This is a genomic window from Allobosea sp. P4_E12, assembly GCF_056401655.1.
Window position 1 is genome coordinate 112,765 of record NZ_JBFUIY010000007.1, and the last position, 57,671, is coordinate 170,435.

At 65.0% G+C, this 57,671-nt stretch carries 49 protein-coding genes and 1 pseudogene (2 of these 50 only partly in view); 36 read left to right on the forward strand and 14 right to left on the reverse strand.

Annotated features, from left to right (window positions below; translation table 11 throughout):
* Positions 1 to 431: the 5' portion of a cupin domain-containing protein gene (locus tag AC1DW9_RS11005; protein WP_441505941.1), read on the reverse strand. Its footprint begins 148 nt before the window's first position; 431 of the gene's 579 nt are visible here — the first part of the coding sequence; it begins with the start codon at positions 429 to 431; its stop codon lies off the left edge, out of view.
* Between the two features lie 358 nt (positions 432 to 789).
* Here AC1DW9_RS11005 and AC1DW9_RS11010 point away from each other — a divergent pair, with 358 nt between their 5' ends.
* From AC1DW9_RS11010 to AC1DW9_RS11040, 7 genes are all read left to right on the forward strand, one after another.
* Entirely contained in the window at positions 790 to 2,412 is a 1,623-nt protein-coding gene (locus AC1DW9_RS11010) for an amidohydrolase (RefSeq protein ID WP_476776240.1), read from the forward strand.
* Positions 2,413 to 2,423: 11 nt separating this feature from the next.
* Positions 2,424 to 3,365, forward strand: coding sequence for an ABC transporter permease (locus AC1DW9_RS11015; protein WP_069880300.1), 942 nt, complete (start codon positions 2,424 to 2,426; stop codon positions 3,363 to 3,365).
* Positions 3,365 to 4,273, forward strand: a complete 909-nt coding sequence (locus tag AC1DW9_RS11020; protein ID WP_441489746.1) for an ABC transporter permease — start codon at positions 3,365 to 3,367, stop codon at positions 4,271 to 4,273. Before AC1DW9_RS11015 ends, AC1DW9_RS11020 begins: the two co-directional genes overlap by 1 nt.
* Positions 4,274 to 4,300: 27 nt before the next feature.
* Positions 4,301 to 5,890, forward strand: coding sequence for an ABC transporter substrate-binding protein (locus AC1DW9_RS11025; RefSeq protein ID WP_441489747.1), 1,590 nt, complete (start codon positions 4,301 to 4,303; stop codon positions 5,888 to 5,890).
* A 118-nt stretch (positions 5,891 to 6,008) separates the two neighbouring features.
* Positions 6,009 to 7,469, forward strand: a complete 1,461-nt coding sequence (locus AC1DW9_RS11030) for an amidohydrolase family protein (RefSeq protein WP_476776239.1) — start codon at positions 6,009 to 6,011, stop codon at positions 7,467 to 7,469.
* Positions 7,466 to 8,458, forward strand: a complete 993-nt coding sequence (locus AC1DW9_RS11035; RefSeq protein WP_441489749.1) for an ABC transporter ATP-binding protein — start codon at positions 7,466 to 7,468, stop codon at positions 8,456 to 8,458. The genes AC1DW9_RS11030 and AC1DW9_RS11035 overlap by 4 nt, the downstream gene beginning before the upstream one ends.
* A complete protein-coding gene (locus AC1DW9_RS11040; protein WP_441505938.1) occupies positions 8,455 to 9,525 on the forward strand; it encodes an ABC transporter ATP-binding protein in 1,071 nt (356 codons plus the stop codon). Before AC1DW9_RS11035 ends, AC1DW9_RS11040 begins: the two co-directional genes overlap by 4 nt.
* Before the next feature lie 54 nt (positions 9,526 to 9,579).
* On the opposite strand, the gene AC1DW9_RS11045 is transcribed toward AC1DW9_RS11040, so the two are convergent.
* Positions 9,580 to 10,596: a 2Fe-2S iron-sulfur cluster-binding protein gene (locus tag AC1DW9_RS11045; protein ID WP_441505939.1), complete on the reverse strand. Its 1,017-nt coding sequence runs from the start codon at positions 10,594 to 10,596 to the stop codon at positions 9,580 to 9,582.
* Positions 10,593 to 10,772 (reverse strand): hypothetical protein, encoded by a 180-nt coding sequence (locus AC1DW9_RS11050; RefSeq protein ID WP_476776238.1) that lies wholly within the window; start codon positions 10,770 to 10,772, stop codon positions 10,593 to 10,595. Before AC1DW9_RS11050 ends, AC1DW9_RS11045 begins: the two co-directional genes overlap by 4 nt.
* Positions 10,773 to 10,935: 163 nt before the next feature.
* On the opposite strand from AC1DW9_RS11050, the gene AC1DW9_RS11055 reads away from it, so the two are divergent.
* From AC1DW9_RS11055 to AC1DW9_RS11090, 8 genes are all read left to right on the forward strand, one after another.
* The gene (locus AC1DW9_RS11055; protein WP_476776237.1) at positions 10,936 to 11,196 is read left to right on the forward strand and encodes a heavy-metal-associated domain-containing protein; all 261 of its coding nucleotides are present in this window, start codon (positions 10,936 to 10,938) and stop codon (positions 11,194 to 11,196) included.
* Between the two features lie 330 nt (positions 11,197 to 11,526).
* The gene (locus AC1DW9_RS11060) at positions 11,527 to 12,252 is read left to right on the forward strand and encodes a cupin domain-containing protein (protein WP_441505934.1); all 726 of its coding nucleotides are present in this window, start codon (positions 11,527 to 11,529) and stop codon (positions 12,250 to 12,252) included.
* Positions 12,253 to 12,295: 43 nt separating this feature from the next.
* Positions 12,296 to 13,156, forward strand: a complete 861-nt coding sequence (locus tag AC1DW9_RS11065; RefSeq protein ID WP_441505933.1) for a GNAT family N-acetyltransferase — start codon at positions 12,296 to 12,298, stop codon at positions 13,154 to 13,156.
* A 21-nt stretch (positions 13,157 to 13,177) separates the two neighbouring features.
* Positions 13,178 to 14,104, forward strand: a complete 927-nt coding sequence (locus tag AC1DW9_RS11070; protein WP_441505932.1) for a 2-hydroxyacid dehydrogenase — start codon at positions 13,178 to 13,180, stop codon at positions 14,102 to 14,104.
* 20 nt (positions 14,105 to 14,124) lie between these two features.
* A complete protein-coding gene (locus AC1DW9_RS11075) occupies positions 14,125 to 15,588 on the forward strand; it encodes an NAD-dependent succinate-semialdehyde dehydrogenase (protein WP_441506010.1) in 1,464 nt (487 codons plus the stop codon).
* A gap of 162 nt (positions 15,589 to 15,750) precedes the next feature.
* A complete protein-coding gene (locus AC1DW9_RS11080) occupies positions 15,751 to 16,167 on the forward strand; it encodes a helix-turn-helix domain-containing protein (protein ID WP_441489757.1) in 417 nt (138 codons plus the stop codon).
* 49 nt (positions 16,168 to 16,216) lie between these two features.
* Positions 16,217 to 17,611, forward strand: a complete 1,395-nt coding sequence (locus AC1DW9_RS11085; RefSeq protein WP_441505931.1) for an aminotransferase class III-fold pyridoxal phosphate-dependent enzyme — start codon at positions 16,217 to 16,219, stop codon at positions 17,609 to 17,611.
* Positions 17,612 to 17,726: 115 nt separating this feature from the next.
* Positions 17,727 to 18,203: an Lrp/AsnC family transcriptional regulator gene (locus tag AC1DW9_RS11090; protein WP_200878107.1), complete on the forward strand. Its 477-nt coding sequence runs from the start codon at positions 17,727 to 17,729 to the stop codon at positions 18,201 to 18,203.
* Positions 18,204 to 18,307: 104 nt separating this feature from the next.
* Here the strand turns inward: AC1DW9_RS11090 and AC1DW9_RS11095 are convergent, their stop codons facing one another.
* Complete coding sequence (locus AC1DW9_RS11095; protein WP_441489759.1) at positions 18,308 to 19,183, reverse strand: GNAT family N-acetyltransferase; 876 nt, start codon at positions 19,181 to 19,183, stop codon at positions 18,308 to 18,310.
* Positions 19,184 to 19,388: 205 nt separating this feature from the next.
* Here AC1DW9_RS11095 and AC1DW9_RS11100 point away from each other — a divergent pair, with 205 nt between their 5' ends.
* Entirely contained in the window at positions 19,389 to 20,666 is a 1,278-nt protein-coding gene (locus AC1DW9_RS11100; RefSeq protein ID WP_441505930.1) for an NAD(P)/FAD-dependent oxidoreductase, read from the forward strand.
* A gap of 207 nt (positions 20,667 to 20,873) precedes the next feature.
* On the opposite strand, the gene AC1DW9_RS11105 is transcribed toward AC1DW9_RS11100, so the two are convergent.
* The 4 genes from AC1DW9_RS11105 to AC1DW9_RS11120 all read right to left on the reverse strand — a co-directional run bounded on the left by AC1DW9_RS11105 (position 20,874) and on the right by AC1DW9_RS11120 (position 26,057).
* Positions 20,874 to 22,346, reverse strand: coding sequence for an aldehyde dehydrogenase family protein (locus AC1DW9_RS11105; RefSeq protein ID WP_441505929.1), 1,473 nt, complete (start codon positions 22,344 to 22,346; stop codon positions 20,874 to 20,876).
* 5 nt (positions 22,347 to 22,351) lie between these two features.
* Positions 22,352 to 23,020 (reverse strand): haloacid dehalogenase type II, encoded by a 669-nt coding sequence (locus AC1DW9_RS11110; RefSeq protein ID WP_476855087.1) that lies wholly within the window; start codon positions 23,018 to 23,020, stop codon positions 22,352 to 22,354.
* 200 nt (positions 23,021 to 23,220) lie between these two features.
* Positions 23,221 to 24,543: an NAD(P)/FAD-dependent oxidoreductase gene (locus tag AC1DW9_RS11115; protein ID WP_441505928.1), complete on the reverse strand. Its 1,323-nt coding sequence runs from the start codon at positions 24,541 to 24,543 to the stop codon at positions 23,221 to 23,223.
* 185 nt (positions 24,544 to 24,728) lie between these two features.
* Positions 24,729 to 26,057 carry an NAD(P)/FAD-dependent oxidoreductase gene (locus AC1DW9_RS11120; RefSeq protein WP_441489763.1) on the reverse strand — a complete coding sequence of 443 codons (1,329 nt, stop codon included), beginning with the start codon at positions 26,055 to 26,057 and terminating at the stop codon, positions 24,729 to 24,731.
* Positions 26,058 to 26,437: 380 nt separating this feature from the next.
* On the opposite strand from AC1DW9_RS11120, the pseudogene AC1DW9_RS11125 reads away from it, so the two are divergent.
* The 5 genes and pseudogenes from AC1DW9_RS11125 (at position 26,438) to AC1DW9_RS11145 (ending at position 30,750) form a co-directional block, all read left to right on the forward strand.
* A pseudogene (locus AC1DW9_RS11125) lies at positions 26,438 to 28,086 on the forward strand (peptide ABC transporter substrate-binding protein).
* A gap of 33 nt (positions 28,087 to 28,119) precedes the next feature.
* Positions 28,120 to 29,073, forward strand: coding sequence for an ABC transporter permease (locus tag AC1DW9_RS11130; protein ID WP_441489765.1), 954 nt, complete (start codon positions 28,120 to 28,122; stop codon positions 29,071 to 29,073).
* A complete protein-coding gene (locus AC1DW9_RS11135) occupies positions 29,073 to 29,969 on the forward strand; it encodes an ABC transporter permease (RefSeq protein ID WP_441505926.1) in 897 nt (298 codons plus the stop codon). The genes AC1DW9_RS11130 and AC1DW9_RS11135 overlap by 1 nt, the downstream gene beginning before the upstream one ends.
* A gap of 261 nt (positions 29,970 to 30,230) precedes the next feature.
* On the forward strand, positions 30,231 to 30,539 hold the full coding sequence (locus AC1DW9_RS11140) for a hypothetical protein (protein ID WP_441505925.1): 309 nt from the start codon (positions 30,231 to 30,233) through the stop codon (positions 30,537 to 30,539).
* A gap of 16 nt (positions 30,540 to 30,555) precedes the next feature.
* The gene (locus AC1DW9_RS11145) at positions 30,556 to 30,750 is read left to right on the forward strand and encodes a hypothetical protein (protein ID WP_441505924.1); all 195 of its coding nucleotides are present in this window, start codon (positions 30,556 to 30,558) and stop codon (positions 30,748 to 30,750) included.
* A 186-nt stretch (positions 30,751 to 30,936) separates the two neighbouring features.
* Here AC1DW9_RS11145 and AC1DW9_RS11150 read toward each other — a convergent pair whose 3' ends face one another.
* From AC1DW9_RS11150 to AC1DW9_RS11170, 5 genes are all read right to left on the reverse strand, one after another.
* Positions 30,937 to 31,611 (reverse strand): AroM family protein, encoded by a 675-nt coding sequence (locus AC1DW9_RS11150; protein ID WP_476776320.1) that lies wholly within the window; start codon positions 31,609 to 31,611, stop codon positions 30,937 to 30,939.
* Between the two features lie 151 nt (positions 31,612 to 31,762).
* The gene (locus AC1DW9_RS11155) at positions 31,763 to 33,433 is read right to left on the reverse strand and encodes an OPT/YSL family transporter (RefSeq protein ID WP_441505922.1); all 1,671 of its coding nucleotides are present in this window, start codon (positions 33,431 to 33,433) and stop codon (positions 31,763 to 31,765) included.
* A gap of 57 nt (positions 33,434 to 33,490) precedes the next feature.
* Positions 33,491 to 37,339, reverse strand: coding sequence for a hydantoinase B/oxoprolinase family protein (locus tag AC1DW9_RS11160; RefSeq protein WP_476776321.1), 3,849 nt, complete (start codon positions 37,337 to 37,339; stop codon positions 33,491 to 33,493).
* Complete coding sequence (locus tag AC1DW9_RS11165; protein ID WP_441505920.1) at positions 37,336 to 38,121, reverse strand: IclR family transcriptional regulator; 786 nt, start codon at positions 38,119 to 38,121, stop codon at positions 37,336 to 37,338. The genes AC1DW9_RS11160 and AC1DW9_RS11165 overlap by 4 nt, the downstream gene beginning before the upstream one ends.
* 545 nt (positions 38,122 to 38,666) lie before the next feature.
* Positions 38,667 to 39,452 (reverse strand): class I SAM-dependent methyltransferase, encoded by a 786-nt coding sequence (locus tag AC1DW9_RS11170; RefSeq protein WP_441505919.1) that lies wholly within the window; start codon positions 39,450 to 39,452, stop codon positions 38,667 to 38,669.
* Between the two features lie 233 nt (positions 39,453 to 39,685).
* Here AC1DW9_RS11170 and AC1DW9_RS11175 point away from each other — a divergent pair, with 233 nt between their 5' ends.
* The 4 genes from AC1DW9_RS11175 to AC1DW9_RS11190 all read left to right on the forward strand — a co-directional run bounded on the left by AC1DW9_RS11175 (position 39,686) and on the right by AC1DW9_RS11190 (position 44,346).
* Complete coding sequence (locus tag AC1DW9_RS11175) at positions 39,686 to 40,828, forward strand: ABC transporter substrate-binding protein (RefSeq protein ID WP_441505918.1); 1,143 nt, start codon at positions 39,686 to 39,688, stop codon at positions 40,826 to 40,828.
* On the forward strand, positions 40,825 to 41,910 hold the full coding sequence (locus tag AC1DW9_RS11180; RefSeq protein WP_113515844.1) for a FecCD family ABC transporter permease: 1,086 nt from the start codon (positions 40,825 to 40,827) through the stop codon (positions 41,908 to 41,910). The genes AC1DW9_RS11175 and AC1DW9_RS11180 overlap by 4 nt, the downstream gene beginning before the upstream one ends.
* Complete coding sequence (locus AC1DW9_RS11185) at positions 41,904 to 42,683, forward strand: ABC transporter ATP-binding protein (protein ID WP_476770952.1); 780 nt, start codon at positions 41,904 to 41,906, stop codon at positions 42,681 to 42,683. Before AC1DW9_RS11180 ends, AC1DW9_RS11185 begins: the two co-directional genes overlap by 7 nt.
* 232 nt (positions 42,684 to 42,915) lie before the next feature.
* Positions 42,916 to 44,346: an amidohydrolase gene (locus tag AC1DW9_RS11190; protein WP_476776322.1), complete on the forward strand. Its 1,431-nt coding sequence runs from the start codon at positions 42,916 to 42,918 to the stop codon at positions 44,344 to 44,346.
* Positions 44,347 to 44,488: 142 nt separating this feature from the next.
* Here AC1DW9_RS11190 and AC1DW9_RS11195 read toward each other — a convergent pair whose 3' ends face one another.
* Positions 44,489 to 45,817 carry an NAD(P)/FAD-dependent oxidoreductase gene (locus tag AC1DW9_RS11195; RefSeq protein ID WP_441505915.1) on the reverse strand — a complete coding sequence of 443 codons (1,329 nt, stop codon included), beginning with the start codon at positions 45,815 to 45,817 and terminating at the stop codon, positions 44,489 to 44,491.
* A gap of 324 nt (positions 45,818 to 46,141) precedes the next feature.
* Here AC1DW9_RS11195 and AC1DW9_RS11200 point away from each other — a divergent pair, with 324 nt between their 5' ends.
* The 11 genes from AC1DW9_RS11200 to AC1DW9_RS11250 all read left to right on the forward strand — a co-directional run.
* Positions 46,142 to 46,990, forward strand: coding sequence for a VOC family protein (locus AC1DW9_RS11200; RefSeq protein ID WP_441505914.1), 849 nt, complete (start codon positions 46,142 to 46,144; stop codon positions 46,988 to 46,990).
* Between the two features lie 95 nt (positions 46,991 to 47,085).
* Complete coding sequence (locus AC1DW9_RS11205; protein ID WP_441505913.1) at positions 47,086 to 48,690, forward strand: ABC transporter substrate-binding protein; 1,605 nt, start codon at positions 47,086 to 47,088, stop codon at positions 48,688 to 48,690.
* Positions 48,691 to 48,730: 40 nt separating this feature from the next.
* Positions 48,731 to 49,708, forward strand: coding sequence for an ABC transporter permease (locus tag AC1DW9_RS11210; RefSeq protein WP_113515850.1), 978 nt, complete (start codon positions 48,731 to 48,733; stop codon positions 49,706 to 49,708).
* 3 nt (positions 49,709 to 49,711) lie between these two features.
* Positions 49,712 to 50,542 carry an ABC transporter permease gene (locus AC1DW9_RS11215; protein WP_441505912.1) on the forward strand — a complete coding sequence of 277 codons (831 nt, stop codon included), beginning with the start codon at positions 49,712 to 49,714 and terminating at the stop codon, positions 50,540 to 50,542.
* Positions 50,539 to 52,167, forward strand: coding sequence for an ABC transporter ATP-binding protein (locus AC1DW9_RS11220; protein ID WP_441505911.1), 1,629 nt, complete (start codon positions 50,539 to 50,541; stop codon positions 52,165 to 52,167). Before AC1DW9_RS11215 ends, AC1DW9_RS11220 begins: the two co-directional genes overlap by 4 nt.
* 145 nt (positions 52,168 to 52,312) lie before the next feature.
* Entirely contained in the window at positions 52,313 to 53,260 is a 948-nt protein-coding gene (locus AC1DW9_RS11225; protein ID WP_441505910.1) for a hypothetical protein, read from the forward strand.
* Positions 53,261 to 53,321: 61 nt separating this feature from the next.
* Positions 53,322 to 54,563 (forward strand): extracellular solute-binding protein, encoded by a 1,242-nt coding sequence (locus AC1DW9_RS11230; protein ID WP_441489783.1) that lies wholly within the window; start codon positions 53,322 to 53,324, stop codon positions 54,561 to 54,563.
* Positions 54,564 to 54,675: 112 nt separating this feature from the next.
* Positions 54,676 to 55,608 carry a carbohydrate ABC transporter permease gene (locus AC1DW9_RS11235; protein ID WP_441505909.1) on the forward strand — a complete coding sequence of 311 codons (933 nt, stop codon included), beginning with the start codon at positions 54,676 to 54,678 and terminating at the stop codon, positions 55,606 to 55,608.
* Positions 55,605 to 56,462: a carbohydrate ABC transporter permease gene (locus tag AC1DW9_RS11240; RefSeq protein ID WP_441505908.1), complete on the forward strand. Its 858-nt coding sequence runs from the start codon at positions 55,605 to 55,607 to the stop codon at positions 56,460 to 56,462. The genes AC1DW9_RS11235 and AC1DW9_RS11240 overlap by 4 nt, the downstream gene beginning before the upstream one ends.
* Positions 56,459 to 57,151 carry an N-acetylmannosamine-6-phosphate 2-epimerase gene (locus AC1DW9_RS11245; protein ID WP_441505907.1) on the forward strand — a complete coding sequence of 231 codons (693 nt, stop codon included), beginning with the start codon at positions 56,459 to 56,461 and terminating at the stop codon, positions 57,149 to 57,151. The genes AC1DW9_RS11240 and AC1DW9_RS11245 overlap by 4 nt, the downstream gene beginning before the upstream one ends.
* On the forward strand, positions 57,138 to 57,671 hold the 5' portion of the coding sequence (locus AC1DW9_RS11250; RefSeq protein WP_476776323.1) for an N-acetylglucosamine kinase. It continues 420 nt past the right edge of the window; only the first 534 of its 954 coding nucleotides appear in the window; the start codon lies at positions 57,138 to 57,140; its stop codon lies beyond the right edge, outside the window. Before AC1DW9_RS11245 ends, AC1DW9_RS11250 begins: the two co-directional genes overlap by 14 nt.

Consider the following 57,671-nt stretch of genomic DNA (forward strand, 5'->3'; position numbering starts at 1 on the left):
CCCGACAGGACCACCCCGCCTTCATGGGAATCGTGCTTCAGCATGGTCACGCCGGTATCGGCGCCGGGCTCGTAGGATTCATGCAGGATCTGCAGGTTATGCGCCTTGGCGTCGCCGACCTGTCGGAACGACATGCGGCCCTCGCCGCTGCCGCCGCTGACCTGATGCAGGCGCGATGTCAGGTCGAGAAGGTCGTCCGCCTCGAAGAACACCTTGCCTCGCGGCACGCGCTCTTCGTCAAAGAAATTCACCATCGACATCGGGATGCCGTCGAGAATCTTGCGTAAGGACGCGACCGAGGGACTGTTCCGATTCTGCTCGATCAGCGAGATCAGGCTGTGCGTCACGCCCGAGCGAGCTGCCAATTCACGTTGCGAAAGCCCGGCAGACGCCCTGATTTCCTTCAATCTTCCACCCACGTCAAAACTCATGACCGGTCTCCGCCCGTCTTCGTTCCATCACGCAATGCCTGCAACCTGATCCGCACAGCCTGCAGCGCTTGCCTGCTCAGCGCCCCTTGCGCTGTTAAATATTCTGAGCAATGCTAGCCCCAATCCAATAAGAAAATGACTCCGAGGAAATATCAAGGATGGAAGAGTTTCTGCGGCTCGAGACGGCTGCCTAGAGCATATTCCATTATCTGACAGAGCTGAACGTCGTGGATTTAGTGCGCTAAATCTGCGTTACGCTACGCGTTTGCTTGCGTCTGGCAAGTTGCGCGCGCAGCGGTGTCAATCATTACAATGCAGCAGTGAGCGTAAGGTTATGTTTCAAGCGGACACCGTCTTGTTGAACGGCCGCATCTTCTGCGGTCTGGCCGAGGGTTTCGTCGAGGCCTTGGCGGTCAGGGACGGCACAGTCCTCGCGGCAGGTTCGGCTGAGGAGATCTCGAGCATGCGGGGGGCGGGCACGCGTGTCATCGATCTGGCCGGTCGCGTTGCGATTCCCGGCCTCAACGATGCGCATATGCATCTGCTGCCGCTCGGCGTCAGCATGAACGAAATCAATCTGCGGCCGGAAGAGGGCGTACGCAGCATCGACGAGGTCCTGCGCCGCGTTGCGGCGGTGGCCAGGACGAAGAAGCCAGGCGAGTGGGTGCTCGGGCGCGGCTATGATCACAATGAACTGGCCGAGGGCCGCCATCCCACCGCCGACGAACTCGATCAGGTGGCGCCCGACAATCCGGTCTATATCAAGCGCACCTGCGGCCATGTCGGCGTCGTCAACAGCCAGGCTATGCGCAAGGCCGGCATCGGCCACAACACGCCGAGCCCCGATGGCGGCCTGATCGAGCGGCGCGACAACAAGCTCACCGGCCTTCTGGCTGAAAGCGCCATGCGCCTGATCGTCGAGGCGATGCCGAAACCCAGCCACGCGGAGTTGACGACGGCCATCGAGCAGGCCGGCCACTACATGCTGTCGCAGGGCTTCACCAGCGTGATGGATGCCGGTGTCGGCATGCTGGCGGGCATGGCCGAGATCGATGCCTATGAGGAGATGGCCCGCACCAACCGCCTGCCGGTGCGGACCTGGGTCTGCATCTATGGCAATGCCGACGGGATCGGCGATGCCGCGCACGCGGCCGGATACCGCTTCGGGCGGGAGGTCGGCCTGCTGCGCTACGGCGCCATGAAAGTGTTCGGTGACGGGAGCGCCGGTGGTCTGACGGCGGCGATGAGCCAGCCCTATCGCGTCGGCGACCCCGACAATCGCGGCATCTTCATCTATTCCGACAAGGACATGCACGGTTACCTCGCGCATTATCACAGGCTCGGCTACCAGCTCGCGATTCATGCCATCGGCGACGCTGCGATCGAGCAGGTGCTGTCGGGGATCGAGCAGGCGGACAGTGCCGAGCACCCCGTCCTCGGGCGTCGCCACCGTATCGAGCATTGCGGCTTCCTGACCGACGGCCAGCTCGCCCGCATGGCAGCTGCCGGAATCGATCCCGTGCCGCAGCCGGTGTTCATCTACGAGTTCGGCGATCTCTACGTGCATAATCTCGGGCAGGAACGGGCTGACGCCTCCTATCCGATGCGCAAATGGTTCGATGCCGGTGTGCATCCCGCTGCAAGTTCGGATGCGCCGGTCTGCGCCACGGACCCATTCAAGAACCTCTTCACGATGGTCACGCGCCAGACCAAGCGCCACACGGTGATCGGTGCGGCGGAGCGCCTGACGATGGAGGAGGCCGTCCATGCCTATACGGCGATCGGCGCCTATACCCAGTTCGCCGAGGACCGCATGGGGCGTCTCGTGCCGGGGCAGCTCGCCGATATCGCGGTTTTGTCGCACGACATCTTCGCTTCTCCGGTCGAGACCGTGGAGATGGATGCGCGCTGCGATCTGACGCTGCTGGGCGGCGAGGTGGTCTATGACCGGCTCGGCCAGTTCGCAGCCGCAGCGCAGTAGGGGGAAGCCGAATGCTGCGGCACACGCTGCAACGGCTGCTGCTCGCGCTGCCGGTCTTGTTGGGGGTTCTCCTGCTGGGCTTCCTGCTCATGCAGGTGGTCCCGACCGATCCTGCGCAGGTGCGAGCGGGGCCAACCGCCACACAGGACATCGTCGAGGCCATCCGCCGCGACCTCGGGCTCGACCAGCCGCTCTGGAAACAGTTCCTGATCTATGTCGGGCGGTTGCTGCAGGGCGATCTCGGCGTGTCGATCATCAATAACGTGCCGGTCGTCCAGGAGCTCGGCAACACGATCGGGCCGACGCTTGAGCTGATGGTCGCCTCCCTGATCTGGGCCATTCCGCTGGGCATCGCCATGGGCACGGTCGGCGCCTATTTCCGCGGCTCGATCCTTGATCGCGCGATCATGGCGGTGTCGGTCGCAGGCGTCTCCCTGCCGGTGTTCTTCCTCGGGTTGGCGCTGATCTGGCTGCTCGGCTTCAAGTATCCGCTGCTGCCTTTCACCGGTCGGATGGGGCCCTTCTGGACCTGGGACGGCTTTCTCGCGATCATCCTGCCTGCCATCACGCTGGGCGGCGTCTTCGTCGGCCCCGTCGCGCGCATGACCCGCAGCTCGGTGCTCGACGTGCTGGGAGCGGATCACGTCAGGACGGCCCGCGCCAAGGGGCTGACCGAACGGGCCGTGGTCATGCGGCATGCCCTGCGCAATGCGCTCGTTCCGGTCGTGACGCTGATCGGGCTGCAGATCGGGTTCCTGCTCGGCGGCGCCGTCGTTACCGAAACCGTCTTCAGCTGGCCCGGCATCGGCCGGCTGGCCGTTGGCGCGATCCTGTCGAGCGATCTGCCGATGGCGCAGGGCACGATCATCGTGCTGTCGCTCGGCTTCATCCTGATCAACCTTGCCGTGGACGTGCTTTATGCCGTGCTCGACCCGAGAGTGAGGGGCGCCTGATGAGCTCCATCACGCAGACGCTCGCGAAGGGGCAGGCGGAATCGCTGCCGACGCCAGCGACCGAAGACTTCATCGTCCGCCGCCCGTCGGTGCTGAGAATGCTCGTCAGCGATGTCGGCGCCTGCATCTCGCTGGTGCTCGTGGTGCTGGTGATCGCGGGGGCGATCTTCGCGCCCTGGCTTGCGCCGTCGGACCCCTATGGCGGCGATCTCGCCAATACCCTGAAGGCGCCCGGCGAGATGGGCCTGCTGGGAACGGACGGGCAGGGGCGTGACATGATCACGCGACTGCTCTTCGGCCTGCGCACCACATTGCTGATGGGGTTCGCTTCCGTCGTCTTCGGCTGTGCGCTCGGTGGCCTCGTCGGCTTCGTTGCGGCCTATTACACGCGGGTGTCGGGCCTGCTCATGCGCCTGATGGACGTGCTTCTGTCCTTTCCGGCAATCCTGTTCGGACTGGCCATCGCAGCCATTTTCGGTCCCGGGCTCACGGCCGTGATCATCGCGCTTTCGATCGCGACCGTGCCTCTGATGGCGCGCGTCGTGCGCGGCTCAGCCATCGTCGTGCTGCAGCAGGACTATATCGAGAGCGCGCGCTCGCTCGGCATGAGCGACGCACGCATCATCTTCAAATATCTGCTGCCGAACTGCCTGTCGGCGATCTTCGTCTTCGTCACGCTGCGGTTCGGCCAGGTCATCCTGCTCGGCGCGGCCCTGTCGTTCCTCGGCCTTGGCGCGCAGCCGCCGACGGCAGAGCTCGGCGCGATGGCGGCCGACGGCCGCAACTTCCTGTTCTTCGCGCCGCATGTCTCCGTCCTGCCAAGCCTCGTCATCTTCGTGGTCGTGCTTGCCTTCAACGTTCTCGGCGACGCGCTGCGCGATGCTCTCGATCCCAAGCTGCGCAAATAGACGCAGAATTTCCGGAGGTTCCCTCACATGAATAGGCTTACCGCACTGCTTCTCGGCAGCGCCGCCGCTGTTGCTGCCACCGCAGCTCCCGCCTGCGCCCAGCAGAAGGCACCGTTGTCGATCCTGCGCGTCATCGACGCCGATAATTACGATCCGATTCGTTCGACATCGACGGCTGCGGCCGAAGCGCTCTACATGCTGGCCGACACGCTGGTCAGCGTCGATTTCGACATGAAGACGATCAAGCCCGGCCTGGCGGAATCGTGGACGGTCTCTCCGGACGGCACGACCTACACGTTCAAGCTGCGCACCGATGTGAAGTTCTGCGACGGTCGTCCGATGACAGCCGAGGACGTTGTCTATTCGCTGAAGCGTTGGACCGATCCGGCCAACAAGTCGCCGGTGTCGTTCCGCGGCGGTCAGGTCAAGGACATCCGCGCGGAGGGCGATGCGACCGTCGTCTACGAGCTGAAGGAGCCCTATAGCGACCTGCTCTTCCAGATCGGCCTGTCCTTCGCTTCGGTGGTCGACAAGAACGCGGTCGAGAAACTCGGCGCCAATTTCGGCGTGCAGGGCTTCAACGCGACGGGACCCTATTGCTGGGTGAAGTGGACCCCGCGGCAGGAACTCGTGATGAAGAAGAACCCCCACTACACCTGGGGGCCGCCGATCTACAAGGATCCGAAGCCGCAGATCGACGAGATCGTCTGGAAGATCATTCCTGAGTCGAATACGCTGATGGCGGCGATCCAGGCCAAGCAGGCCGACGTCACCTACTATATGCCCTATATCGCGCTCGATACGATGCAGCGTATGCCCGGCATGCAGGTGCAGCGGCAGGACAACTATATCTACGACATCTTCATGGGCTTCAAGGTCGACAAGCCCATCTCCAGCGAGGGCGTGATCCGCGAGGCGGTCAACATGGCCGTCAACAAGGACGCCATCGCGAAGGCGATCTTCTTCGGCAAGGGCCAGACCCTGCCGGCACTCCTCAATGCCAGCGTCCTCGACTTCGACAAGGGCGCGGCCTCCAAGATGCCGAAATATGATCCGGCCGCGGCGGCCAAGCTCCTCGATGCGGCTGGCTGGAAGGCTGGTGCCGACGGCATCCGCGAGAAGGACGGCAAGAAGGCGACCTTCACGGTCTACGGCATCCGCAACGACGTCAATCCGCGGATCACCGAGGCCATGCAGGCCGACCTGCGCAAGGTCGGCATCGACATGAAGATCCAACTCTGGGATGCGACGGTCGCCTGGGGCAAGCTCGCCACGCAGGAATTCGACGCCTTCGTGATGGCCTATCCCTATGTGACGGCGACCGAGGCCTTGAACCTCTACTTCAACAGCCGCCAGGCGCCGACCCCGAACCGGATGAACTGGAAGGACCCGAAGACCGACGAGATGCTGAAGGCTGCGGCAACGGCCGTCGATGCCGACAGGCGCAAGCAGGCGATTGGCGCCGTCCAGACCCAGCTCACCGAAGCCAATGTCTGGGTGCCGCTCGTCTCGCAGCCGCTCTGGGTTGTCTCGGGCGATCGCGTCGAGGGCGTGCGTGCCCACGGTGTCTATGGCGCAGGACTCTACAAGGGCCTCGACATCAAGCTGAAGCGCTGAGCGCTTCGATGCGGCGCGGGGGAGACCCGCGCCGCATCTCCTGCTCCGGTCGGCCGCGCGGTTCTCGCGCGCGTTCTTCGGCCCGGGCGCCTTCTCTGTTCTCTCTACGGATGATGCCATGACGATCACGGTCATCAGGAATGCGGATGTCGTCGTGGCCTGGGATGCCCAGGCTGCCGGTCACGTCTATCTCTACGGCGCGGATGTTGCCTTCGAGGATGGCAAGATCCTTTTCGTCGGCGAGCGCTATGACGGCCCGGCGGACGAGACCGTGGATGGGCAGGGGCGAATGGTCATGCCCGGCCTCGTCAATATTCACTCGCATCCGTCGAGCGAACCCCTCAACAAGGGCTTCCTGGATGAGCTCGGTTCGCCGGCGCTCTACAATTCCTCGCTTTACGAGTTCATGCCGATCCTGCGTCCGGATGCCGAGGCGGTGCCGGATTGCGTGCGCGTCGCCTATTCCGAGCTGCTGCTCTCCGGCGTGACGACGGTTGCGGATCTGTCGGTGCCGCATCCGGACTGGCTCGACCTCGCGGCGCAGAGCGGCATGCGCGTCTGCCTCGCTCCGATGTTCCGCTCGGCCCGCTGGCATACGCGCAATGGCTATGTCGTCGAATACGAGTGGGACGAGAAGGCCGGTGCCGACGCCATGGCGCACGCCTTCGAGGTTATCGCCAAGGCCGAGGCCCACCCCTCGGGGCGCCTGTTCGGCATGGTATGCCCCGCCCAGATCGACACCTGCAGCGAGGGGCTGATCAAGGAAAGCTATGCTGAGGCCGGCCGACGCGGGCTGCGCTGGCAGATCCATGCGGCGCAGTCGACGGTCGAGTTCCATGAGATCACGCGCCGGCATGGCGTCTCGCCGATCCAGTGGCTCGAGAAGCTCGACGTGCTCGGCTCCACGAGCATCGTCGGTCACGCCATTTTCCTCGACGACTACCCGCGCAACGCCTGGCACAGTCGCCGCGATCTCGATCTCCTGGCCGAGACCGGCACGACGGTCGCCCATTGTCCGACCGTCTTCATGCGGCGGGGCATCGCCTTGCGTGATTTCGGGCGCTATCGGCGCGCCGGCGTGAATATCGGCCTGGGGACGGACACTTATCCCCACAACATGCTCGAGGAAATGCGCAACGCGGCCTATGTCGCGCGCCTGATGGCGGAGAGCCCGCGCACGCTCAGCACGACCGACCTGTTCGAGGCTGCGACGGTCGCTGGCGCCCGTGCGCTGGGGCGCAGCGATATCGGCCGGCTCGCGGTTGACTGCAAGGCGGACCTCGTGCTCGTCGATCTCGCCCATCCCATGATGCAGCCGCGGCGTGATCCCGTTCGCAGCCTGATCTACGCAGCGGCCGAGCGCGCGGTCGATCGCGTCTATGTCGATGGCCGGCTTGTCGTGAACGGTGGCGAGGTCCTCACCATCGATTACCCCGCCGCTGCGAGGCGCCTGCACGAAGCCCAGAAGCGGACCGAAGCGGCCGCTCCGAGGAATGACTGGGCCGGCCGCCCGGTGACGGATTACTCGCCCCTGACCTTTCCCGAAGCCGGGCATCGAACTTCCGAGGCCCGCTCATGAGCCCGGCCACGGCCACACCGATCATCGAGCTGCGCAATCTGACGACGGCCTTTCAGACCCTCAACGGGACGGTGCGGGCGGTCGACGGTATTTCGCTTTCGCTCGAGCGCGGCAAGACGCTCGGTATCGTGGGGGAGAGCGGCTGCGGCAAGAGCATGCTGTCCCTGTCGATCATGGGCCTCGTGCCGCCTCCGGGACGCAATGCCGGCGGCGAAATCCTGTTCGAAGGGCGCGACCTCCTGAAGCTGCCGCCGAGCGAGATGCGCGACATTCGTGGCAACCGCATCGCCATGATCTTCCAGGAGCCGATGACCAGCCTCAACCCGGTGCACACAGTGGGGTATCAGGTCGTCGAGTCCTTGCGCGCGCACCGCAAGGCCTCCGCCCGCGATCTGCGCGACGAGGCCATCGAGGCGCTGCGCAGGGTGCGCATTCCGTCGCCCGAGCGACGCTTCGACGAGTATCCGCATCAGCTGTCGGGTGGCATGCGCCAGCGGGTCATGATCGCCATGGCGCTGACCTGCAAGCCGGCCCTGCTGATCGCGGACGAGCCGACCACGGCGCTGGACGTCACCATCCAGGCCCAGATTCTCAGGCTCCTGCGCGAGTTGCAGGAGGAGACGGGCATGTCGATGATCCTGATCACCCACGACCTCGGTGTCGTCGCCCAGGTCGCCGACGAAGTGGCCGTCATGTATGCCGGCAAAGTGGTCGAGCGGGCCTCGGTCAAGGACGTGTTCCACGATCCGCAGCACCCTTACACGATCGGCCTGATGGGCTCGATGCCACGCATGGACCAGGACGTTGCGCGGCTCATCGCGATTGACGGCGTCGTGCCTCCGCCCTTCCGGTTGCCGCAAGGCTGCCGCTTCAATCCGCGCTGTCCGTTTGCGGATGACGGCTGTCGGGCGGAGATGCCGGTGCTCGGGGAAATCGGCCCGACCCATCTCGTCGCCTGTCGGAAGGCCCCGCTGGAGGAGTTCGTATGACGGTACCGTTGCTCGAACTTGAGGACGTGACCAAGCACTACCCCGTCTTCAAGGGCCTGATCCGGAAGAAGCAGGTCGGTGCGGTCCGTGCCGTGGACGGGGTGAGCCTGCAGATCAATCCAGGCGAAACCCTGGCGATCGTCGGTGAGAGCGGCTGCGGCAAGTCGACCACCGCGCGTCTTGCCATGCGGCTCATCGAGCCCACGGCGGGAAGCGTGCGCTTCGAAGGTCGCGACATCACGCATCTCGACCGAGCGGCCATGCGCAGCATGCGTCGCAATATGCAGATCGTCTTCCAGGACCCCTATGCCAGCCTGAATCCGCGCATGACGGTGGAGGAGCTGATTGCCGAGCCCATGCTGGTCCATGGCGAGGGCACGGCGGCCTCGCGGCGTGCGCGCGTGCTGGAACTACTTCGGAGGGTCGATCTCGCTCCCTATCATGCGGCGCGCTATCCGCACGAGTTCTCGGGTGGCCAGCGTCAGCGCATCGGCATTGCCCGGGCCCTGGCCCTGTCTCCGAAGCTCATCGTCTGCGACGAGCCGGTGTCGGCTCTCGACGTTTCGATCCAGGCACAGGTCGTAAACCTGCTGAAGGACCTTCAGAAGGAATTCGGCCTGGCCTACCTGTTCATCTCCCATGGCCTCGCCGTCGTGAAGCACATGGCCGATCGCGTGGCGGTGATGTATCTCGGGCAGGTCGTCGAACTGGCGAGCAAGCAGGACCTCTACGGTAATCCGCGCCATCCCTACACGCAGGCCCTGCTGTCCGCGGCTCCGGAGCCGGACCCGACCCGGCGCGAGGCGTGGAATGTGCTGGGGGGCGATGTCCCGAGCCCGCTCAATCCGCCAGCGGGCTGCCGATTCCATACGCGCTGCCCCCTCGCGCAGGAGCGCTGCCGCAGTGACGTGCCGAGCCTTCGTGCCGTCGGCGCGGGGCACAGCGCCGCGTGCCATTTTGCCGAGACTGTGCCGACCTTCAGCCACGCGGCTGCGGCCCGGGAGGAATCGCCGAGCCGGCGCAGGCGCCTCGCGCTCTATGAGGCGCACCGTCGTCAGGTGAACTGAGCGAGGCTTGGCGTCTGAGGCGGTCCACGCACACCGATTGTCCTCGTCTTGCCGTCACGCCCGGACCGCGATCTCCGTGCCGTTTGTGCATGCTTGGTCCGCTGCCGTGAAGAAGGCGTCGGCATAGGCGTGAGCCGGGTCAAGTCCGCGGCGCGTCATGGCTGCGACGGCGTCATCAACCAGGCGGGGCGAGCCGGCGACATAGGCTGTCACGCCCTCGAGTTCGGCAAGCGCTTCAAGGCGAGCACCGAGCGGCGGTCCGTCGCTCAGGACAGGGATATAGGTAAAATCGGCGAGCCGGTTGGCGAGGTCAGCGATCGTGGCCTCCTGATAGAGATCATGCTCAGCCCGCGCGGCATTGTAGAGCCGAATCGGCTGTTTCAGGTGCAGACGCGCAGCGCTGTGCAGGATCGACAGGATCGGGGCGAGCCCGGTTCCGCCCGCCACGGCGAGGATTGGCCCGGTCCGCCTTGCGCGCAGATGCGCCGTGCCCATCGGGCCACGCAGCCGGACGGGATCGCCCGCCTGCAACCCGCTCGCGACATGGCCGCTGGTCACACCATTGGCGACATGCCTGATGTGGAACTCGAGGAGCGGCTCGTCCGGGTCGTTCGCCATCGAATAATTGCGCGGCGCGCAGCCTGCGAAATGCAGTTCGGCATATTGGCCGGCCGTGAAGGCGAGCGGCTCTCCCTCCAATTCGACGCGCAGGATCGAGATATCCGGCGTCGGGCGTTGCAGCGAGACGACCCGTCCCGAAACCTCGCGCAGGGGATGTCCGGCCGTGTCGCTGCCAAGCCAGGCGATGCCGCAATCGCTGCGCGGCTGGGCGCGGCAGGCGAGAACGAAGCCGCGCTCCGTGTCTGCCGCGGTGAGCGCGAAGGGCGTGTGGGGAAGCAGCTCGACTTCGCCCGAGAGAAGCCTCGACTTGCAGGCGCCGCAGCGCCCGACCTGGCAGCCATAGGGATAGGCGTACCCGGCAAGCTGGGCCGCTTTCAGGATCGTCATATCCGCCGCGACGGTGATTTCGGTCGCGAGGTTGGCGATGTGGACGGTGTGGTTTGCGGTCATCGAGCGGGTACCTGCTGAGGCACGAGCGGCGCCACCGCAGCGCCGGCCATTGGCGGCGAGAAACGGCGCAGGCGCTGGGCCTTCTCGACGCGGTCGGCCCTGGGCGAGGTGATGTCCCCGACCGCGACCAGGGGCCTCCGCGCTGACCGCCGTTCGGACTGAATGATTACCGTCATCTGCGCCACCTTGATTGGACGAACGCTCAATGCGGTGCGGCTTCCCATAGTGGGAATGTCAAGCGGCCGAGGACCTGTCGTGGGGAGAAAATCCGGGCTTGACCTTGCCATATGGCAAGGGCCGACACTGATTTTGCGCTCATTCCTTCAGGAGAGATTTCCCATGTGCCAAGCTCACCAGTCTCATGACCACGAGATTGCTTCCGCTGCCGTTTCCGGCGTTTCCGTTCGTGTCGAGGATATGACCTGCGGCCATTGCGCCGGCACCATCAAGAGCGCCATCGAGAGTTCGATCCCCGGCGCCAAGGTCAGTGCCAACCCGGAGGCTCGCCTCGTCTCGGTCGAAGGTGCCGATCTTGCCCGGGTTCGCGAGATCATCGCCCAGGCCGGCTATACGCCGGACGCTGCGCCTGCCCACGCCTGAGCACGTGAGGCCGGAAATCCGGCCTCCGCTCGCGTTCGGCAAGGCTCCTTGAAATCGTGACAGCCGCGGCGAATGCCGCGGCCTTTTGCTTGGCCGCGCTGTCTCGAAAAATGACAGGCGCTCAGCAGATCATGCCGTCCCCATCCGGTTCAGGCGCGGGGTGGGGCGGTTGCTGCTGCGCTTGTGTAAGCCGACCTTCCCATTCCCTGGGGGCGTGCGGCCGATACGGGACCGGGCGGAAGCCGGCGCCCGGAAAGATGGTCCAATCCCCATGGCGGCTTTGGCCTTAGCTCTGGAACTGTCGCAAGAAACGTCTGGACGGCTCCACAGATGACATCGCCCGCAATCATAGTGCTTGACCGCGCCAAGGGCGCGCAGCCTGCCATCAGCCACGTCACGACGAGGCTAAGCGCGGCCGACCCATTTGCCGCGGGCCGCGAGATTGCGTGGACCGGCCCCGATTCCATGGCCGCGGGCCGCGCCACGTTCGAGGGGACTTGCGAGAGCGTCTCATTTCCTCACACCGAATTCCTGGTTGTCGTCGCCGGGCTGCTGCGTCTTGCCGAGACCGGTAAGGCCGCCCTGGAGTTGACACCCGGGCGCGGGGCCGTGATCGCGTGCGGCGCCGCGTTGCGGATCGAAGCGATGCCCGGTGCGCGCTTCGTCTTCTGCGCCATGACCGGTGCGACCTCGGCCGCGCCTGGATTGCAGGAAATTCTGGCTGAGGCCGCCCTCTCGCCCTCGGCGGCGCCGCCGGTCGAGGTGCTCATCGGCCCGACGCCGCAATGCCGCAGCTTCAACGCCTTTACCGACGAGGCCTCGCGCTTCCGGGCAGGCACCTGGGATTCGACGCCCTATCACCGCATCTCGCGCCCGCATCGCGTCAATGAGCTGATGCATCTGGTCGCAGGCAGCGTCGATCTCACGGGGGCCGATGGCAGCGTCACACGTGTCGAGCAAGGCGACAGCGTCTTCGTTGTCCGGGAGACGCCCTGCGCATGGGAAAGCCGCGTTCATGTCGCCAAATTCTACGTCGTGCAGGAGGTCCGCGGCTAAGCCCGCGACTGTCCGGCCGATGCCTCTGATCATGGAACCGATGATGTCCGCTACCGCCCCTCAAGAGACGCTGCTTCTGCGCGAGATCTCGACGGCCGACGCACTGGCCTGCCATGCGCTGTCGCGCGCCGTGAACTGGCCGCATCGCGCCGAGGATTGGAAGATGGTGATCGGCCTCGGCCATGGCGTCGTCGCGACGCTCGGCGAGGAGATCGTCGCGACGGCACTGTGGTGGCCCTATGGTGAGAGCCATGCCACGCTCGGCATGATCATTGTTTCGCCCGCCCATCAGGGTGGGGGCATCGGCAAACGGCTGATGCAGGCGCTGTTCGAGCAGGCACAGGGGCGCTCGCTGATGCTCAATGCCACTGCCGCCGGGGAGCCGCTCTATGCGAAGCTGGGCTTCGTTCCCTGCGGTGGGGTGCAGCAACATCAGGGCGATGCGCCGGCGATCGCGGCGCCCGTCCTGCAAGCTGGCATGTCGCTGCGCCTTGGTCGCCCAGCGGATCTGGAAATGCTGGAGCGGATCGACCGGCAGGCCACCGGGCTGGCGCGCAAACCGATGTTGGAGATGCTGCTCGCCTGCGGCGAGTGCATCGTGCTGGAGCGCAGCGGCCAGCCCGTGGGCTTCAGCATCCTGCGCCGCTTCGGTCGCGGCCTGGTGATCGGACCTGTCGTCGCCATGAAGCGCGACGATGCTCAAACCCTGATTGCGCATTGGCTGCATGAACAGCGCGGTCAGTTCCTGCGTGTCGATATCCAGGCGGATTCAGGGCTAGGGGATTGGCTGACGGAATGTGGGCTGAAGCCTGCGGGGCTGGTCACGTCGATGGTGCTTGGCGAGATGCCAGACCAACCGGGGCCGATGCGCCTCTACGCCTTGGCCAACCAGGCACTCGGCTGACTGTCGGAGCAGGCGGACACAATGGCGCTGCTTTACAAATCCGATCCCGCGCGCGGTGCCGAATGGGCCAGACTTCTGGCGGCAAAGGCGCCGGATCTGGCATTCCGCATCTGGCCGGATGTCGGCGATCCCGCAGACATCCGCTATCTCGCTGCCTGGATGCCACCCGACGACATCATGGCGCAGTTTCCTAATCTGGAACTGCTGATCTCGGTCGGGGCCGGTGTCGACCAGTTCGATTTTTCGAAGCTGCCGCCGGAGCTTCCGGTCGTGCGCATGGTCGAACCCGGCATCGTCGACGGCATGGTCGAGTATGTCACGATGTCCGTGCTGGCGCTGCATCGCGACCTCGTGCCGTATATCGCCCAGCAGCGCGACCAGCTCTGGCGTCCGATCAGGGTGTGGCCGGCCTCGACCCGCCGCGTCGGCGTCCTGGGGCTCGGCATGCTAGGGGAGGCCGCGTGTCGCAAGCTCGCAGGTTTCGGCTTCCAGGTCGCGGGGTGGAGCCGCTCGCGCCGCGAGATCGAGGGCGTCACCTGTTATGCCGGCCCGGACGGGATGACCGATTTCCTCAGCCGCACCGATATCCTGGTCTGCCTGCTGCCCCTGACCGACGAGACGCGTGGCGTGCTGAATGCCGAGCTCTTCGCAAAACTGCCGCGCGGGGCGCGGCTGGTGAGTTCCGGACGTGGCGGCCATCTCGACCAGGATGCTCTGCTCGCCGCGCTTGCCAGCGGCCAGCTCTCGGCAGCGGTCCTGGATGTTACCGCGCCCGAACCGCTGCCCGTCGGCCATGTGCTGTGGAGCGACCCGCGCGTGCTGATCACCCCACATATCGCCAGCATGACCCAGCCGGAGACGGCGGTCGACGTCGTGCTCGACAATCTGAGACGTCATTGCGCCGGCGAACCGCTGCTCGGGCTGGTGGACCGCAAGCGCGGTTATTGAGGAGAGGTCAGTCCATGCTCGTGGAACAGCTGAAGGATCCAGGCCTGTTCGTCCAGCGCGCGCTGATCGGTGGCGAGTGGGTCGGGGCGGCGTCGGGCGCGGTGCTGGCAGTGAGCGATCCCGCCGACGGCTCCGAGCTCGGGACGATCCCGGCCTGCGGCGAAGCGGAGACGCAGGCGGCCATCGCTGCCGCGGAAGCTGCCTTCCCGGCGTGGCGCGCGCGCCCCGCAGCCGAGCGTGCTGCCCTGCTGGAGCGCTGGCATGATCTCCTGCTGTCGCATGCCGGTGACCTCGCCCTGATCATGACCGCAGAACAGGGCAAGCCGCTGGCGGAAGCTGAGGGCGAGGTGCGCTATGGCGCTGGCTTCATCAAATGGTTCGCCGAGGAGGCGCGACGCATCTATGGCGGCATCGTGCCGGCTCCGACCACCGACCGGCGCATCCTTGTGCTTAAGGAGCCGGTCGGCGTCTCTGCCGCGATCACGCCGTGGAATTTTCCAAATGCGATGATCACCCGCAAATGTGCGCCGGCACTGGCGGCGGGCTGTACCGTCGTGGTCAAGCCATCGGAGCTGACACCCTATTCGGCCTTGGCGCTCGGTATGCTGGCGGCGCGGGCCGGTATCCCCAAGGGCGTGATCAACATCGTCACCGGCCTGCCCAATGCGATCGGCGAGACGCTGACCGGCAGTGCCGCCGTGCGGAAGCTCTCCTTCACGGGCTCGACGCGGGTCGGTGCGCTGCTGATGCGCCAGTCCTCCGACACGCTGAAGCGGCTCAGCCTCGAGCTTGGCGGCAATGCCCCATTCATCGTCTTCGACGATGCCGATCTCGACATGGCCGTTGCAGGGGCCATCGCCAGCAAGTTCCGCAATGCCGGCCAGACCTGCGTCTGCGCCAATCGCATCCTGGTGCAGGACGGCGTTCACGACGCCTTTGCGGAACGTCTTGCGAGAGCGGTATCGGCAATGCAGATCGGCAATGGTCGCAGGGATGGCGTCAGTATCGGTCCGCTGATCAATGCCGCGGCCGTCGAAAAGGTCCGGGCACATGTCGAGGATGCCTTGGCGCTCGGCGCAAAGCGGGTGGTCGGTGGGGAGGCTGGCCTCGATCCTGCCCGCTTCATTGCGCCGACCGTGCTGACCGGGGCGAATACACGGATGCGCCTTGCCAACGAGGAGACATTCGGCCCGGTCGCGCCGCTGTTCCGGTTCAGGCATGAGGATGAGGCGATCGAGATCGCCAATGGCACGCCCTATGGCCTGGCGGCCTATTTCTACTCCGAGAACCTGCATCGCGCCTGGCGCGTCGGCGAGCGGCTCGAATTCGGTATGGTCGGGCTCAATATCGGCTCCGTCTCGATGGAGGTTGCGCCCTTCGGTGGCATCAAGCAGTCCGGAATTGGGCGCGAAGGCGGCGCAACCGGCATCGAGGAATATCTGGAGACCAAGAGTTTCCATATGGGCGGGCTGAAGCAAGCCTGAGCGGCGGCGCCGCTCAGAGCACCGAAAGCATGATGTGCTGTCGCTGCCTCGGAAATGCGCAGGGGATACCATGTCGGCCCCTCCGCTGAAGCCGACATCATGGCGGCCCGGTCCTAGGCTTCTGGCAAGGCGGCCAGGCCGTCAGCAGGGAAGAGCCAGTCCATGCATGAGCCAGTTTCCAATGTCGGTGCAGCGCTTTCGGGCCGCATCAGCCCCGGTATCCAACGTGCTCTCGCCCATATCGAGCGGCACTTCACCGACGCGGTCTATCTTGAGGATATTGCGGTTCTCGCCGGACTGAGCGTCTGCCGTTTCGTGACGGTGTTTCGCCATCAGGTCGGGCTCACGCCGCATCGCTTCATCTGCCACCGGCGTATCCGTTACGCCAAGTCATTGCTGCGCGACGGCGTGCCCTTGGCACTGGCGGCCTCCGAGGCGGGCTTCTTCGACCAGAGCCACCTGTCGCGTCATTTCAAGAGCATATGCGGGGTCACGCCGGGCCGCTACCTGCGCGAGCAGGCGCATGCTACGCGACTGAGGTCCGAACCTGCTGCCTATACGCAGGCCGGCGCTGCCTGATCCGTCATCCGCCTCTCGATCCAGAGATCCCCCAGCAAGGCCTGTCTCCATGACCGTCAACTCGCTCGAAGCACTCGACCGCATGCATTGGGTCCACCCTGTCGCCAACTGGGCGGGGCATGAGAAGCGCGGCGTCACCATCCTGAAGTCGGCACGCGGAGCCTTCATCACGGACGCCGATGGTCACGAACTGATCGATGGCTTTGCGGGGCTCTGGTGCGTCAATGTCGGCTATGGCCATGACAGCATCGTCGAGGCGGCTGCCGCGCAGATGCGCGAGCTGCCCTATGCGACCGGCTATTTCGGCTTCGGCAGCGAACCTGCGATCCGGCTGGCCGCCAAGCTGGCCGAGATCACTCCCGGCGATCTCAACCACATCTATTTCTCTCTCGGCGGTTCCGATGCCGTCGACAGCGCGCTGCGTCTGATCCGCTACTACTACAACGTCACCGGACGACCGGCGAAGAAGCAGATCATCTCGCTGGAGCGAGGCTATCACGGCTCGAGCTCGACGGGGGCCGGCGTGACGGCGCTGCCGGCGTTCCACGCCAATTTCGACCTGCCGGCGGAGGGGCAGCACTACATCGCCTCGCCCTATCCCTATCGTAACCCGGCGGGCTCCGACGACGGCGCCGTCATCGCAGCCAGCGTCGCGACGCTGCGGGCCAAGGTCGAGGAACTCGGTGCTGACACCGTTGCCGCCTTCTTCTGCGAGCCGGTGCAGGGTTCGGGCGGTGTCGTCGTTCCCCCGAAGGGCTGGCTGAAGGCGATGCGCGATGCTGCGGCCGAACTCGACATCCTCTTCGTCGCCGACGAGGTCATCACCGGCTTTGGACGAACCGGCCCGATGTTCGCCTGCGAGGCGGAGGGCGTCGTGCCGGACATGATGAGCATGGCCAAGGGCCTGACCTCGGGTTACGCCCCGCTCGGAGCGCTCGCGATCGGCGAGAAGGTCTATCGCGCCATCGCCGACAACGCAGCCGCCGGCGGCCCGATCGGGCATGGCTATACCTATTCGGGCCATCCCGTCAGCGCCGCCGTCGCGCTTGAGGTGCTGCGCCTCTATGACGAGGGTGGCATCCTCGCCAACGGCCAGCGCGTCGGCGCCTATTTCGAGAAGCGCCTCGCTACGCTTGCCGACCATCCCCTGGTCGGAGAAGTCCGGGCGCGCGGCCTGCTCGCCGGTGTCGAGATCGTTGCCGACAAGGTCACCAAGGCGAAGTTCTCGCGCGCGGCGAAGCTGTCCGACCATCTCTTTGCGCGTGGCTATGCCAATGGCGTGATCTTCCGCGCCTTCGCCGATGATATCATCGGGCTCGCTCCGCCTCTGTGCTGCAGCGAGACGGAAATCGATCTGATTGTCGCGCGCCTGCGCCAGACGCTGGACGACATGCTGGCGCTCCCTGAGGTCACAGCCGAGTTGAAACTGGTTGAGCCGGCATGATCCTCGCTTTGCTCGGATAGAGCGACGTGTTTAGTTTCACGCCACCGGAGTGGTGGCTCGCCGTTCGGGTTTGCGCGGGGAGGGCTGGGGTGAGGCTTTCGTGGTGACACCGGGCGTGCGGCTCGATCGCATCGACATGAAGATTCTGATTGAGCTCCAGAACAACGGCCGCGTGACGAATGTCACGCTGGCCGATGCGGTCGGCTTGTCTCCGAGCCCCTGTCTGCTGCGGGTGAAGCGGCTCGAACAAGCCGGCTTCATTTCCGGATATGGAGCCACGATCAATCTGCAGAAACTTGGTGAGACGATCACGGTCTTTACCGAGATCACGCTGGCGGACCATACGAAGGAATATTTCATCCGCTTCGAGACTGGCTTGCGTCGCGTCGACGAGGTGGTGGAATGCCATATGGTCAGCGGCGGCTATGACTATCTGGTCAAGTTCGTCACGCGCGGGCTGACGCATTACCAGTCGCTGATCGAGACGCTGCTCGATCGCAATCTCGGCATCTCGAAATACTTCAGCTACATCGTCATCAAGACGCCGATCCAGAAATCGGGCTATCCGCTGCCTGTGCTGTTCGACGTTTAAGGCATCGGCCCGAAAAGTAGATTGCGGTTTTCGGAAAAGCCGATGCAAACACAGAAGGTTAGATCACCGGACAGGATACGATATCCGGTCCGATGATCTAACCGTCAACCCAGGGCCTGGTTGATCAGCCCGAAGGTGCGCATCGTGCCGCGCGCCGCATGATTGTTGCCGCGGATCATCGTCGTCACGGTGTCGTGGATCATCATGCCGCAGGATTCGAGGAAACCGCCGAACAAGCCCTGCTCCATCGCAGTGTCGACCCGGAGGAACTCGCCCTCATGTGCCTGGACATGGGGCCGGGTCAGAGCAATCGCCGCCATATCGTCCTCCGCCACGATCGGCCCGACGACATGGCCCCGCCCGAAGCGGCGGCAAAACGCGAAGCCGACGGCCTCTCCGTTGCGTTCGTGGATCGTCCCGATCGATTGCGGCATCAGGGCCTTGATCACCCGCGTCCGATCCGCGCCATAGGCCATCGCATCGAGACGGGCGATGGCGTCAAGATCATCCACAACCACCGGCCTTACCGAGATCGTGGAATCGGTGGCGGGGCCTGCGTCCTCGACGCGGCCCTGATGCTGAAAGACGCGGCCGATGGGCTCGAAGCCGAGCGAGCGGTAGAGCCGGTAGCCTTCCCGCGTCGAATTCAGGCGCAGATCGCGCTGCCCGGATTGTTCGAAGATCGTGTCCATCAGCCGCCGGCCCGCACCTCGCGCCTGGAGGCGGGGCGAGGTGATCACCATGCCGATCGTGGCGAAATGTTCGCCAAAAGGCCACCACATCGCTGTCCCGAGCGCACGACCGATCCGGTCGCAGGCGATGAGGCCATATCCGACCTCGAATACCAGCCGCCAGTCTTCAGGGCGATGCGGCCAGGCGACGGCGATCGAGAGTTGGTGTGCCTGGCCGAGATCGGCCTCGGTCATCGCGCGGATATCGATCGCATAGTCAAGTGGGCGCTTGGCCGTTTTGTAATCCACCCCTGCGAGCCTCATCTGGAATGAAGCCCAAGTATAGGTGCGCCGCTGGCTTTCGAGAATAGTAAAATTCATACAATACATGGGCTTAGAATGTCGCATGCTCGGGCTTCCAAATCGGACCGCGTCTGGGCAACAGCTTGCGCAGACCGGATCGCAACGCCTTTCCGGCCCTGACAGCCGGCGCTGACCCGCGGATCGATCGCTGATGAAACTCGAACCCTATTGGCTTGCGACGGCGCCGCGTTTCGGCGCAGGCGCCACAGGTCCGCTCGCAGGCACGGTCGATGTCGCCATCGTCGGCGCTGGCTTCACCGGGCTCTCGGCGGCCCTGGCCCTGGCAAAATCCGGCGCAAGCGTTGCGGTTCTGGAGGCGGGCCGTGTGATCGGCGAGGCGTCCGGCCGCAATGGCGGGCACTGCAATAACGGGCTCGCCCATGATCTCGGCGGTCTCGCAGCCAGCCTGGGCCAGGACCGTGCGGTAGCGCTCTACCGGGCTTTCGATGATGCGGTCGATCAGGTGGAGAGGCTGGTCGCAAGCGAGGCGATCGATTGCGATTTTATCCGCACCGGCAAGATCAAGCTCGCGGCCAAGCCCGAGCACTTCGCCAAGTTGCAGAAGAGCGCGGAGTTGCTGTCGCGCACCGTCGAGCCTGATCTCACCGTGGTCCGGCCGGAAGATATCCGCCGGGAAATCGGTTCCGACGGATTCCATGGCGGACTGGTCTTCCCGCGCAGTGCCCACATGCATATGGGCCGTTTCGGTGTCGGGCTGGCCGATGCCGCTGCGCGGCGTGGCGCTAGCATCTATGAGAATGCTGCGGTGACGGAGCTTCACCGCCTCAAGGCGCGTGCGCACAGGGTCGTGACGAGCCGCGGCGAGATCGAAGCCGGGCAGGTGCTGCTTGCGACCGGGGCCTCCCGGCAGGGGCCGTTCGCCTGGCTCAGGCGGCGCATCGTGCCGGTGGGCAGCTTCATCATCGCCACCGCGCCGCTTTCGGCCGAACTTGCTGCATCGATCCTTCCGATGCGGCGCACCGCGACGACGACGAAGAATATCGGCAACTATTTCCGCCTCACGCCGGATAATCGCCTGATCTTCGGCGGCCGCGCCCGCTTCGCACTGTCGAGCCCGAAATCCGATGCCAAGAGCGGTGCGATCTTGCAGGCGCGGATGCTTGAACTCTTTCCGCAGCTTTCCGGCGTCCGCATCGACTATTGCTGGGGTGGTCTGGTCGACATGACCTCTGACCGGTTGCCGCGCGCCGGCGAGCGTGACGGCGTGTTCTATGCGCTGGGCTACAGCGGCCATGGCACCCAGATGTCGGTGCATATGGGCCAGATCATAGCCCGCGTCATGGGCGGGGACGTGAATGCGAATCCACTGGCGGGGCTCGCCTGGCCGGCAGTGCCAGGCCATTTCGGTCCGCCCTGGTTCCTCCCCTTCGTCGGCGCCTATTACCGCTACCAGGACTGGCGTCACTGAGGAGGCGTCAACGAGAGGAGCCCCATCGAACACCCGGGCCTCCGCTTCGCGGCTTGTCGGGAATGACGATGAGGCTCGTGGATTCAGCCTGCCTGCTTCAGCATCGCTGAAGCAGGGGGAAAGCCGTCGTCAGCGCGGACCGGAATCGAGGCGATCGATCGGCTCCATCCCGATCGCGCCCGGCTGCGCGCGAGTGGCCGTAAGCCTTCACGCACCGATGTCGATCAGCACGGTCTTGTGCCGCAGATTGGCCTCGACGGCTTGCCGGCCGAGATCCTTGCCGATGCCGGAGCTCTTGTACCCGCCGGTCGGCAGGATGAAGTCGAGCGTGCGGTTATAGCGGTTGATCCAGACCGTGCCCGCCTTGATCTGGCGTACGGCCCGTAGGCCGCGGCCGAGATCGGAGGTGTAGACGCCGGCCGCGAGCCCATACTCGGGGTGGTCGGCGAGGGCGAAGCCTTCCTCCTCGGTGTCGAAGCTCTGGATCGTCAGCACCGGGCCGAAGATCTCCTCACGCACCGCCGCGGTGTCCGTATCGACGCCTGCGAGCAAGGTCGGCTGATAGAAGGCTCCGCCGTGCCCCTCGATCCTTCCTCCTCCCAACAGCACCTCGGCGCCCTGGGCACGGCTACGGGCCAGGATCGCATCGATGCGCCGGGCCTGGATCTCCGAGATGATCGGTGCAAAGCCCGTCGACGATTTCCAGGTCGGACCTGGCGCGATGCGCGAGAGGCGCGCCAGCAGAGCTGAGACCAGGGTATCAGTGGCCTGCCGCTGAACGATCAGCCGCGAACCCGCCACGCAGGCCTGGCCGGCATTGGCGAGGAGCGAGCTGGCTATGCAATCCGCTGCCTTGTCGAGATCGGCGTCAGCGAAGACGAGCTGCGGGCTTTTGCCGCCGAGCTCCAGCGTTACCGGCTTAATGCCGGTTTCGGCCGCGGCCTTCATCACCGCGATGCCCGTACGGGTGGAGCCGGTGAAGGAGAGTTTGGCAATGCCGGGATGACGGCTGAGTGCGTCGCCCGTCACTGCGCCCGTGCCCTGTACGACATTGAAGATACCGGGCGGAATTCCGGCCTCGACGGCGAGCTCAGCCAGCCTCACGGTCGAGAACGGCGTCAGTTCGGACGGTTTCAGGACGATCGCGTTGCCGGCGGCGAGCGCCGGGCCAACCTTCCAGCTGGCCATGCTGAGCGGGAAGTTCCAGGGCGTGATCGCCCCCACCACACCATAGGGCTCGGAGACGATCATGCCGAAATGGTCGGCCCGCGTCGCGGCGACGTCGCCGCCGAGCTTGTCCGCCCATTCGGCGAAGAAGCGGATGCCTTCGGCCGTGCTGGCGACGTCGCCGGTCACGGCCTGGGCGATCGGGCGTGTCGAGCCCAGCGCCTCCAGCCGGCCGAGTTCCTCGCTCTTCGCCTCGATCAGCTCGGCCCAGCGCCGCATGGCACGCGCCCGGTCGCGCGGGGGCTGCGTCGCCCAGCCACTGCGCTTGACCGTATGCGTTGCGTCCTCGACAGCCCGATCAATGAGCTCCGCCGATGCGACCGGCAGGTCGGCATAGGTTCTGGCGTCGGATGGTCGGGTGACGCTGATCCTTTCACCGGGGCCATCGATGTTGCTGCCGGCGATGAAATGGCCCGTGGCGAAGGCGATGGCGTCAGGGTCGAAATCGCGCATCGGCGTCAGAGCCCGAGCAGGCCTGGCAGGCCGCCGATGTCCTTGATTTCGCGGTAGCCGTAAGCGGGAATGCCGGGCTCGTGACCGCGATTGACGAAGACCCGCTGACCGATCTTCAGGTCGTAGGCGCTCATCAGGTCGTAGCGCAGACTGGACGAGCAATGCACGACGTCTTCAGGTCCGCAGCCCAGCATGTCGAACATGTATTCGAAGGCCTGCAGGCGCGGCTTGTAGGCCTGCGCCTCCTCCGCGGTATAGGCCGCATGGAAGGGCGCGCCGAGTTTGACGACGGAGTGCGGAATCAGTTCCTTCATCGAATTCGAGAGGATGACGAGGGGGATCTCCCTGGCGACCTTGGCGAGGCCTGCCGGCACATCCGGGTGCGGGTTCCAGCTCGGAATCTCGTCGTAGATGGCCTGGGCGTCGRCCGGGTCGAACGTGATCTTCCAGACCCTGCAACTGCGCTCCACCGAGTTATGGACCACTTCGATGAAGGGTTTCCAGGCGCCAAGGACCTCGTCCAGGCGAAACCCCCTGAAGCTCTCGCAGAAACCGTCCATGACCTCGGGGGACAGGCGTGCGCCATAGACGCGCCGCGCCGCCGGGCCCATTTCGAAATTGATCAGCGTGCCATAGCAATCGAAGGTCACGAATTTCGGCCGCAGGGTGCTCATCGCGTCTCTCGCCATCAGAAGTTGCCGCGCCAGCACGATCTGCCGCGTTGCATCCAAGACTAGGGCCGGTGTGCAGGCGCGGACTTGGAATTGCGTCCCGCCGAGCAAAGATTCTGCCGATCATCTGCCCCGGTTCAGCATGAATTGCCGCCGGCTGCGAAAGGCCGAATGAAGGGCTGTCCGACACTGACGGGCGACGTTCAGAACTCGCCGATCTCGCCCCGCGAGCCATCGATCAGGCGCGAATGCCGGAAGGGACGCGGGTCGACGATCGGTTTGTCCCCCACGGCGAGATCGGCCGCCAGATGGCCGGCCGCGGGCCCGAGACCGAAGCCATGCCCGCTGAAACCGGCCGCCAGCACGAAGCCCTGCAGATCCGCGACGGGCGAGATCACCGGCACGGCATCCGGCGTTGAATCGATATAGCTGCCCCAGCTCTCCCGGACGGCGACGTCTTGAAGTGCGGGGTAGAGCGCCCGTGCCCTTGCCAGCGTCAGCGCAACGGACTTGCGGCTCGGCACGGGATCGAGCACGCGGATGCGTTCGAAGGGAGTCTCCCTGTCGAAAGCCCAGCCTCCGAGCGCCTCCGGCCCCTTGAAGAAGGAGGTGCCGAAGCCGAACTCGACCGCTTTCAGCCGCTTGATGAACATCGGCAGGAACTCGCGCGCATAGCGCAGTCCCTGCGGCGTGACTTCAAGTGTGCCCTTGCCGCTGATCGCGATCGTGTAGCTGCCGTCGAGCCGACGCGTCAGGGCGCAGTCGGGGGTGTAGAGCGCATCGAGTAATCTGGGCGCGACTTCCGTCCGCAGAATGGTCGAGCGGATGCTCGCCTGCGGAAACCGGATGCCATGGCGCCGGCAGAAGGCTGATGCCCAGGCACCGCCGGACAGGATGACGGAGCGCGTTCGGATCAGGCCCTTCTCGGTGATCACGCCGGAGACCGCGCTATTCGTGATGTCGAGGCCGCGCGCAGCACAATCCTGATGGATGCTCGCACCCTGCGAACGGGCGCCTTCTGCGAGGACAGGTGCGGCGCGGGCAGGCTCAGCCTTGCCGTCGCTGACCGAATGGACCCCGCCGAGCCAGGAGTGGCCGGTGCCTGCCGTCATGGCGGCTGCTTCGCTGCCGGAGAGCATGCGCGTATCGATGCCGAATTGCTGTGCGGTTCCGCGCCATTTGTCCCATTGCGCGATCTGGCTGGCGTCATTGCTGGCATAGATCAGGCCGCTTCGCCTGAAGCCGATATCGCTGCCGATGTCGCGGCTGAGCCCGTCCCAGAGCTCCATGGCGCGCATGGCGAGGGGCAGTTCGCGGGCGTCACGGTTCTGCTGCCGGCACCAGCCCCAGTTCCGGCTCGACTGTTCGCCGCCGACGACGCCCTTCTCGACGAGTGCGACGCTGTGCCCACGCTTCGCCAGGAAATAGGCTGCTGCGCTGCCGACGATTCCGGCGCCGATCACGACGATATCGGCCTGGGCCGGCAGGCGCGCATTGCTGGCGATGCGTTCAAGCGTCGGTGACATAGGCGGGGAGCTCCGGCAGGGTTTCGTCGCGACGTTAGCGACCGCGCTGCCGGCGGCATTGGATCATCTTTGCATCGGCGCCGGACTCAATGCCGCAGCGCGGTCTCGATGCCGATTGGCGGATGCAGCTATGGCAAGACCCAACCCCGATGCGGTGGCTTGCCTTCAAGACATTGAAGGGCGCGTCACATCATGCCGGGCTCGCCGAGATCGGTCCCGTCGATCATGCGGCTGTAGCGATAGGGGTGTGGATCGACGATGGGGGTGTCGTTGGCGACGATGTCGGCGGCAAGGCGCCCGGCGGCCGGGCCGATGCCGAAGCCGTGACCGCTATAGCCCGTCGAGATATAGAAGCCGGGCAGGGTCGCGACGCCGGAGATGACCGGAATCCAATCCGGGGTGAAATCGACCAGCCCGCCATATTTATGCGCGATCTTCACATTGGCGAGCTGCGGATAGAGTTGCCCAAGCCGTGTCAGGGCAAAGCTGATCAGCTCCTCCTGTGCCGGCGGATCGAAGGTGCGGATCCGCTCGAAGGGCGAGATGCCATCGTTGCTCCAGCGGGAGATCGCCTCCGGCCCGGCGAAGAAGGACCGGCCAGCCCGGATGGTCAGGCCCCAGCGCCGCTTCTTGAAGGTCCGCCAGAACTGTTGGGCGTAGAGCATGCCCTGCGGAGTGAGTTCGAGCAGGCCGCGTCCGCTGATGCCGACGGTATAGCCGCCATCGAGCCGGCGGCGGAAGGTGAGATCGGGCATGGACAGCCCGCCCTCGATTACCTGCGGTGCGGCCTCCGTGAAAAAGGAGGTGGAGCGCACGCCCGCCTGCGGCAGCTTGAGGCCGTGGTGGCGGCAGAACATCGAGCTCCAGGCCCCGCCGGCGCAGAGCACCGCGCTGGTCCGGATCGTGCCCTTTTCGGTGACGACCGCCGAAACCTTCCCGCCCTCGGTCTCGAGTCCGCGTGCGGCGCAGCTCTGATGAATGGTCGCCCCCCGCTTGCGCGCCCCTTCGGCGATGGCCGGGGTCGCCAGCGCGGGCTCGGCCCGCCCGTCGGTCGGCGAATGCACTCCGCCGATCCAGTTCTCCGTGCTGCCCGGAGACATGGCCTTGGCCTCGGCAGCCGTCAGCATCCGGCTATGCATCTGATACTCGCGGGCGCGGTCGGCCCAGTTCGACCATAGATCGAGATCGGATTGTTTGGTCGTCACATAGAGCAGCCCGGTGCGGCGGAAGCCCGTCTCGGCTCCGAGCTCTTCGTTCAACCCGTTCCACATCTCGACGGCACGCTGGGCCAGCGGCAATTCGCGCAGGTCGCGATTCTGCTGGCGGCACCAGCCCCAGTTCCGGCTCGACTGTTCGCCGGCGAGGTGCCCCTTCTCAACCAGTGCGACCGAATGCCCCTTCTTTGCCAGCTCATAGGCCGCGCTCGTGCCGGCGATGCCACCGCCAATGACCACCACATCGGCAGATTTCGGCAGAAACTCGTCGCTACGGACGCGGGTGACCGGAGGAGACATAGGCTGGCTTTCCTTGCGCTGCGGGACCGCTCCGCGCGGGCAACGACCAATCCATCCGCACGGCCGATCCGATTTGATCGGCTCGATAAGACCCGATCCGGTGCAGAACCCTATGCCAAAGGCGGTGGTTGAATCGGCAGATTATGCCCGGCCGGGCGCCGTGATCGGCATACGAGGCGGGTGGGTGCAGGCCTAACCTAGGCACGCGGTTGAAGGACCGGCCGCGCCCGCGAACGACCCGACGGATGAAGCGGGCGGCGTGGATGCGCGATCGTTTCCGCCTGAATTGCCCGGGGCGCCCGGGACTTCCGCAAAACAAGCAAAAGAGGGGTTACCGGATGATAAAGCACTCCGACGGAACGACCCGTTCGGCTTTCCCGATGCCGGCATTGCATCGCCGCCAGTTTCTCGCGCTCGGAGCGGGCGGCCTGCTGGCCGCCTCGGGGGTTGGAGCCGGCGCCCAGACCAAGCCTGCTCCGCCACCGCCCGCTAAACCGACCGGCCAGGTCGTCGTTGGCCTGTCGCAGGAGCCGACAGCATTCAACCCGCTCATGCCTGGCATCGAGGTCGACGAGACCGTCTGGATGCAGGTCTTCAATACGATGTGGCTCGCCGACCCTCAGGGCAACCTGATGCCCGATCTCGCAACCGAGGTGCCGAGCGAGGCCAATGGGGGCATCTCGGAAGGTGGCCTGGCCTGGAAAGTCAAACTGCGCGAGGGCATCACCTGGCATGACGGGACGCCCTTCACGGCCGAGGACGTGAAATACACGCTGGAGCTGATCAATGCGCCGGGCTTCAAGAGCCGCACCCGGGTCGGCCATGCGCTGGTCAAGGACATCGTGGTCAAGGGACCGCATGAGATCTCCTGGCGCATGGAGAAGGCCTACGCGCCCTATCTCGCGCTGCTCTCCAACACCTTCATCGTGCCCAAGCATCTGCTTGAGAAAGCCAGCGACCCGAATACCGCACCCTTCAACGGCGCGCCGGTCGGTACCGGGCCCTTCAAATGGGGGCAGCGCACGCCGGGCGACAACATCACGCTCGTCGCCAATGAGCGTTATCACGGCAAGGGCCCCTATCTGGAGAAGGCTGTCCTCAAAAATATGTGCCGGACCAGACGGCTCTCTATGCACAGTTCCGCACGGGACAGGTCGACCTCATTATCGGCACTGGCATCCCGGCGAATTTCTATGCCGAGGCCGTGAAGCTGCCGGGCCGCAAGATCGTGAAGATCCCGAACGCCTCGCTCGAAATCCTGATGCCCAATCTCGAGCATCCGGCCTTGTCCGAGAAGGCGGTGCGCCAGGCGCTCTACGCCTCGATCAACAAGCAGGCGATCATCGACGTCATCTTCTATGGCCTACACAAGCCGACGGAGTCCTTCGCGCCTCAGGAATCCTGGGCCTACAATCCCAACCTGCCGCAGCAGAGCTACGACCTCGCCAAGGCTAACAAGTTGCTCGACGACGCTGGCTGGAAACGCAGCGGCAGCGGCGTTCGCATGAAGAACGGCGTGCCACTTGAGTTCGCGGTCTCAACGACGACCGGCGCCTCGCTACGCGAGCAGTGCCAGCAACTGATGATGCAGGACTGGCAGCAGGTCGGCGTTTCCATGAAGATCAACAACATGCCGGCCGCGGTGATCTGGGGCGAGTTCTATACGCGCTCGAAGTTCCAGTCGCTGCTGGTCGGCACTGCCTTCCGCACCGTGATCGATCCCGATCCGGCCTCGCGCTTCGCCTCTGATGCTATACCCGCCAAGAACGGCAGCGGCGCCAACCAGATGCAGTGGCAGAATGCCGAAGTCGACAAGCTGCTGAAGGAGGGCCAGGAAACCTTCGATCAGGCCAAGCGCAAGGCCGTCTACTGGAAATTGCAGGAAATCGTCCGCAAGGAACTGCCGATCCTGCCGATCTACCAATATGTTCCGGTCGAGGGCTACAAGGAAGGGCTCATCGGCTACGAGCCCAATATCAATGCCCGCCAGAATACCTGGAACATGGGCAGTTGGTACTGGGCGCGCTGAGACCATGAACGGACCCTCCCGGAACACGGCGCCATGAGCACCTTTCTCGTGCGACGGCTGCTGCAGGCGCTCGTGCTGCTGCTCATCGTCTCGATGATCGGCTTTGCGATCCTGCACCTGGCTCCGGGCGGGCCGCTCTCGCAGTTCGCCGCCGGCGGCGACATGACCCAGGCCGATCTCGACCGCATCGCTGAACAGCTCGGCCTCAACCGCCCGCTGCCGCTGCAATATGCGGAATGGCTCTGGCGCATGCTGCGCGGCGACTGGGGGCTGTCCTATCGCGACCATCAGCCGGTGCTGCAGATCATCGCCTCCCATATCGGGCCGACGATGGAACTGATGCTGAGCTCGACGCTGCTCGCCATGCTGCTCGGCGCCTGGGTCGGTATGCTTGGCGCGATCCGACGCTACTCGTTGTTCGATTCACTCGCGACGATCGGCGCCATGATCGCGCTCTCGATCCCGACCTTTTGGTTCGGCCTTGTCATCATCTATGTCTTCTCGGTCGGGCTCGGCTGGCTACCTGCCGGCAACCGCTACACCATCGGCGATGGTTCGGTGCTCAACCGGATCCATCATCTGATCGGGCCCTGCATCGTGCTCGCGCTGGTCTCGACGGCGGTCTGGAGCCGCTACATGCGCTCCTCGATGCTTGAGGTCGTCAATCAGGACTATATCCGCACTGCCCGGGCCAAGGGCGTGCCGGAGCGCCAGGTCCTGCTGCGGCACGCCCTTCGCAATGCGCTGCTGCCAATGATCACCATCACCGGCCTGCATGTGCCGACATTGCTTTCGGGCGCACTGGTGACCGAGACCGTCTTCACCTGGCCGGGCATGGGGAGGCTCTTCCTCGACTCGATCAGCTATCGCGACTATCCGACCGTGATGGGCATCCTGATGTTCACCGCCGTCCTGGTGTTGCTCGGCAGTCTGATCGCAGACCTGCTCTATGGTCTCGCCGATCCGCGGATTGCGAGGAATGGCTGATGAGCACTGATCTCACCGGCGTCACCGAAGTCCGGATCGCAGCTTCGCCATTCGTCTGGAACAGCCCCGGCTTTCGCCGTTTCCGCCGGCACCGGCTGGCGGTTTTCGGAGCGGTGGCAATCGTGGCGATGACGCTCGCCTGCATCTTCGGGCCGATGCTGCTGCCCTATAGCGACACGTTCATCGACATCCGGCAGCGCTTCGCGCCACCCTTCTCGGGCCCGCATGTACTCGGCACCGATCCTCTCGGGCGCGATATCCTGGCCCGCCTGCTAATGGCCGGGCGGATTTCACTCGCAGTGGGCTTTTCCGCCATGCTGATCAGCATGGCGATCGGCATCTGCATCGGCATGATCGCCGGATTCTACGAAGGTGCGGTCGGGGCTGCCCTGATGCGCTTCGTCGACGCGATGCTGTGCTTCCCCTCGATCTTCCTGCTGCTTGCTGTTTCGGCCCTGATCTTGCCGTCGGTGCCCTCGATCGTCATGCTGATCGCTATGACCTCGTGGATGGAGGTGGCGCGGGTCGTCGAGGCTCAGATAAAATCGCTCCGCACCCGCGATTATGTGGTTGCAGCGGTCGCGATGGGCGCCAGCAACGGCCGCATCATGTTTCGTCAGCTGCTGCCGAACGCGATCGCACCGATCGTCGTTGCCGCGACGTTGAACGTCGCCCATGCGATCCTGGCCGAGAGCTATATCAGCTTCCTCGGCTACGGCATCCAACCGCCGACTCCAAGCTGGGGCAATATGCTGGAGAACGCCCAAAGCTATCTCACCAGCGCGCCATGGCTTGCGATCCTGCCCGGGGCGGCGATCACGCTCGCCGTTACGAGCTTCAACTTCGTTGGAGACGGTTTGCGCGACGCGCTCGATCCCAGAATGGACTTGCCGTGACGTCGCGTGCTGCCCTTCTCGAAAGGGGGGAGGGGCATTGCTGCGGGCTGCACAGAGTGTGGGACGGTGGCACGTGCCTCTCTGTTAGGTTGTACCCTTTCCGAGAGGCGTTCCTGGGCGTGCCTCTGTGCTGAGATGACGCGCGGATTTTGCTTGCCTGGTGCCCTGGAAGAGCGCTCACTGCATCGCCGCTTCCGTTCAACCTGAACCGAGAGCGGGCCGCGGTGCCGGGTTGGCGCCGGTCAAGGCTGGAAGCTCGTCGTGCAAAGCGAACGCCAGGTCACCTGGCTTCAGGGCAAGGGCCAGATCATCTGGCGCGATGGTACGCGCCAGCCTGTATCTTACAGTTTCGAAACATCCCGGAACGCGAACGGCAGATGCCGCGGGCATTTCGACCTCGATCTACGTCAGGTCGCACCCTTGCTGCTCTCCTATGAGATCAGGCTGCTCTGCGAGGACGGGCATGTCGTGAACCTTGCGATCACCGATCATTGCAGCGACGGGGCTACCTTCGTGGGCAGCCTCCTCGACGAGCGCTGCGAGAGCGAGGAGTTGCTCCATGACCGGTAACTAAGGGAAGGCTGATGTGATCAGCCTGAATTTTGACTTCCGCGACAGATCCGGTCTCGGAACTTACCAGATCCCTCGGGTGCTGCCAGCGGGCGAAATCAGGCACCGACAAGACCGGGTGCGGGGCTCCGATGGCCACGAGCGGGCGATCGAAGAGCATCGGATCCGGGCCGGCGTCACGCAGAAGAACCACTTCGGCAATCTGAAATAATCGAACGAGCCCTGACCGGTCGGAGGAGCGGCTCAAGGCGAGGCGCCAGACGCCGTCTTCCGTTTGCCGTTCAGAAGCACCGGCGCAAGGGCGGGTGTGGCCGATGTCAGGCCAGTCCCTGCGTCCTCCCGGAACTCCATTGCATGGCGATCTGCCCGAGATTGGGGCCGAGCGTGACGGGCGTGCTCAGACGATCTCGGAAACGAGCTTGCCGATCAGGCTGTTGGAGAGGATCACAGGCAGCTTCGCGGCTTCCGCGGCCTCGCGGCGATGAGCCTCGACGAAACCCATGCAGTCCATCAGCAGAACCTTAGCACCGCGCCTGGCGAGGTCGCGGGCCGCCTCGGACAGGTTGGAACCAGGCCCGCCATAGGGCGAGGCCGCAGCATAGAGCGGTTTGCGATCAAGCCCGGCCCATTTCCCGGCCTCGCTTGCGATCTGTTCGGCGAGCGGCACGATGATGCCGAGTTGCGCGCCCGGGGTGAGGGCGGCGACCGTTGGCGGCAGGATCCGATCAGGTTCGATCAGTTGCGCCCTGTCTGCCGCCAGGGTCTCGAAATGGCCGGTGCAGAGCATCAGGATCGTGCTGCAGCCCTCGGCTTCCAGCATGGCGATCTTGGCCTGCGCCGCAGCTTCGGTGCGGCTCCTGTCGATGATGACTGAGCTGCCGTCCAGCAGCTTGGTGATCAGCACGGCAGCTCCGGCGCGAGGGCCGAAGTCGCGCTCGATCTCGGCCTTGCTCCGCCCGTCCAGCACACCCGCATGGCGGCGCGGCAGGTCGGAGCCGATCACCGCGTCGAGAATGGGCGTGATGTCGGAGCGCGGCGCCTCGCCGATGGTCAGGGTTCCGAGTTTGCGCATGCGAGGCCGTCCTCTGTCGAATGGGACGCCCGTGCCGTTTCCGGCACGGGCGCTGAGATCATCGATCGGATCTCGTTTCCGGTCCGATGATCCAGCTCTGTGTTCGCATCGGCCGTCCCGAAAACCGCAAAGCAGTTTTCGGGCCGTTGCTTTAGCGCCTGAAGTTCTTGATCACCGAGTCGAAGAAGCTGAAGATCGCGTCTCCGGCGATGATGCCGGCGGCGAAGACCTCCATGTCCCCTTCGCCTGTGCTGCCGCGCAGCTTCTCCCAGACAAGCCGGCAGACGATGCCGGCCAGGACGGCCCACCCCGCCATCGGGAAGCTGATGAGCAGGCCGGTGGCGAAGAGCACGCCGATCTGGCGCTTCGGGCCGCCGATGAACTGCAGGATCGCGCCCGGGATCGCCCAGAGGAAGAGCTGCCAGGCGACGCCTGGCGCCACGCCGGCCTTGATCGTCGCGGCATAGACCTTGTTCACGGGGGCGACGAGGTTCTGGTCGAAATAGGACTGGTAGGAGACCAGCACCACCGCACCGGCGATGACGAAGGCGAACATCGCAGCAAAGAGCTGCTGCCGACGGCCGTCGCGCTCGAAGGCGGGATCGGCGCCGTTGCCGCGCAGGATGTACCCGGCCTTCAGATCATAGCCCATGTCGGCGAAGGCAGGCCCCGTCGCGGCGGAGAAGCCAACGAGCAACGCAAGCGCCGGCATCGGGAAGCCGATCAGCATGCCGATGATCAGCGTGATCAGTGCGACGGCGAAGGCCGGGAACCAGCCAGAGTGCATCGCGGCGAGGCCGACGATGAGCTCATGCACATAGGCCGCGAAGGCGGCATAGAGCACGAACAGGATCAACATCCCGATCGACATATCGCTCATCAGGCCGCCGACCAGCGCGATGAAGACCGCGATCACGAGATAGGCAATGGTGCCGAGACCGAGCGCGCGCCTGACTTCCGCATCGGAAACGCCGGAGGCCGCCTCGGCCAGCTTCTGGGCTTCGCTGCGCCTGAACAGGAGCTGCGCGACCTGAAACAGGGCAATCAGCCCTGCGCCGATCATGAAGCCGTGCGGGATATAGGCCGCCATCAGATCGCCCTTCGGGATGATCTCGGCGAAGAGCGGGCCGCCGAAGAGCTGGCTGGAATAGCCGCGCAGCAGCAGGCCGACGCCGAACATCGAGAGCGCCCAGATATTGCCGATGAAGGCGACGCCGAAGGCGGACATCGGAATGCCGGAGACCGCCGTCGAGCCGACAAAGCCGATGGCCGCGAGCGGCACCTTGACGAAGGAGGCCAGGATGCCGGTGACGAAGCCGACCCCCATCAGCACCGCCTTGCGTCCGCCCTCGTCGCCGGCCTTGATCGCTTCGGCGGCGGCAACGCCCGGGGGCCAGGCACCGGTCGCCGGAAACACCCGGGAATCGAACATCCGGTAGAGCAGGTAGGCGTCGAGCAGCATCGCCGCGAAGGCGCCTGCCAGCATCGGCAGCACCAGATCGGAGCGACCAAGCAGGAAGGGAATGCCGATCGGCAGCAGCAGGCTGTTGGCAGCCCCGAATGTCGCGGACGAGATCGCGCTCTGAGCCAGATTCTGAACATGGATCGAGCGGTAGCGCGTGAACATCGCTATCGGCACGCGCGCAAGCGCCATGGCGGCGAGCGCCCCGATTAGCGATGTGTTTGCCGTGATGCCCAGGGAGACCAGAAGCTGCATGCCAATGATCGCGCCAAAGACGCAAAGAATGGCGATCAGCACCAGCGTCCCGGGCTCGAACAGGCTCGGGTGCCGCTGAGGCACTCCTTTCGGTTGGTCCTTCATGCCTCAGTCCCCGTTATTGGCCCCTGGAGGGGCAGATGTGCTTGTTGATGTCAGTCGTCAGGCAACAAGGATGCCGGCCTTGGCCTCGCCGACGTCGTGCGTCGCATGGCCGGTCTGGACCCCGTAGTCGCGCTTGGCGGCCTCCGGTGAGACGAGGCCGAGTGCGATGTCGCGGGCGATGGCGTCGCGGGAGCGCTCCGCCGCCGCGCCGTAGCCGGCGCCGCCGGCGAGCACGAGTTCCACGATCTCATGGGGATGCTTGACCTGGACGAGGTCGCCCGTCCCGACATCCTTCAGGACATGGCCCTGCTCATCGATGACCCGCCCTGATGCTCCGCCGCCGGCCTTGCCGCCGAACAGGCCCGGGATCGGGTTGTTGACGCCTTCCGGATAGAGCGAGACCAGCGTCGGGAGACCGTCATCGGAGAGCTTGCGCAGGCGGACGCGCTGGCCGAGGCCGCCGCGATGCTCGCCGGCACCGCCGGAGTCGGTGAGATAGGTCTTCTCCACGACCAGCACCGGCACGCGCGCCTCGAAGGTCTCGATCGAGGTGTTGGCGGCCGAGGTCGGATAGAGAAGGCCGGACTTGCCGTCGCCATGGGCCGAGCCGCCCTGGCCGCCGCCGACGAAAAGCATGTCGGAATAGGTATCACCCGCCTGGTCCCGGCCATAGACGCTCGCCGCCACCGGTAGTCCGGTGAAGGCCTGGACCTGGTTCGGAGCGGCCTGTGACAGGGCGCGGAAGATGTTCGGCGCGATGTACCAGCCGGTGCGCGTCCGCAGGTTGACCGCGAGCGGCTTGTCGCAGTTCAGGATCGAGCCCTTCGGCGCGTCGATCGAGAAGGCGCGATAGCAGCCGGCATTGCCGCGGACATTCGGCGTCAGCATGCATTTCAGCGGGTAGGTCGCATGCGCCATTGTGTAGTTCAGGGTGCAGTTGAGCCCGCCCTGCGGCAGCTGCGGTGGGGCGCCGTCAAAGTCGAGATGGATCGTGTCGCCCTTGACCGTCAGCGCCAGCGGATAGGTCATCGGCGTGCCGAGCGGGTTGTTCGAGACGGTGCCGTGATAGGTCCCGTCCGGCAACGCGGCGATGGCCTCGCGCATGGCCTTCTCGGAACGGTCCTGCACCACCGAGGCGAGGGCGCGCAGATCCTGCATGCCGTAATCGCTCAGGAAGGACTGCAGGCGCTCGGCGCCGATCGCATTGGCCGCGACGAACGAGTGCAGATCGCCGAGAACCTGCTCGGAATTGCGGACGTTCTCGCCCAGCAGGCGGACGAGTGTCTCGTTGATCCGGCCAGCCTCGTAGAGCTTCATCGGCGGGATCTGGAAACCTTCCTCGTAGATCTCGCGGGCCCTGAGGCTGTCCTTGGTGCCGCCGATATCGGAGACATGGCCGACAGTGCCCATCAGTCCGACGACGCGGTCGCCCAGGAACACCGGCGTGACCACGGCAATGTCGAAGAGATGGCCGGCGCAGAGCCAGGGATCATTGGTGATCAGAACGTCGCCGGGCTTCAGGGTGTCGGCCGGATAGCGCTCGAGCAGCGCCTTGACGGCGCGCGGCAGGGTCAGGTTGAACACCGGCATGGCGCGTGGCGAATGAGCCAGCGTCTCGCCCTCGGGGTCGAGCAGCTCGCAGGCAAAATCCTGCGCTTCGGAGATCACCAGCGAGAAGGCCGTGCGGCAGACGGTCAGCCACATCTCCTCGACGACGTTGACGAGGCGGCTCCACATGATCTCCAGCGAGATCGGGTCGGCCTCGATCCGGCGCGCGGCCTCAGCCAGCGGCATGTCGGCGCTGATCGTGGTCTCGGCGGCGCTGGCCCGCCCGACGCTGACCAGCAGGTTAAGTACCTGGTCGATCGCAACCGTATCCCCGGGAGGAACGATGGTCGTCGCTTCGCGCTCCTCGATGATCGCGGGACCCTTGATGGAGTCGCCCGGCCGCAGCGCGTAGCGATCATAGACGGTCGCCTCGCTCCAGCCGCTCTCGAACCAGGCCTGGCGATTGCCCTTCACCTTGGTGCCGGCATCGCCGCCGCCGGCCGCGCCGGAGAGCGAGAGGCTCGGCACCGGACCGGCGCAGCGGACGCGGAAGTTGATCGCCTCGAGACGGGCGCCCTCGTAGACCGAGGTGTAGCGCGCCGAATAGGTGGTGGCGAAGGCAGCGCGGATGGCGTCCAGGCTCGATGTATCGATCGTGCCGGCCGGCAACGTCACCGCGATATCGTGCATCTGGCCGACGAGGCGCATATCGGCCGAGCGCTCGACCGTGATGTCGGCTGGCTTCACGCCGGCCTCGAGCAGGTGCTTGCGGCCCTGCGCCTCCAGCTCGCTGAGCACGGTGTTGACGGCCTGGGCGTCAAAGCCCTCCGAGAACTCGACCGGCAGCGACTGCACCATGTCGAAGGAGAGCGGCGCGGCGAGAAAGCCGAGCGCCGAAGCCGCGCCGGAGGCCGGCGGAATGATGACCTGCCGGACGCCGAGCACGCGGGCGACATCGACGGCGTGCGCCGGGCCCGCCCCACCGAAGCCGACCATGGCGTAGTGACGCGGATCCTTGCCCTTCTCGACGAGATGGACACGCGCCGCGGCGCCCATGCTTTCGACGACGACCTTGTGGATGCCCCAGGCTGCTTCTTCCACGGAGAGGCCGAGCGGCTCCGCCACCGAGGCAACAGCCTTGCGCGCGGCCGCGAGATCGAGCGCCATGCGTCCTCCGAGGAAGAAGCCCGGATCATAATAGCCGAGCACCAGATTGGCGTCGGTGACGGTCGGCTTGGTGCCGCCCATGCCGTAGCAGGCCGGGCCGGGGTCGGAGCCTGCCGAGTGCGGGCCTACCTTGAGCAGGCCGACCTCGTCGATGGCGGCGATCGAGCCGCCTCCGGCGCCGATCTCGATCATGTCGATGACGGGAGCCTTGATCGGCAGGCCGGAGCCCTTGGCGAAGCGGTTGACGCGACCGGCTTCGAGCATCGGTGCGATCTCAGCGCGGCCGTCCTCGATCATGCAGGCCTTGGCGGTGGTGCCACCCATGTCGAAGGAGATGACGTCCTTGTGGCCGGCGAGCTCGCCGAACAAGGCTGTCGCAAGGCCGCCGCCGGCAGGGCCGCTTTCGAGCAGGCGGATCGGGAAGGTGCGAGCGGTCTCGGGGGAGACCAGGCCGCCAGCCGAATGCATCAACCGCAGCGAGCCGGTGAACGAGCGGGCTGCGAGTTCGCGCTCCAGCCGTTCCAGATAGCGCCGCATCAGTGGCTGGACATAGGCGTTCGCCGCGGTGGTGACGAAGCGCTGATACTCCCAGATTTCGGCGACGACCTCGCTCGACAGGGAGACCGTGAGTTCGGGGCAGGCGTCCCGGACGATCCGGCCGGCTTCCTGCTCATGGGCGGAGTTGCGGTAGCTGTTCAGGAAGCAGATCGCGATCGCTTCGCAGCCGGCAGCGGCCAGCTCGCTGGCGGCTGCACGCACCGCGGTTGCATCGAGCGCCGTCACGATCTTGCCGTCGCGGTCGATACGCTCCGCGACTTCGAGACGAAGCTCGCGCGAGACCAGCGGCTCCGGGAAGGTCAGGAACAGATCGTAGATGTCATAGCGCTGCTCGGTGCCCATTTCGAGGATGTCGCGGAAGCCGCGCGTGGTGATCAGGCCGAGCTTGGAGCCCTTGCGCTCGATCACCGCGTTGGTCACCAGCGTTGTGCCATGCACGATGTCGCCGATATCGGCCAGCGTGATGCCGGCCATCTCGGTCAGTTCGCCAAGGCCGATCAGGGCAGCCTCGGACGGATCATGCGGCGTGGTCAGGCGCTTGTGCAGCAGGACCGAGCGCTCCTGGCCGTCATAAAGGATGAAATCGGTGAAGGTGCCGCCGATATCGAAGCCGATGCGCCAACGATTGCTCATGGAGCTGTCTCCGCGATTGAGGGATGTAGGGGAAAGAAAAGCGGGTCCCGGGTCAGCGCCGCGATCTCGGCGGCGCCTTCTCCCAGAGAACGGATAATGGCGAGGCGCTCCTCCGGCGTGACGGTCGCTGCCGGGAAGGAAATGCAGAGCGCGACTTCGTCGCCGGTGCTCGGATCGCCGACCGAAACCGAGATGGCGCGCACGCCCCTGACCGCCTCGTCATGGGATTCGGCGTAGCCCTCGCGTCGTGTGACGGCGAGCCGCGCCAGGAGTTCGTCGAGGCCCTGCGGGGCTGTATCGGACGGCGGTTCGAAACCGCCGGCATAGAGGCGGCGGACCTCGTCGTCGGGAAGGCGGGCGAGCAGGGCGCGGCCGGTGCTGGACGCGAAGGCGGCAATTCGATCGCCAATCGACGTGACGACGCGCAGGGCGTGCCGTCCGGGATGGGCCGTGACGCCGACGATGTCGGTGCCGCGCCGCACGCTGATATAGCCGGTATGTCCGACCTCGTCCGAGATGCGCCCGATCACGGAATCGGCCCGGTCGATCAGCGAGGCGGCGAAGCGGTAGATATGGCCGACCTGATTGAGCAGCAGGGAGGGGCGGTAGCGCTTGCTGTCGCCGACCGTTTCCAGCAGCCCCTCGTCGCGCATCGCCCGCAGCAGTCGCGACGCATTGCTCTTCGGCATTCCAAGCAAGGAAACGAGATCCGTCACCGTCACATCGTGACGCGTGCTGGAGAAGCAACGGAGCACATCGACGGCCGCCGACAGAATGGACATCCGGGTGAGTCCAGAAAAGTTCCATAAAATGGAACTTGAGTTGCAATAACAGGAACAATATCGCGCCTGACCGAAGAGTCAACAAGCGTTAAGGATTGAGGGTGGAATGCGCTCGGACGAGGCGCTATGGCCCTGGAGTGCCGGATCAACGGCGGTCCTGCCTGATTGGCTTGTGTGCGTCCGTTGAAGCTGCAGGCAGTCCGACCCGCCCAGCGCTCGATCCGGTGCAGGTCAAGCTTCCTTGCCGAGCCCGGTCAGGCCGACAGGACCAGGAATGCCAGGGAAGGGAGTTCGACGACGAGGCTGCGCACAACCGGGCGTCGGCCAGATCGGAGAGGCAAGCGACTGCGCAAGGCGGCGCTGTTCCAGCCTTTCGCCGGACTGCGGCGCGGAGCGGCGAGCCGCCATTCATGTTGAGGTTGCGGGCTCGGACGATGCTGGCTCGCCCGGGTCGGGGCGAATGCGGCGCGTCTCAGGACGCGGCGCAGGGCATGCCGCCGCCTTCGCCTGCCAGGTCCGTCTGTGCGGGGGAGGCGGTAATCACCTTAGGACGGCTTGCGTGCGGAGATCAGGAAGCGGTTTTGCGCTGCGCGCTCGAGACGCTGGAAGAGCGGCATGAAGCGACCCTGGGCGCGGTGGATCGGGCCAAGGTCGCGGTCGACGACGACGTCCTCGAACCCTGCCTGCCTCAGCAACTCGGCGACGGCATCGGGGCGGCACCCATCAGAAAAATAGACGCGCGACAGGATGCTTGCATGGGTGTCCGCATAAGGTGGGGGAGGCGGCACATTCCTGCTCAGGCGTTTGACAAGTCGTGCGAGCCACTTGATCAACCGCCTGTCCGGTGGGGTGTTGATGGTGTCCGCGTCGATGATCGCGACGCGTCCGCCCGGCTTGAGTACCCTGTGCCATTCGGCGAAGGCGGCCGGCGGGTCGGGCAGGGTCCAGACAAGATGCCGGGTGACTACTGCGTCGTAACTATCCGAGGGCTCCAGCGTATTCTCGGCATCGCCGAGGAAGAGCTTGATCGGTCCCTTGCCCGAGACCTTGGCGCGGGCACGCGCCAGCATGGCCTCGGAGAGATCGAGGCCGGTCACCGAAAAGCCGAGTTCCGACAGCAGCAGCGAGATCACCCCCGTGCCGCAGGCCAGGTCGAGCGCCCGGCGCCCCTGATCGGTGCCAAGGTGCCGCGACAGAAGCGCGAGCCATGCGCGCCGTTCTTCCAGGGAAAAGATCTCGTGGCCTGGCGTCGTATCGAATGTCTCTGACCTGATGGACCAATAGTCCCGGATTTCATCCTTCAGGCTGCGATTTGCGATCGTGGTCGACATCGATCATTCGCCTTGTCTTGGTCCGTTTCCGGCACCTTTCACCACGCTGCGCTGCGTCTCACAAGTCTTTCCTTCGGTTCGCGCCGAGAAGTTTTGTGAATGAGCGGTCTGTTCTTCACTTTAGAATTCGTTTAATCAAGTAGATTGGATGTATTCTAAAAGATATGCCTTGACCGACCTTGTGTCATTTCATACGAGCCGCCCAGCTCAGACGAGGTTTAGGTGGTGGCGTGATGGCATTGCTTCACAGGGTTATTCAAGTAGCCACTCTGACCATTGGCCTCATCGCGTCGACGTTGCCTGCTTTCGCGGAGAAGGTCAGGGTCACGGATGTTCTCGGCCGGGCGGTCGAGGTCAACGCGCCAGTCGAACGCGTGATCCTGGGCGAAGGGCGGCAGATGTACTTCGTCGCCGCGCTCGACAGGGACGATCCGTTCAAGCGTGTCGTCGGCTGGCGGGACGATCTGCCGAAAGCCGACCCCGACAGCTACAAGGCCTATCTCGCCCGCTATCCCGCGATTGCCAAACTGCCGAATTTCGGTGGCATGAAGGAGGGCGCATTCGACGTCGAGCAGGCGATAGCGCTGAAGCCGGACGTTCTCTTCCTGAATGTCGAGGCGAAGATCGCCAGCGACGAGGCCAAGCTGGTCGAGAAACTCGCCTCCGTCGGCATTCCCGTCGTCTATGTCGATTTCCGCGAGAAGCCCTTCCAGAACACCGAACCGTCCATGCGGCTGATCGGCAAGCTCTTCGGCAAGGAGGCGCTTGCGGAGGACTTCATCACGTTCCGGGCCGAGCAGATCTCGCTGGTGACGGACCGTCTTGCCAAGGCTACGGCATTGAAGCGGCCGGTCGTGATGATCGAGCGCGCCGGGGGCTATTCCGACGATTGCTGCATGTCGTTCGGCAACGAGAATTTCGGCAAGATGGTCGAGATCGCCGGGGGGAAGAATTTTGCGGGCGACCTGATCCCCGGGACCTTCGGTACGGTCAATGCCGAGGCCGTCGTCGCCGCCAATCCTGATGTCGTCATCGTCACCGGCGGCAATTGGGAGGCCTATGTCCCGGGTGGGGCCTGGGTCGGCCTTGGCCCCGGCGTCGACCTGATCGAGGCGCGCCGCAAGCTCGCTGCGCTGTCGCGCCGCCCCGCCTTCGCGCAGACGGCCGCCGTCAGGAATGGCCGCGTCCATGGCATCTGGCACCAGTTCTACAACAGCCCCTACCAGTTCGTCGCGATCCAGGAGATCGCGAAATGGCTGCATCCCGACCTGTTCAGGGATGTCGATGCTGACGCCACACTGAAGGCCCTGCATGAGCGCTTTCTGCCCTTGCCTTACCAGCCCGGCTACTGGGTGACCGTCGAGGCCAAGGGATGAGCGAGATCGGAATATCTGGCGCCGCTGCCGAGGCGGTGCGCGAGGGCGGGGGGCGGGCGAGCTATCGCGCCCTGAACGCGCGCCGGCGCATGATCCTCGCCGGGCTCTTTCTGCTGCTGCTGCTGAGCTTCATTGCCGACCTGATGATCGGCCCGGCCCGCTATGCGGCGTCCGATGTCGTGCGTGCGCTCGTGATGCCGGACAGCGTCCCGGTTGCCGTGCGCGTCGTGATCTGGGACATCCGCCTGCCGGTGGCGTTGATGGCGGTTGTGACGGGCGCCTCGCTGGCCATGGCGGGCGCCCAGATGCAGACGATCCTGAATAACCCGCTCGCCAGCCCGTTTACCCTTGGGATATCGGCTGCAGCCAGTTTTGGCGCGGCGCTCGCGCTCGTGTTCGGCGTCGCCATCCTGCCGTTCGCCGTCGATTATATCGTGCCGTTGAACGCCTTCATCGCGGCGATGGGGGCGGCCATGCTGATCCATGTGCTCAGCCAGTCCCGCGGCGTGACGACCGAGACGGTGATCTTGCTCGGCATCGCCCTGGTCTTCACCTTCAATGCCCTCCTCGCATTGCTGCAGTTCTTCGCCTCGGAGCAGGCGCTCGGCGCTGTGGTCTTCTGGATGATGGGGAGCCTGACGAAGGCAAGCTGGAACAAGCTTGCGATCACCAGTGCCGTGGTTGTCCTGTGCGTGCCCTTCTTCATGCGCCGCGCCTGGGCCCTTACCACGCTGCGTCTCGGTGACGAGAAGGCGGCAAGCTTCGGCATCGATGTCAGGCGGCTGCGGCTGGAGATCATGCTGCTGGTCAGCCTGCTGGCGGCTGTGCCCGTGTCCTTCGTCGGCACGATCGGCTTCATCGGCCTCGTCGGCCCGCATATCGCGCGCATGGTGATCGGCGAGGATCAGCGCTTCTTCCTGCCGGCATCTGCGCTCGCCGGTGCCGCCATCCTCTCGGCCTCCTCGGTCGTCAGCAAGTCGCTGATACCGGGCCTCATCTTCCCGATCAGCATCGTAACGGCGCTCATCGGCGTGCCGTTCTTCTTCAGCTTGATCCTGACCAATCGGAAGCGGTCATGGTAGTTGGCCTGCAGCTTCGCGAGGTCGGCGTCCGTTACGGCCGCAAGGTCGTTCTGAGCGAAGTGACCACACCGCTGCTCAGCGGCGGGGAGGTCGTTGCCGTGATCGGCCCGAACGCGGCCGGCAAGTCGAGCCTCTTCCGACGGATTGCCGGCCTTGTGCCAGGGGCGGGCGAGGTCAGCATTTCCGGCGAGAGCTCCGTGCCCGGGCGCCGCGCGCCGTTGTCCTGCTACCTGCCGCAGGATACGGCGGTGAACGCAGTGCTCACGGTTTACGAATCGATCCTGCTCGCCTTCAAGCAGGGCGGGACATGGTCGGTCAGCGATGACGAGCTCAAGCGGATCGATTGCGTGCTGCGCGATCTCGAGATCGAGGATCTCGCCTTCAGGGGGCTTGGGGAACTCAGCGGCGGTCAGCGCCAGTTGGTTTCGATCGCCCAGACGCTGGCGCGCGAACCGGACATCCTCCTGCTCGACGAGCCGACGAGCGCGCTCGACCTGCATCGCCAGTTCGAAGTGCTGTCGCTCGTGCGTCGACTGGCGCGGGACCGCGGCATGTGCGTCCTGATCTCGATCCACGATCTTAATCAGGCGTTGCGCGTCGCCGACAGGGTCCTTGTCCTGGCCAAGACGCGCCTGGTCGCGATCGGCGCGCCGCGCGAGATCGTGACGCCGTCGCTGCTGGACGAGGTCTATGGCGTCAGGGCGCGCGTCGAAGGCCTGTCTAGCGGCGAGCCCTATGTTGTCGTCGAGGGCTCCACGCGCCACGCCGCATAAGGATCGGCCGTCCAGACGGGCAACGTCGTCCTCTTCTGACGCCCGGCGGCCCGGGCGCGTTCCTGCCCGTGCGGGATCCTGCGCTGGCTGCATGACCCGATCGTGCTCATGCTTCTTGCCGGCTTGTCGCGCTGGGCGTTTGGTCGCAACAGCGAGACGCAGGTTCGCGCCGACACCGATCCGGACGATCGGCCGCGCGACGGCATGGGCAGGAAAGAGCCAGGAGCAGGATATGACCGATCAGCAGAACACCGCCGAGATCTGGCGGTTGGCGGATGCCAAGAGTCCGGCTTTCTTCGAGCTTAGCGACCGCGTCTGGGCCGTGCCCGAACTGAATTATCAGGAGGAGCGTTCGGCCGCCGAACACGCCGCGATGCTCGGGAAGGAGGGCTTCCGTGTCGAGAAGGGCGTCGCCGGTATTCCGACGGCACTGATCGGCGAGTCGGGCGAGGACGGTCCGGTCATTGCGATCCTAGGCGAATATGACGCGCTGCCCGGACTGAGCCAGGAGGCCGGCGTCGCCGAGCAACGCCCGATCATGTTGGGGGGAAATGGCCATGGCTGCGGCCACAACATGCTCGGTTCGGCCTCTTTGCTTGCCGCGACTGCCGTCAAGGACTGGCTGGCTGCGAAGGGCATCAAGGGGCGCGTGCGCTATTATGGTTGCCCAGCCGAGGAGGGCGGCTCGTCCAAGGGCTTCATGGTGCGCTCCGGGCTGTTTGACGATGTCGATGTCGCCATCTGCTGGCACCCCTCCTCATTCACCGGCGTCAGCAAGGCGATCTCACTTGCCTGTGTCGAGGTCGAGTTTACCTTCCGGGGCCGTGCATCCCATGCAGCTGCCTCGCCGCATCTCGGTCGCAGTGCGCTCGATGCGGTCGAATTGATGAATATCGGCGTCAACTACATGCGCGAGCACATGCCGAGCGATGCGCGTGTCCATTACGCGATCATCGATGCCGGCGGCATCGCGCCGAATGTCGTGCAGGCGCAGGCGACCGTGCGTCATTTGATCCGCGCCCGGACGCTCAGCGAGATGTGGGACCTGGTGCGGCGGGTCAAGGCGATCGCCGATGGCGCCGCTCTGATGACGGAGACTTCCGTCGTTGCGCAGCAATTGTCGGGCGATGCCAACCTCGTGGGCAACCGTCCGCTCGAGGAGGCGATGCACGCCAATCTCATCCGGCTCGGCGGGCCGGGTTTCGATGCCGCTGACCGCGCCTTCGCCGCAGAGTTCCAGAAGTCCTTCTCGAAGGAGGATATCCGCGCCTCCTATGGCCGCTTCGGTCTGTCGGTGCGGGAGGGGGAATCGCTCAGCGACGACATCTATCCGCTGGACTATGTCGCCGCCCTCTCCGTGGGGTCCACCGATGTTGGAACTGTGAGCTGGGTCGTTCCAACCGTGCAATGCCGCGTCGCCTGCTATGCCGTTGGCACGCCCGGACATTCCTGGCAGCTGGTCGCCCAGGGCCTCGCGCCGGCGGCGCATAAGGGGCTCTCGCTTGCGGCCAAGGCCATGGCCGGCGTCGCGGTCGATGTCCTGTCCCAGCCGGCGCTGCTCAAGGCGGCCAAGGCTGATTTCGCTGCGTTCCGCGCCGAGAACCCGTTCCAGAACCCGATTACCGACGATATCGAACCGCCGCTCGACATGGCGGCTCATTGAGCGGGCATCGGCCACGAGCCGTTTTGGCTCAGCAAGGATCGCCCGGAGCCATCGTCCGGGCGATGATGTTCGAAATGGCGCCGGCGCTCCGGATCGATCGGTGCGGGTGCTGCCGCACGCACCAGCCTCGTGCGAGGAGTGCTTAGATCTCTGCCGCGTCCAGCCGCCGATAGAGCGGTAGCGCCAGCGGCGCGATCCGGCGCACGACCGCGCGGAACGGCTGGGGTTTTGGCTCGGACAAGGGCAGGCCGAGCGTCTCGATCGCCGTGCCTTGCGTCGCCCTGGCAAGCTCGCGACCAAGCGAGATGGACAGCGCAACGGCCCGGCCATTGCAGCCGACCCAGGCAAAGCCGTCCGGCCCGAGACGGTGGATGCGCGGATAGCCCGGCACCTGCGGCTGGAGCAGATTGTCGGGGGTCATCCCGACATAGCCCGACCAGACATAGTCGAACTCGACATCGCCGAGCTGCGGCCAGAGTGTTTTCAGCCGTGCCGCGATCTGCGGCCGCAGATTGACCCCGCCATCGCCCGGCAGCACGGCCGCTCCTCCGGTGACAAGGCGGTTGCGGGCGTCCCAGCGGGCGAAATAGAGTTCGCGATGCGTGTCCGACATCGCCTGGCGGCCCGGGATGACGGTCTTGGCGATATTGTCGCTGACCGGCTTTGTCGCCATCTGCCAGGACAGAACAGGGATGACCTCGCTGGCGATCTCGGGGGCGAGATCGCGCTCGAACTCGCCGGTATACGCATTGGTCGCCAGCACGAGCGCGCGAGCGGTGACCGAGCCGCGCGCGGTCTTCACCGTCCAGCGGCCATTGGCATGGCTCATCGAGGTGGCGGGAGACCGTGCATAGATGGTTGTGCCAAGCTTCAGCGCGACCTCGGCCAGTCCGCGTGTCAGCGCGAGCGGATTGATATGACCGCCCGTGCGATTCCAGAAGCCGCCGAACCAGGCATCCGACCCGAGCATCTCCGCCGCAGCGGCGCGATCGAGCAGTTCGACCGGTGCCCCGATTGCCGACCATTCGCGCACGCGCTTTTCGGCGAGCTTGAAGCGACCAGGCGAATGGACGGGCTGGATCCAGCCAGCTTGTTCAGCCTCTGCCGGGATATCGTATTTCCGCACGAGGTCGAACAGATACTGAGCGCTGTCGCGCAGCACCGCGTTGAAGCGTTCGCCGGCTTCGCCATGGCGTTTCACCATCGCGGAGGGATCGTGGCCGGCAAGCGTCGGGATGACCTGGCCATTGTTGCGCCCCGAGGCGCCCCAGCCGGGCTCGGCTGCCTCCACGATCGTGACGTCGACGCCGCTCTCGCGGAGATGGATCGCGGTCGAGAGGCCGGTAAAGCCGGCACCAATCACCACGACATCGGTCTGGACATCCCCTTGGAGCGCGCTGAGCACAGGCCCAGGCTGGGCGGTGGCGGCCCAGAGAGAGGGAGGCCAGGCGACGGAGGGCGGAGCAGTCATCGGCGGCGATCTTTCGCAAGGCGGGCTGGTCAAAACCCGTTTGGCAGGAGCTTGCGCATACTTGCCGCCATGACCGCCCGCTCGCAAGTAGGTTGGTTCCGGCGATTTGCCCGGCGGAGAACAGTTTTCTATTTTTCTCGCCAAAGACGAATGAAATCTACCAAATTTAGGCTTTCTCGCTCGGGTTGTTGAAAATACTATTCTCCGGACGCTATGTGTGCCGCGCAGCGGGGGCTGCTGGAAACGTCACCTCGAAGTGGTTGCGCCCCTCTGTTGGTTCGGATGAACTCTGCTTCCGTTGGGTTCTTGGTCAAAGGGGGCGTCATGTCGCTCAAGCACATTCTCGGTCTCGATCATGTCGTCGTGACCGTCCGCGATCTCGATGCTTCTGCCCGGCAATGGGAGCGCCTCGGTTTCACGGTCTCCCCGCGCGGCACCCATTCGCCGATCCTGGGAACCGGCAACTACACGATCATGTTCGGAGACGACTATCTCGAGCTGCTCGGCGTGCTGACCGAGACGGATCAGAACAAGCCGACCCGCGACTATCTGAAGAACCGGGAAGGGCTGGAGCGCGCTGCCTTCACCACGGATGATGCCGCTGCAGGCGCAGCTGAACTCAAGACCCGTGGCCTCGAAGCCCTGGGTCCCGTGCATTTCGGCCGCCCGGTGGATCTGCCGAATGGCGGGACGGGCGAAGCGAAGTTCAATGTCTTCCGCTGGCCTCTGAACGAGAGTCCCGGCGGACTGCGCATCTTTGCCTGCCAGCATCTGACGCGCGAGACGGTCTGGATTCCTGAGCTCCAGAAACATGCGAACGGCGCGAGCCGCATCGTTCGGGTCGAGGTCCTCGCTGCAGATCCGAAGGCGGCCGCCGGGCATCTCAGCCGTTTGATCGACGAGCCTGCGCGTCCGCAGGATGACGGCTGGCTGGTGCCGTCGGGCGGCAAGCGCGCCGATTTCCTGTTCTATGATGCGGCCGGTTTTGCGGGGCGCTATCCTGATGCGGTGCGGATCGGTGCGGCTCCCGCCGGCGCAACCGCGATCGTTCTGGCGAGTGCCGATCTCGAAGGCGCTGCCAAGGCGCTCGGCCCGCTCGCGGTGCGCCATGGTGGTGCCGTCAGCGTACCGGCCGACTCCGCCAATGGCGTGATCGTCAGCTTCGTACCGTGACGCGAGCCTTGGCTCCCCTTTGAGAACAGCCTGATGGCCGGATCATCGTGAATTCCGGCTCTGCCCTTATCGAACACCGGACCCAGGAGGTCTCCATGGACATGACCCGCCGCGCCGCGCTGCTGACAAGCGCCGCCATCGCTTCGAATGTGCTGTTCCCGATGCGCTCCTTCGCCCAGGAAACACCGCGCAAGGGCGGAGTCTTCACCGTCCATTACGGTGCCGAGCAGCGCCAGCTGAACCCGAGCCTGCAGGCCTCGACCGGCGTCTACATCATCGGCGGCAAGATCCAGGAGCAGTTGGTGGATCTCGATGCCAGCGGCCAGCCGGTCGGCGTGCTCGCCGAGAGCTGGGAGGCTGCACCCGACGGCAAGACGATCACGTTCAAGCTGCGGCCGGGCGTGACCTGGCATGACGGCAAGCCCTTCACCTCCGCCGACGTGCAGTTCACCGCGATGGAGATGTGGAAGAAGATCCTCAACTACGGCACCACGCTGCAGCTCTTCCTCACCGCCGTCGATACGCCCGACCCGCTGACGGCAGTGTTCCGCTACGAGCGCCCGATGCCGCTCAACCTGTTGCTGCGCGCACTGCCCGATCTCGGCTACATCTCGCCGCGCCATCTCTACGAAGGCAAAGGCGACATCCGCCAGAACCCGGTCAATCTGGCACCGGTGGGCACGGGGCCGTTCAAGTTCGCGCAGTACGAGCGGGGCCAGCACATCATTGCCGACCGCAACCCGAACTACTGGCGCGCCAACGCCCCCTATCTCGACCGGATCGTCTGGCGCGTGGTCACCGATCGCGCTGCCGCCGCCGCCCAGATGGAAGCCGGACAGATCCACTACAGCCCGTTCTCGGGCCTGACGATCTCGGATTCCGCCCGTCTCGGCAAGGATCCGCGCTTCATCGTTTCGACCAAGGGCAACGAGGGCAACGCCCGCACGAACACGATCGAGTTCAATTTCCGCCGCAAGGAACTCGCGGATATCCGGGTCAGGCGCGCGATCGCGCATGCGCTCGACATCCCGTTCTTCATCGAGAATTTCCTCGGCGATTTCGCCAAGCTCGGCACAGGTCCGGTCCCCTCCGTCTCGACCGATTTCTATCCGGCCGATAACGGCCCGCAATATCCCTTCGACAAGGCACTCGCCGCGAAGCTGCTCGACGAAGCCGGGTTCAAGGCCGGCGCTGGCGGAACGCGCTTCTCGGTGCGCCTGCTGCCGGCTCCATGGGGCGAGGACATCACGCTCTTTGCCACCTTCATCCAGCAGTCGCTCGCCAATGTCGGCATCAAGGTCGAGATCGTGCGCAACGATGGTGGCGGCTACCTGAAGCAGGTCTATGACGATCACGCCTTCGACTTGGCTACGGGCTGGCATCAGTACCGCAATGATCCTGCGGTCTCGACGACGGTGTGGTATCGCTCTGGGCAGCCCAAGGGTGCGCCATGGACCAATCAATGGGACTGGACCGATCCGACGATCGACAAGATCATCGACGACGCGGCGACCGAGGTGGATCCGACGAAGCGCAAGGCGCTCTATGGCGACTTCGTACGGCGCGCCAACACAGAGCTGCCGATCTGGACGCCGATCGAGCAGATCTTCCTGACGGTGATCAACGCCAAGGCCCGCAACCACTCCAACACGCCGCGCTGGGGCTCGAGTTCCTGGCACGATCTTTGGTTGGCGGAGTGACACGTCCACCAGCCTCCGCAGTCGAAACCGGCCAGTTCCCATGCGCGTATTAGCTCTTGCGGGGCGGCGTCTTGCCGCCTCGATCCCGACCCTGATCCTGATCCTGATCGGGGTGTTTCTGCTGCTGCAATTCGCGCCGGGCGATACGGTCGATGCGATGATGGCGCAAATGGGCGGTGGCGATGCCGCCACCGCCCGCCATCTGCGCGAGTTCTACGGGCTCGATCTCTCGGTCTGGGCCCAGCTCGGCAATTATCTCTGGCGACTGGTCAGGCTCGATCTTGGCTTCTCGGCGATCTACGGCAAGCCGGTCGTGACCGTGATTGCGGAGCGGCTGCCGGCGACGATCCTGCTGATGAGCGCCTCGCTGTCCTTTGCCTTTTTCTTCGGGCTGATCTTCGGTGTGATCGCGGCGCGCGGCGTCAACAGATGGCCCGATACCCTGATCTCGACACTGGGGCTGATCTTCTACGCCATGCCGACCTTCTGGTTCGGGCTGATGGCGATCGTCGTGTTCTCGATCTACCTGCAATGGCTGCCAGCCGGTGGTTTCGAGGATATCACAGTCAGCCTTACGGGGTTGGCCCGGACGCTCGACATCGCCAAGCACCTCATCCTGCCGACCCTGACGCTTGGCCTGTTCTACATGGCGATCTATCTGCGCATCATGCGCGGCTCGATGCTCGAGGTGCTCAATCTCGACTTCGTCCGCACGGCGCGGGCCAAGGGCATGGATGAGACGCGGGTGGTGGTGCGGCACGTCCTACGTAATGCGCTGCTGCCGATGGTGACGCTGATCGGCCTGCAGGCTGGCACGATGCTGGGCGGTTCTGTGGTGGTCGAGAGCGTGTTCTCGCTGCCGGGGCTGGGGCGGCTGGCCTATGAATCGGTCGTGCAGCGCGATCTCAACACCTTGCTCGGCATCATCTTCGTCTCGGCGCTGCTGGTGATCGCGGTCAATTTCATCGTCGACCTGCTCTATGCCCGGCTCGATCCGCGCATCACGGCGGGAGCCTGAGCCATGGAGTTCGCAAAGCTCTATTTCCGCAGTCCCTCGGCCGTCATCGGCCTGCTGCTGCTCATCCTCGTTCTGGCCATGGCGGGGACGGCCGACTGGCTCTATCCGCGCGATCCGCTGGCGCTTGCCGGGCGGCCGCTGATCTGGCCTTTCAGCAACCCGCGCTTCCTGCTCGGGACCGACAATTCCGGCCGCGACATCGCCGCGCAGATCTTCCATGGCGCACGCATTTCGCTGCTGATCGGTCTGGTCGCGACCTTCATCTCGGTCATGATCGGCATCACGATCGGCGCCTTCGCCGGCTATTACGGCAGCTGGGTCGACACCGTACTGATGCGCGTGACCGAGGCCTTCCAGACATTGCCGAACTTCCTGTTGCTGCTCGTGCTCGTCGCGGTGTTCGGCTCGACCATCACCACGGTGACGGTCGCCATCGGCATCGTCTCATGGCCGGCTTCGGCGCGACTGACGCGCGCCGAGTTCCTTTCGCTGCGCAACCGCGAGTTCGTGCAGGCGGGACGCACACTGGGACTGAAGGACATCAAGCTGATCTTTGGCGAGATCCTGCCGAACGCATTACCGCCGGTGATCGTCTATGCCAGCGTCGTGATGGCGGTCGCGATCCTGCTCGAGAGCGCGCTCGCCTTCCTGAAGCTCTCCGATCCGAATGTTGCCTCCTGGGGCAACCTGATCGGCGCAGGGCGCGATGTGCTGCGCGTGCAGTGGTATGTCTCGGCCATTCCCGGCATTGCCATTCTCGTCACCGTGCTCGCCGTCTCGCTGGTCGGGCAGGGGCTCAATGACGCTCTCAATCCGAGGCTGAAGAGCCGATGACCCCGATTCTTGTTCTCGACGATGTCAGCGTGAAGCTGCCGGCCGGCGCCGACCGGTCGCACGCCATGGCGAATGTGTCGCTCTCCCTGGCGGCCAATGAGATCCTCTGCGTGGTCGGCGAATCCGGCTCCGGCAAGTCGATGACGGCCAATGCCATCATGCGGCTGCTGCCGGGCGGGGTCGCGATCGACGGCGGGCGCATCCTCTTCGAGGGCCGCAACCTTGCCGATGTGAGCGAGGCCGAGATGCGCAAGGTGCGCGGCGCCGGTATCGCGATGATCTTCCAGGAGCCGATGACCGCGCTGAATCCCTTGCGCAGCATTGGCGACCAGATCGGCGAGATGTTCGAGATCCATACCGATCTGCCGGCTGGCGAGATCAGGACGCGGGTCCTCGCCCTGCTCGATGAAGTGCGGATTCCCGATCCGGCTTCGACGCTCAAGGCTTATCCGCATGAACTCTCGGGCGGTCAGCGCCAGCGCGCCATGATCGCCATGGCGCTCGCACTCGATCCCAGGGTGCTGATCGCCGACGAGCCGACGACTGCGCTCGACGTCACCACCCAGGCGCAGATCCTCGAACTCATTCGCGACCTGCAGCGGCGCAAGGGCACGGCCGTTCTGTTCATCACCCATGATTTCGGTGTCGTTGCCGAAATCGCCGACCGTGTCGCGGTGATGAGCCAGGGCCGCGTCGTCGAAGAGGGCACGGCCAGTGCGGTGCTGGACAATCCCCGGCACGCGTACACGAAGCAGCTGATCGCCGCAGTGCCGCCACTGAAGGCTCCGCCTCCGCGTCCGCTGTCGAGCGATCCGATCCTGACCATAGAGCACGTCTCGAAGACGTATCGCACCGGTGGCTTCTTCGGTCGCGGCCAGCGCATCACCCACGCGGTCAAGGATGTTTCGCTGGTGCTGCCGAAGGGCGGCACGCTCGGCATCGTCGGCGAGTCCGGTTCCGGCAAGTCGACATTGGCGCGCTGCCTCGTGCGCCTGATCGATCCCGAGAGCGGCGAGATCCGCCTGAACGGCCGCGACCTCGCCTGTCTGACCCGCGAGCAGATGCGGGCGGAGACGCGCCATATCCAGATGGTGTTCCAGGATCCATTCGCCTCGCTCAACCCGCGCCGCAAGGCGGGCGAGGCGGTTGCGCAAGGCCTCGTCGTTCACGGCATGCCGCGTGCGCAGGCATTGGCGCGCGCCAAGGAACTCTTTGGGCTGGTCGGTCTCGATCCCGCCGCGACCGAACGCTACCCGCATGAGTTCTCGGGCGGCCAGCGCCAGCGGATCGGACTTGCCCGCGCATTGGCTCTGGAGCCGGATGTGCTGGTGGCGGACGAGCCTGTCTCCGCGCTCGACGTATCGGTCCAGGCGCAGGTGCTGAAGCTGTTGGCGGAACTGCGCCAGCGTCTTGGCCTGTCGATCGTCTTCATCACCCATGATCTGCGCGTGGCGGCTCAGGTCTGCGATCTTGTCGCTGTCATGAAGAGCGGGGAGGTGGTGGAGGCCGGGCCGATCGGCTCTGTCTTCGGCAATCCGCAACACCCCTATACCCAAGCGCTGCTCGCCTCGATTCCCGGACGCGAGTTCGGGCTGGAGCGGGTGGCCGAGCGGCAGGAGGGCTGACCCCTCAGACACGCGTCGTAACCCTTCGCCCGGCGGCGCAGGGGCGAGCATTTTCCGGCTTGAACAGCGTTAACTGGTTCTATATTGGTATCGTACCAGAGGGTGTTGATCGCGCTGAGCGCGCGAAGCGGGAGCACGCGGAACAGTGGAAGGCGAAGGGTCTCTTTCAGGGTCCGCAGAACGTCCCGCTGTCTCTGCTGTTCCGAAGGAATCGGCCGGCTGGCGCATCCTGTCGCAGGTCAGCGTCAAGGGCAGTGCGCCCTTCAACGAGGACATGGCGGGATCTTCCGGCTCGCATGCATGGATCATCGACGGGTCCGCCTTCTTCTCAGGCGCTTCCAGAACGGAGCAGCAATCGGAAGGGGCGTGGCTCGCGCAGCGGGTCGATGAGATCCTGCGTTCCACGGCGCGCGATGAAGCCCCGCTTTCCGAGATCGCGGCAACTCTCGAGGTGGCTGCCGCTCGGGATTACGCCGTGCTGGGTGACGGTCAGCCTGAGCGTATCGGAGGAGAGGGGCCTTCGGCCGTCCTCGGCCTCGTGCGCCTTTCAGCCATGGGGGAATCCTGTCGTATCGAGGGGGTGGTGATCGGCGACGTGTCGATCATTATTCTCGATGGCGAACATATGGAGCGCTGGACGGACGCTTCGGCGGGCCCGTTCGAGGCCCGGACAATCGCAGCGGCCGGAACCGGCCTGCGGCGTGACGGCGAGCCGATTTCGGCGCCTGCTCTGGCGCAGATTCACGAGAATCGCCGTTTCCTGAACCAGCCGGATGGCTATTGGGCTGTTCATCCCGGGCTTCCGTGGCAAGCGGGCTTGCGTTCCTTCTCCGCGACCGTGTCCCCGACGGCGACGGTCCTGCTCGCTTCCGACGGGTTCATGCGCCTTGTCGATGTCTTGAAACGCTACGACGAGGCTGGTCTCATGCAGGCTGTGGTGCGCGACGGTGCGACTGCACTCGTTGCCGAACTGCGCCGGCTCGAGAACGGAGATCCTCGCACGGAACGGTTCAACCGCGTCAAGATCCACGATGACGCGACCGCGCTCGTCGTGACGCCGAACTTGCCGGCCGTCGAATTCATCCAACAATAACAAACGTTACGTTCAACGAGGGAGAGCAAACATGTTGGCCGGGATTCTGACCAGATCCATCTTGAGACGCGCGCTTGGCAAGCTCGCCCTGACGGCTTTCGCCGCCGCGACAGTCCTTGCGGCTCCGGTGCAGGCGGAAGATCTCACCCTCTGGAGCTGGCGCCAGGAAGATAAGGCAGCCTACGCCAAATTCATCGAGGCGTTCCGCAAGAAACATCCGGACATCAATGTGAAGTTCGAGGCTTTCGAGGCCGCGAACTATCCCACAGTCCTGTCGACCGCACTTGCTGGCGGCACCGGGCCGGACATCGTGCAGGTGCGCGCCTACGGCACGCTTGGCGTCGGCAAGCCGGACTATCTCGTGCCGCTCGACAAGACGATGGTGCCGGAATTCGACAATTTCCCCGCGTCGGCGGTGGCGGCAGAGACCATGCGGTCCGATGGCAAGCTCTATGCGGTGCCCTTCGCCTCGCAGACGATGCTGATCATCTACAACAAGGATCTGTTCGAGAAGGCCGGCGTCACGCCGCCTGCGACATGGGACGAGCTCGTCGCCGTTTCGAAGACGCTGAAGGAGAAGGGCATCACCCCCTTCGGTAACGGCACCGCCACCTCCTGGCAGAACGAGACCATCGTCGGCGCCTTGCTCTCCTCCCAGATCGGCAAGCAGTTCGAGCAGGACGTGCTCGCCGGCAAGGCCGACTTCACCGATCCGCGCTTCGTTGGCGCTCTCGCCAAGCTGAACGAGCTGAAGGAGTACTTCGCCCCGAATTTCTCGGGCGTGGATTATGCCGCGTCGCAGCAGTTCTTCGCGGCCGGGCGCGCAGCCATGTTTGCCGGTGGCTCCTTCGAGCTCGCCAACTTCCTGCGCCAGAACCCGAAGCTGAAACTGGGGATGTTCGCCTCGCCGGTTGCCAAGGCCGGGGATGAGCGGCTTGTCGCGCTCTATTACGATGGCGGCTACGCGATCAACGCCGCGTCGAAGAAGAAGGACGCAGCGCTCAAGTTCCTGCGCTTCCTCGGTACGCCTGAGTTCGGCACGGCCTTCTCGAACGATCTGCAGAACATCTCGCCAATCAAGGGCGTGAAGTTCGAGAATCCGTTGTTGAAGGAGGTCGCGGCGCTCAACGAGCGGGCCATGTCCTACATCATGCTGGTCAATTTCCGCTATCAGGAGCCGACGGGCTCGGTGCTGCTGCAGTCCGGCGTGCAGAAGATGCTGGCGGGCAAGGCGACTCCGGCCGAGGTCGGTGCCGAGGTCACGAAGGGCATCGGGACCTATTACGCACCCTTCAAGAAGTAAGCTCCGGGGCTGAAGCTCCCATGATGCGCATGGCCGGCAGAACCCGACCATGCGCTTGGACAGGCGCGCGCCGGGCTCTCCCCCTGAGTGCTGCTTCAACAGGCCAGGTCTCATGAAGACGGATTACCGACGCCGCGAAAGGCGCAAGCGCGCGGCCTGGATCGCATTTCTCATCGTGCCGCCGATGGCGATGATGCTGACCTTCGTCGTCTGGCCGCTGCTGGTGGCGCTCAGCTCTGCCTTCTATCGCTGGGAGGGGATGGCCCAGGGAGAATTCGTCGGCCTGCAGAATTTCAGCGATGTCCTGTTCGGTGATCATTTCGCGGCGCTGACCTGGCGCGCCTTCCGGCACAATCTCTTCGTCTTCTTCGCGCTTTTCGTGGTGCAGAACACCGCCGGATTTCTGCTTGCCTGGTTCATCTATCGGGAGCCGTTCGGCTTTCGCTTTCACCGGATCGCGATTTTCATGCCGGTGATCCTGTCCACCGTCCTGGTCGGGTTCCTGTGGAAGCTCTTCCTCGACCCCAATTTCGGCCTCATCAATCAGCTTCTCGACATGATCGGCCTCGGCGCGCTGCGCCAGCCCTGGCTCGGTCAGGAGACGACGGCGCTGCCCGCGCTGGTCATGGCCAATGCCTGGCACTGGGTCGGGTTTCCCGCCCTGGTCTATCTGGCCGGAATGCAGCGCATCCCCCGCGAAATCCTGGAAGCGGCCAAGCTCGACGGCTGCAGCAGCTGGCAGATGCTGACCCGTGTCGTCTGGCCACTGGTGGCGCCCTCCACGACCATCACATTGACGCTGCTCTTCATCGGCGCCTTCAACTGGTTCGAGCTGCCCTACATCATGGCGGGGCTGGACGGCTCGCCCTACGGGTCGACGGACGTGCTGGGGCTCTATTTCTACCGCACTGCCTTCGGCAACCAGAGCGCAGGCCTTCAGGATTTCGGGCACGGCAATGCGCTTGCCGTCTTGATGTTCATGTTCATCGCGGTCGTCGCGACGCTCATTACGCAGTATCTGCGCCGCCGGGAGATCGCGCTGTGACGGCAAAGGCCCAAAGCCCGGACCCATTGTTTCCGCGCAGCAGCCCCGGCAGCCTGATCGCCGCCGCGCTGCTCGTCGGCAACTCCGTTCTGATGCTCTACCCGATCGTCATCATGGTCTTCTCGGCCTTCAAGACGACCGGGGAGATCTTCGACGCACCGTTTTCCGTTCCTGATTTCACCTATGTCGCGAACTTCACCCGGATCTGGGGCGAGACAAGCCTGCCGGGCTACTTCATCAACTCGGTGATCATCACCGGCTCGTCCATCGCGCTTATCCTGCTGCTCGGCACGATGGGGGCCTATGCGCTCGCGCGTTACGAGTTCCCGGGCAATTCGGCCATCTTCATGTTCTTCCTGGCCGGCCTGATGCTGCCCTTGAAACTCGCGGTGATCCCACTCTTTCTCCAGATGCGCGATTTCGGCCTGCTCGACACCCGTTTCGGCCTCATCCTGATCTATACGGCGATGGGCCTGCCCTCGACGATCTTCATCATGACCGGGTTCTTGCGGACGTTGCCGACGGAACTCGAGGAGGCCGCGCGCATCGACGGGGCGTCCGAGCCCCGGATCATGCTGTCCATCATGCTGCCGCTATCCGTGCCACCGATGGTCATTTCCGCGATTCAGAATGCCGTGCCGACCTGGAATGATTTCTTCTTCCCGCTCGTCTTCATCCAGACCGATGTGCGCAAGACCCTGCCTCAGGGCCTTTCGGTGTTCATGGGCGAATATACCACCGACTGGGGCATGCTCTTTGCCGGCCTCACCATCGCAGCCCTGCCACTGACCATCATCTACATCGTGATGTCGCGCCAGTTCATCCGGGGCATGACCGCAGGGGCGGTAAAGTGACACTTCTAGACAATCAGAACCTGATACCGCCGGGCAGCCTCGCCGTGTCCTGCCAGGCGCGGGCGGACAACCCGTTGCATGGGCCGGTGTTCATGGCGGCGATGGCCCAGGCGGCGGAGCATGGCGGGGCGCTCGCCCTGCGTGCCAATGGGCCTGCCGATATCGCTGCGATCCGCGCGGTCAGCACGCTGCCGATCATCGGCATCCTCAAACGCTGGGACGATCACTTTCCGGTCTATATCACGCCCGATTTCGCCGCGGCTGCGCTGATTGCTGCCGCGGGCGCCGACATCATTGCGCTCGATGCAACCGCCAGGCCCCGCGATGGCGAACCACTCGGGGTTCTGATCGCGCGCATCCGCGGTGAACTGGGCAAGCCCGTCTTCGCGGATTGCGCGACGTTCGAGGACGGTGTCCGTGCGGCCAGGCTTGGCGCCGACTACATTGCCACGACCTTGTCCGGCTACACCGATGAGACCGCTGCGTTGAAGGCGGCGGGGCCGGATATCGCGCTGATCGCTGCCCTCGCTGGCGCCATATCGACGCCGATCGTGGCGGAGGGGCGTTTCGAGCGGCCGGAGCAGCTTGATGCGGCCTTCGCAGCCGGTGCGCACGCCGTGGTCGTTGGCACGGCCATCACCAATCCCCGCGAGATCACCCGCCGTTTCGTCGCGCATGCCCGGGCTTGAGCACCCGCTGGGCCTGGGCATCGAGACGGGCGGGACGGCGTCGCGCTGGTGTCTCGTCTCCGCAGCTGGCGAGGTCATGGCACGAGGCGACGTGGCACCGATGACGGGCCATGTCTTCAGCGAGGCGGACCATGAGCGCGTGCGAGGCATCTTTGCGGGGCTCGCGTCGGAACTCGCAGGCCATAGCCGGCCCAGCGCCATCGTGGCCGGCGTCACGGGCATTGGATCGGCTTCGCCGACGACGGCCCTCTTTGCACGGATGCTCGCGGGTGCCTTCCAATGCGCCGAGACATCCGTGCTCGTCGTGGACGACATGTGGCTCGGTTATCGCGCCCGCTTTGCGCCCGGCGAGGGCATCGTCGTCTATGCCGGTACCGGCTCCATCGGCTACCACCTCGCGGCAGGCGGCGAGATCATCCGAGCCGGCGGCTATGGCGTGCTGGTCGACGATGGCGGGGCGGCGACCTGGATCGCGACCGAGGCGTTGCGGTTCGTCCTGCGGCGAGAAGATGAAGCGCCG

Bases quoted from the DNA above. Each gene is read 5' to 3' on its own strand.
- AC1DW9_RS11015 (WP_069880300.1), top strand. From the start codon at position 2,424: ATGCTGCGGCACACGCTGCAACGGCTGCTGCTCGCGCTGCCGGTCTTG.
- AC1DW9_RS11020 (WP_441489746.1), top strand. From the start codon at position 3,365: ATGAGCTCCATCACGCAGACGCTCGCGAAGGGGCAGGCGGAATCGCTG.
- AC1DW9_RS11025 (WP_441489747.1), top strand. From the start codon at position 4,301: ATGAATAGGCTTACCGCACTGCTTCTCGGCAGCGCCGCCGCTGTTGCT.
- AC1DW9_RS11030 (WP_476776239.1), top strand. From the start codon at position 6,009: ATGACGATCACGGTCATCAGGAATGCGGATGTCGTCGTGGCCTGGGAT.
- AC1DW9_RS11035 (WP_441489749.1), top strand. From the start codon at position 7,466: ATGAGCCCGGCCACGGCCACACCGATCATCGAGCTGCGCAATCTGACG.
- AC1DW9_RS11040 (WP_441505938.1), top strand. From the start codon at position 8,455: ATGACGGTACCGTTGCTCGAACTTGAGGACGTGACCAAGCACTACCCC.
- AC1DW9_RS11045 (WP_441505939.1), bottom strand. From the start codon at position 10,596: ATGACCGCAAACCACACCGTCCACATCGCCAACCTCGCGACCGAAATC.
- AC1DW9_RS11050 (WP_476776238.1), bottom strand. From the start codon at position 10,772: ATGACGGTAATCATTCAGTCCGAACGGCGGTCAGCGCGGAGGCCCCTG.
- AC1DW9_RS11055 (WP_476776237.1), top strand. From the start codon at position 10,936: ATGTGCCAAGCTCACCAGTCTCATGACCACGAGATTGCTTCCGCTGCC.
- AC1DW9_RS11060 (WP_441505934.1), top strand. From the start codon at position 11,527: ATGACATCGCCCGCAATCATAGTGCTTGACCGCGCCAAGGGCGCGCAG.
- AC1DW9_RS11065 (WP_441505933.1), top strand. From the start codon at position 12,296: ATGTCCGCTACCGCCCCTCAAGAGACGCTGCTTCTGCGCGAGATCTCG.
- AC1DW9_RS11070 (WP_441505932.1), top strand. From the start codon at position 13,178: ATGGCGCTGCTTTACAAATCCGATCCCGCGCGCGGTGCCGAATGGGCC.
- AC1DW9_RS11080 (WP_441489757.1), top strand. From the start codon at position 15,751: ATGCATGAGCCAGTTTCCAATGTCGGTGCAGCGCTTTCGGGCCGCATC.
- AC1DW9_RS11085 (WP_441505931.1), top strand. From the start codon at position 16,217: ATGACCGTCAACTCGCTCGAAGCACTCGACCGCATGCATTGGGTCCAC.
- AC1DW9_RS11100 (WP_441505930.1), top strand. From the start codon at position 19,389: ATGAAACTCGAACCCTATTGGCTTGCGACGGCGCCGCGTTTCGGCGCA.
- AC1DW9_RS11105 (WP_441505929.1), bottom strand. From the start codon at position 22,346: ATGCGCGATTTCGACCCTGACGCCATCGCCTTCGCCACGGGCCATTTC.
- AC1DW9_RS11115 (WP_441505928.1), bottom strand. From the start codon at position 24,543: ATGTCACCGACGCTTGAACGCATCGCCAGCAATGCGCGCCTGCCGGCC.
- AC1DW9_RS11120 (WP_441489763.1), bottom strand. From the start codon at position 26,057: ATGTCTCCTCCGGTCACCCGCGTCCGTAGCGACGAGTTTCTGCCGAAA.
- AC1DW9_RS11130 (WP_441489765.1), top strand. From the start codon at position 28,120: ATGAGCACCTTTCTCGTGCGACGGCTGCTGCAGGCGCTCGTGCTGCTG.
- AC1DW9_RS11135 (WP_441505926.1), top strand. From the start codon at position 29,073: ATGAGCACTGATCTCACCGGCGTCACCGAAGTCCGGATCGCAGCTTCG.
- AC1DW9_RS11150 (WP_476776320.1), bottom strand. From the start codon at position 31,611: ATGCGCAAACTCGGAACCCTGACCATCGGCGAGGCGCCGCGCTCCGAC.
- AC1DW9_RS11155 (WP_441505922.1), bottom strand. From the start codon at position 33,433: ATGAAGGACCAACCGAAAGGAGTGCCTCAGCGGCACCCGAGCCTGTTC.
- AC1DW9_RS11160 (WP_476776321.1), bottom strand. From the start codon at position 37,339: ATGAGCAATCGTTGGCGCATCGGCTTCGATATCGGCGGCACCTTCACC.
- AC1DW9_RS11165 (WP_441505920.1), bottom strand. From the start codon at position 38,121: ATGTCCATTCTGTCGGCGGCCGTCGATGTGCTCCGTTGCTTCTCCAGC.
- AC1DW9_RS11170 (WP_441505919.1), bottom strand. From the start codon at position 39,452: ATGTCGACCACGATCGCAAATCGCAGCCTGAAGGATGAAATCCGGGAC.
- AC1DW9_RS11175 (WP_441505918.1), top strand. From the start codon at position 39,686: ATGGCATTGCTTCACAGGGTTATTCAAGTAGCCACTCTGACCATTGGC.
- AC1DW9_RS11180 (WP_113515844.1), top strand. From the start codon at position 40,825: ATGAGCGAGATCGGAATATCTGGCGCCGCTGCCGAGGCGGTGCGCGAG.
- AC1DW9_RS11185 (WP_476770952.1), top strand. From the start codon at position 41,904: ATGGTAGTTGGCCTGCAGCTTCGCGAGGTCGGCGTCCGTTACGGCCGC.
- AC1DW9_RS11190 (WP_476776322.1), top strand. From the start codon at position 42,916: ATGACCGATCAGCAGAACACCGCCGAGATCTGGCGGTTGGCGGATGCC.
- AC1DW9_RS11195 (WP_441505915.1), bottom strand. From the start codon at position 45,817: ATGACTGCTCCGCCCTCCGTCGCCTGGCCTCCCTCTCTCTGGGCCGCC.
- AC1DW9_RS11200 (WP_441505914.1), top strand. From the start codon at position 46,142: ATGTCGCTCAAGCACATTCTCGGTCTCGATCATGTCGTCGTGACCGTC.
- AC1DW9_RS11205 (WP_441505913.1), top strand. From the start codon at position 47,086: ATGGACATGACCCGCCGCGCCGCGCTGCTGACAAGCGCCGCCATCGCT.
- AC1DW9_RS11210 (WP_113515850.1), top strand. From the start codon at position 48,731: ATGCGCGTATTAGCTCTTGCGGGGCGGCGTCTTGCCGCCTCGATCCCG.
- AC1DW9_RS11215 (WP_441505912.1), top strand. From the start codon at position 49,712: ATGGAGTTCGCAAAGCTCTATTTCCGCAGTCCCTCGGCCGTCATCGGC.
- AC1DW9_RS11220 (WP_441505911.1), top strand. From the start codon at position 50,539: ATGACCCCGATTCTTGTTCTCGACGATGTCAGCGTGAAGCTGCCGGCC.
- AC1DW9_RS11235 (WP_441505909.1), top strand. From the start codon at position 54,676: ATGAAGACGGATTACCGACGCCGCGAAAGGCGCAAGCGCGCGGCCTGG.